Here is a 57671-nt window from a genome sequence, read left to right as displayed (position 1 = left end):
GGCCCCAGCCCAGACGCAGCAGGTAGTTGCACAAGGCTTCCGGCAGATACCCTTCCTCGCGGAAGTCCACGACGGACTGCGCGCCGTGACGCTTGGACAGCTTGGCGCCATCCGGTCCATGAATGAGCGGCAGGTGAGCGAAGTGCGGCAGATCCCAGCCCATCGCGCGATAGATCATGGCTTGACGGAAGGTGTTCGTCAGATGGTCATCACCGCGCATGACATGGGTGATCTCCATGTCATGGTCATCACAGACCACGGCGTGCAGGTAGGTCGGCGTACCGTCGGAACGCAGGATGATCAGGTCGTCCATTTCCACGTTCGCAACGCGGACTTCGCCCTGTACCAGATCCTTGATGACGGTCTCGCCCTCACGCGGTGCCTTCAGGCGAATCACATAAGGCGCACCTTCCGGCGCTTCGGACGGATCACGGTCACGCCAGGTGCCGTCGTAACGGGGCGGACGCTTCTCGGCCATGGCCTTCTCGCGCATGGCCGTCAGTTCTTCTGGCGTGCAATAGCACTTGTAGGCTTCGCCTTTGGCCAGAAGCTCAAGAGCGACTTCCGTATGGCGGTCCTGACGGGCTGACTGGAAAACGGGCTCGGCATCGGCCGTAATTCCCATCCAGGCAAGGCCGTCAAAGATGACGTCCACCGCACGTTGCGTGGAACGTTCCTTGTCAGTGTCCTCAATCCGCAACAGGAATTCGCCACCGTGATGGCGTGCGAAGAGGAAATTGAACAGAGCAGCCCTGGCATTACCAACATGCAGCAGGCCCGTAGGGGAGGGTGCAAAGCGCGTACGGATGGTCATGCGGCTCTCATATCATGGTCATGCGGCACGGGCCATCCGCATCGTTCGACCATAAAGTGTGTCACTCTTTTGCAATGTGTTGCCTTTGAGTGTCACAAGGCCGTTACATGAAGAAAAACCCGGTTTTTCAAGCGTGTGTGATTTCCTGCACCAACGATACGTTCCCTATCCTGTCTTCAGTATTTCCACTGGGGGTGATCATGGACAGGCGAGATTTCAACGCCATGCTGACGGGGGTCGGGCTGACTCTGGGGAGTGGCCGCATCCGGAAGGCCGCTGCGTCTTCCGCACGGGTTGAGACCTTCATGCTCCGCTCCAATGGATGGGTGCCCAACAACGAGCATCTACCCGTCATTCTCTATCGGAATGTGCTCGAGAGCGGCGTGGGCCGTGAAGATGTCTATGAACACCTGTTCGGTCAGAACGGGTGGCCGGCGCGGTGGCGGAACGGGGTTTATTCCTTCCATCACTATCACAGTCTGGGCCATGAGGTTCTGGGGTTCTCTAACGGTTCTGCCCGATTGATTCTTGGCGGCCCTGAAGGGCGGGAAGTCGAAGTTCGCGGTGGCGATGTTGTATTGCTCCCGGCAGGAACTGGTCACTGTAACGTGGGCTCCACAGACGATTTCACAGTCATCGGGGCTTATCCGCCGAGCCAGTCTTTCGACATTCTGCGGAGCGCGCCATCTGCGGAGCAACTGGCTCGGATCAACGCGCTCACTTTCCCTTCGATCGACCCCGTCCAGGGTAAGGGCGGTTCTCTGTCCCGAGAATGGCACCCTTCATGAAGAATTTTCCTCTCCGCAGACGCCCTTTCCTTGCCGCTGTTGCCGGACTGGCTGCCGTTGGCAGCGCAGCAATGGCCGAATCGAAGCGTGAACTCCCAAGAATCGGTATTATTGGTTCCGGGCAGGTTGGCAGAACGTTGGCAGCCCTGTGGGTACAGGCGGGTTACTGTGTTATGCTTTCCGCCCGTAATATAGCGGACGCCCAAGCTCTGGCGCAGACGCTCGGGCCACTGGCGTCTGCCGGCACGCCCCTTCAGGCTGCTGCTTTCGGCAAAGTCGTGGTGCTTGCCGTGCCGTATGGCGCGATACCTGCTCTTGGGCGCGATCTGAACCGGACATTGACCGACAAGGTTATAATTGATCCTGCCAATCCCTATGTGGGCCGCGACGGATGGATTGCTGATGTTGCTCTCAGAGATGGCGCAGGCATCACCACGCAGCGATATTTTCCCTCTGCGCATGTCGTACGGGTTTTCAATTCCATCGACATGACCAGCCTGCGTGCCGAAGCACACCGGCCAGACCCACGTCTCGCCGTACCAATCGCGGGTGATGACACAGCGGCGGTGCTCAAGGTCAAGGATCTGGTTGAGGCCGCGGGTTTCGACCCTGTCGTGACGGGCGGGCTCGCCAGTGCTCGGCTCTTCCAGCCAGGAAGCGCGGGTTTCGAGCTGGAACGGGACGCTGCGGGTCTCAGAAGCGCGCTGCACCTTCATAACTGACGGGCACCGGAATTACGGCAGAGCGTGATGGACTAAAATCCGTTACGCTCTGCCCGTGACCCGTCCGATATCTCCTGCCGATACTCTGTTGCTTGATGAGTTTGACACCTCTCTGGACGCGCCAGTCAGTGGTGGCTTCCGCCCGTCGCTGATTGAGAGGATCTTGGCAGAGCAGGGGCGCCGGCTGTTCTGCTGGCTCCCTGTCGCGGTTGCATTGGGGGCCCTCACGTATCTGACACTCCGCTTCGAACCTCCTCTTTGGCCTGCATCCGGTATTTCGGGCTGCGTAACGGTGGCCGTCTGGTTCTGGCGAAAGCGTCCAACCTTACTGTTTCTATTCCTGGTAATTTCAGGACTTCTAATCGGCTTTCTGGACGCCTCATGGCAGACACGCCGACAACCGCCCATGCCGTCTCTGCCAACGCGAGCTTCTGTCGTAACAGGGCAGGTTATCGCGCTAGAGACACTGCCTCCCAGGCCAGGCAGCGATGAAGGCGGGAGACGGATTGTTCTGGCGCACGCGACGTTCGATACGCCCGTCGACGCAGGAATGGCGCCTCTCAAACGTACGTTGCGTTTGAAACTCCGTGATGATGATCCGGCATCCGCATTACCGGGCAGTACCGTCCAGATCAGAGCAATGTTGCGGTCTCCTTCGGCTCCGTCATGGCCGGGCGGTCGCGATCTGCAACGGGAAGCCTGGTTCTCTGGCTCAGCAGGAAGTGGGTATGCTTTGGGCACACTCCAGCACATGGATAGTGCAAACGCGACGGCAGGCCTGGAGGGACTGAGAGAAGCCATAGAAGCGCGCATCGAAAGCGTGCTCCCCGGCCAGACCGGCGCCATCGCCGCGACGCTGCTCGCAGGAGAGGCGGGCGGGATTGATGCTTCCACCCGTCAGGAATTCGCTGCCTCCGGGCTGGCGCATCTTCTGGCGGTCGCCGGGCTGCATCTTGGGTTGGTCATGGCTGTCGTCACGGTTTCTGTTCGCGCGTTTCTGACCGCCTTCGAGCGTCTGGCTCTGTATTGGCCCTGTCGAGAAATCGCAGCAGTTTCAGGATTTTTTGCTGGTATCGGATATGTCCTGTTGACCGGGGCACATCTGCCCAGCGTCCGCGCACTGGGTATGGCGACACTGGTCACGCTGGCTCTTGTTACAGGGCGGCGCGCACTGTCCATACGATCACTTGCCCTGATTGCGCTCGTTATCCTGCTGGTTTCTCCGGTTTCTGTTCTGGACGTTTCTTTTCAGATGTCTTTTGCCGCCGTGATGGGGCTGATCGCCGGGTATGAAGTTCTGCGTGAACCGCTTGCACGACTTCGAGGTGAAGGTGGGGCAGTGCGCGTCATCCTGTCCCATCTGGTTGCCTTGTCCCTCACCAGCCTTCTTGCGGGGTTAGCGACCCTGCCGGTCAGCATGGCGCATTTTGGCATCTTCCAGCCGTGGTTCGTGCTCGCCAACATGCTGGCCGTTCCTTTGGCCGCCGTCTGGATCATGCCCGCAGGTCTCCTGTCCCTGCTCCTGATGCCATTACATGCCGCGGGTCTTCCGCTCATCGTCATGGGGTGGGGCATCCGGATTATTCAGGTCATCGCGCACACAGTTGCGATGTTCCCGTTTGCTTACGAACCTGTTCCAGCCATGCCAGGCTGGGGGCTTGCTGCCTTGCTTCTCGGGCTGTGCTGGTTGTGCCTCTGGAAGGGGTGGCCTCGCCTCGCTGGATTTGGGCCTATTGGTGTGGGAATTCTCTCCATCTGGCTGGCGCCTCATCCGGACGTTCTGGTTTCCGCTGATGCAGGGTTGCTTGCCTTGAGGGGCGGCGGCGTTCTGATGGTTGGTCCTCATGGCAGTCTCGAAAACCTGGCACTTCAGGACTGGGAACGGGCGCTGGCTCTGCCAACAGGCTCCCTGCCACCAGACTGCATGACGGGTCTCTGCCGTGTCTCACTCAAAGGCCAGACGGTGCTGCTGCGGGCTAAAGATAGCCTGGATGGTGTTCGTTTGCCGTCTGCGCAGGACTGTCAGGGAATTAGCCTGTTCGTGAGTGCATCTCCGGCCCGGAATGCCTGTCCCGGAGTTCCGTTTATTGACCGTTTTTCGGTCTGGAGAAACGGCGCCTATGCGGTCTTTCTCCATCGAGGCGGTCCAGAGCTTGTCTCGGACCGGAGCTGGCGTGGGAGTCGTCCCTGGGTTCCTGCCATAGGCTCCCACGGAATGCCCAATCTGCCCTTGGCTGAGGCAGAGTAGCTTCGATCAGGCAGCTTCTTTTGTGCGGGGTGGCGTGAGACGCTTGTCCGGATACAGACACCATTGTGTCGCCGGGCAGCGCCAGCATTCAGGCGCCCGGGCCTTACAAACATAACGCCCATGCAGGATCAGCCAGTGATGGGCTGGCCGCAGCATGTCTTTGGGGATGCGCGCCACCAGACCATCCTCAACCTGCCGGGTTGTTTTCCCCGGAGCCAGCCCGGTCCGGTTCCCGATGCGAAAAATATGCGTATCAACCGCCATGGTATCGGCGCCAAACGCGACATTCATCACCACGTTGGCCGTCTTCCGTCCGACACCAGCCAGCGCCTCAAGAGACTTGCGGTCAGCGGGGACTTCCCCGCCATGTCGTTCCAGAAGCTGCTCGCACAGCAGGGCCACGTTATGCGCCTTCGCACGCCATAAGCCGATCGTCTTGATATATTGCGCGATCCCGGATTCCCCGAGTTCCGCCATGCTTTCCGGATCGGGCGCGTGTTCAAACAGCCCCTTGGTCGCCTTGTTGACTGACTTGTCCGTCGCCTGAGCCGAGAGAACCACACTCACCAGAAGCTCGAACGTATTGCGGAAGATCAGCTCGCTTTCCGCATCCGGGTTGGCTTCGGCCAGAGCAGTAATGAAAGCCTTGGCCGCGGCCTTGCTCATGGGTCTGGGGGCGTCTGTCATGGCTGAAACTCCGCGCGGGCTGTTGCGTCTGATCCGGACTGTCCGGCAAGATACGCGAAACATCTGAAAATTTCATGCCATCAGGCCGTTGTCCTTAGAGGGACAAGACGGCGGAGCTCTTCGTGTCCGATACTTCTACGCAACTCACCGGCCAGAAACAGGAAGGCCGGAAAATCGACGTTTCCTTTACAGAAGTCCTGTCCTTTGTCTGCCGCCGCTGGCTGGCACATCCAGCGCTGCTGGCCTGGACACTCTCTGGTGTGGCGCTCGCCACACTGGCAGACGTCGTCACACCGATTCTGGCTGGTCGCCTTGTCTCGGATATTTCCAAACACGCTGCCGGGCCAAACATCCCGAAAACCGATGAGCTTCTGAGCCTGCGTAATGATGCGTTCCTTATGGTGGGAGGATTGATTGCGCTTGGCTTGATTGGGCTGTTCGGTCGTCGGTCGTCTTTTGTCGGGATTTCACATCTGACGCTGGCAATCATGCACAAGGTCCTCAATCAGGCCTTTGCCCGCGTGCAGCGATTCTCAACCGACTGGCACGCCAATACCTTTGCCGGATCGACGGTTCGCCGCCTGACCCGAGGCATGTGGGCTATCGACACACTGGACGACACCTTACTGCTGATGATCGGGCCAGAGGTTCTGGTGCTCGGTGGCACTACGGCCGTCCTCATGTTCCGTTCTCCCCTGATGGGATCGGTCCTTGCGGTTTCGGTCGTGCTGTTTGCCTGGCTCTCAATTATCCTGACGCTTCGTTATGTTGCGCCCAGTGCCCGTGCATCCAATGAATGGGACACGAAAATGGGTGCAGCTATCGCGGATTCCGTCACCTGCAATCCGGTTGTCAAAGCATTCGGCTCTGAAAAGCGGGAAGAGCAGCGGCTGGACACCATCGTCGAAGGCTGGCGCGGACGTACCCTGAGGACATGGCTGCGCGGCACCAATAGCGCCAATATTCAGGCGCTGGCCTCTCTCGTGATGCGGATGCTCATGATCGGGCTTGCCGTCATGCTGTGGTGGCAGGGCAAGGCCGGTCCGGGTGACGTCGCTTACGTTCTGACAATGATGTTTCTCGTGCAGGGATATCTTCGAGACCTGGGTCAGCAGGTCAGTCAGGTGCAGCGTTCCGTCAATGAGATGGAAGAGCTGATCGCCATCTTCCGCCGGGATTCGGCTATTCAGGATGCACCAGATGCCCAGCCTGCACGGTTTACGAAGGGCGAAGTCCACTTCGAGCACGTGACCTTCCAGTATCCGGGCCAGGACAAACCTCTTTATCAGGACCTCACAATCGATATCGCGCCGGGATCACGTGTGGCCCTCGTGGGGCCGAGTGGCTCTGGAAAGACGACCCTCACGAAGCTTCTGCAACGCCTGTATGATGTGAACACTGGGCGCATCACGGTTGATGGTCAGGATATCGCGCATGTCACGCAGGATTCGCTGCGGTCGCACATTGCCATTGTTCCACAGGAACCAGTGCTGTTTCACCGCACACTGGCCGAGAATATCGCCTATGCCCGGCCTGCTGCATCCATCGAAGACATCAAGGAAGCAGCGCGTCAGGCCAACGCAGCAGCCTTTATTGAGCGTCTGCCGGAAGGCTACAACACGATGGTCGGTGAACGCGGGGTCAAGCTCTCGGGCGGTGAGCGTCAGCGTGTCGCGATTGCCCGGGCATTCCTCGCAGATGCACCCATCCTTATTTTCGATGAAGCAACATCCAGTCTGGATTCAGAATCTGAATCCCTGGTGCAGGAGGCAATGCGCCGCCTGATGCAGAACCGCACCGTCATCGTGGTGGCCCATCGCCTTTCCACGGTGATGGAGCTGGATCGGATTCTTGTCTTCAGTCGGGGTGAGTTGAAGGAAGATGGCACTCATGCCGAGTTGGTAGCTCAGGAGGGCGGTATTTACCGGCGCCTGTTCGAGCTTCAGTCTCTCGAAGGCTAAAAGTTCCTCGGGTCTTTTCACAATCGCGAGACTGTATTGGTCTTTTCTGCATGACAGAACGTTTCCCCTCAGCCTGAATGCTGCTGAGGGGAAATTCCATCATGACACTTCGTTCTGCTTTCGCTGGGCTTTTGCTGGCCGCTCCGGCGACGTTGATGGCCTGCACCGCGCAGGCAGAACCTGTAGCATTCGATCATGCCCGCCTGATCGATGGAACAGGAGACCCTGTCCGTGAAAACGTTACAGTCGTCATTAACGATGGGCGAATTGTCTCTATCGGTGATCCGGCCCCATCAGGAGCCGAACATGTCGATCTCAGTGGCAAAACTCTGTTGCCCGCTCTGATCAGCGACCACAGCCATGTCGGTATTATCAAGGGAACGTCTGGCAGCAACGAGAACTATACCCGAGCCAACATTCTGGCGGCTCTGAAACAGTACAGTGATTACGGCGTCCTTACCGTTACGGCGCTGGGCCTGAACCGATCGCCGCTCTTCGATGATCTGCGGCGGGAGCAGCATGCGGGTAAAAATCCAGGCGCGGATCTGTTTGGCGTCGATCAGGGCATTGGTGCTCCCAATGGTGCACCGCCATCGGCCATGGTCAAAGGGTTAGGCCCGGATCAGGTTTATCGTCCGACCACGCCGCAGGAGGCGCGTCAGGACGTAGACCGTATGGTCGCGGAACATACGGATCTCGTGAAACTCTGGGTGGATGATTTCCGGAACGGTGTGCCGAATGGCAAGACGCTTCCAAAGATGTCTCCTGACATTTACCGGGCGGTCATAGACGAAGCCCATCAGCACAATACGCGCGTGGCGGTCCATATTCATGATCTGGATATTGCCAAAGCTGTCGTGGATGCTGGGGCCAATATCCTCGCGCATGGTGTGCGGGATCAGCCGGTTGATCAGGCTCTGATCGACGCCGTAAAGGCTCATGGTGTTTGGTATATCGCTACTCTGGGCTTGGACGAGGCGAATTACCTTTTTGCAGAGCATCCGGAGCTTCTGAATGTTCCTTTCGTTGCGGCTGCCATCGATCCTGCCCTGATGGCTCAGCTCTCAGATGCAGACTGGCGTAAACAGACACTTTCCAAGCCGCTTGTCGCGGCTTCGCACACCGCGCTTGCGATTAATCAGAAGAACCTTCTGACGCTTTATCGGGCAGGTGTGAAAGTGGGTTTTGGAACAGACTCAGGGGCTGCTCCAACGCGTTTACCGGGGTTTGCAGAACATCGCGAACTTGCCTTGACCGTGGAAGCTGGCCTGACACCGCTTGAAGCCATTCATCTGGCGACTGGGAACGCCGCTGAACTGCTTGAGCTTGAAGATCGCGGTGTTCTGAAAACAGGGAAGCGGGCAGATCTTCTGATCGTTCGTGGCGCCCCAGACCAAAGCATCGCGGATATCGATCAGGTAGATCAGGTGTGGCAGCGGGGTATTCTCGTCAGTCACGGGCCTGTTGTTAGGCACCAGGGGCTCTGACGGGAGTGCATCCTGACGCTTATCATTTCGACAGAGTATCTATCGAGCCGTTTTTCTCTGCAGAAACCTGATTTTATACTGTTACCAGATCTGTTTATGACATAATATTTCTATGAAGCGGGCGAGAATGTAGTGTGGATGAGAGACTGCAGTCTGCTTCATGGAGCTGTCCATGGTCGGGAAAGTGCGTGCTCGATGATGGACAATAAAATCACTGCATACGGCAGGAAAACGCATGTCCTCTTTTGACTACCTTACAAATGATCCCGGCCTTCACCTTGCTTGTGATGATGGATATCTCATCCATCCAGCCCGCTGGCAGGGAAGCCATGCCCTTTTTATTCTTTCCACCCCTATAAAATCACTCTGGCTTCTCTCTCGCAGGCACAGTCAGTCTTGCGCCAGCGAAGAGCGCGGGGTCCTGATCCGGGACATCACTCTTTACGCCGTGAGAGGGGCTCACCGCCTCACATCACATCTTACATTTCCTGAAAGTATGGGATGGGCGTCGAGCGAAGGCGATGATGCCCGCTGGACAGAGGGGCGTGCTCACCTGGAACTCGAAAATGTTCTGGGCAAGGAGACGGGCATGCTGTCTGTGGAGGTCTGTTCAAAAGGGCCCTATCACCTGGAACAGGAGAGTCCGCCGCTCTCCTGTTCGCCGAACGTAGAGTTCAGTCTTCCACACATTCAGTAAGGAAAAGGGTGAGCGCGCGGCCACGGTGACTGATCGCATTTTTCTCGTGCTCGCCCATTTCTGCGAAGGTCCGGCTTTCGCCTTCTGGTGCAAACATCGGGTCATAGCCGTGACCATGATCCCCACGGGGAGGCCAGACTGTCTGGCCATGGCATTCCCCAACCACGCAATGTGTTTCGCCGTCTGGCCATGCCAGGCAGAGCGCCGCCACAAACGATGCTGCGTGGTCTGACGTTTCACCCATTTCGCGATGCACACGCTCCATGGCAACGGTCATGTCTTTTGCAGGGCCGCCCCATCGCGCCGAATAAACGCCGGGCTGGCCGCCAAGTGCCGAGACGCAAAAGCCGGAATCATCCGCTAGGGCTGGTAAACCAGATGCACGGGCCGCCGCCAAAGCCTTGATTTCAGCATTGCCCGTAAATGTGTCTGCCGTTTCATCCGGTTCTGGCAGATTCAGCTCCCCTGCAGACACAACAGTGATGCCGCTTTCTGCAAGGAGGCTGGAGAATTCACGCAGTTTCCCGGCATTGTGGCTTGCCAGAACAATTTTTGACCCACGGGACAGGCGGCGCATTACAATGTCTCCAGTGCGGAAGTCTGAGCTTTAAAGAGGGGGGCTGTGCCCAGCTTGGCCAGACGCAGCAGTTCAAAAAACTCGGTTTCCTGAAAGGGGGACGTTTCCGCCGTCCCCTGAATTTCGACGATGCCACCCTCTGCGGTAAGAACAAAGTTCGTGTCGGCCTGAGCGGCACTGTCCTCAACGTAATCCAGGTCCAGCACGGCGCCAGCAGAGGTCAGGCCGCAGGAGACCGCCGCAATTTGGGCTGTCATGACTGAGGACAGATTGGCTTTTTTCAGAGCCATGGAGAGAGCAACCCAGGCGCCGGTAATGGAAGCGCAGCGTGTCCCGCCATCAGCGTTCAGGACATCACAGTCCAGCGTGATAGTCTGTTCTCCCAGCTTCTTCAGATTCACACAGGCTCGCAGGGATCTTGCAATCAGGCGCTGGATTTCCTGCGTCCGGCCAGACTGCTTGCCCTTGGAGGCTTCACGGTTGCCACGCTGATGGGTTGCGCGCGGAAGCATGCCATACTCGGCCGTAATCCAGCCCTGACCCTTGTTGCGCAAAAATGGCGGGACACGATTTTCGAGAGACGCCGTGCACAGAACTTCCGTTCCACCCACCCGGATAAGTGCTGAACCTTCCGCATGTCGGGCAAAGCCTGTTTCAATGGAAATGGCGCGACCTTCGTCACAGGCGCGTCCGGATGGGCGCTTTGTCATGCGAAAAAATCCTCTCTCAGAACCGAGCCCTGCCTCTACCGCGTTTGACGAGAAGCCTTCCAGCCCCGACATACAGTTTTACCATGATCAGACCTGACCCTTCCTTCTTCCGTATGCCGAACTCCTTTGCTTCCGGATTAGGAGAGCGGGAAGCTGCGATCCTGCGGGAAATCGTTGAGGAATACGTTGAAACAGGGGAGCCAATCGGCAGTCGCACTCTGGCGCAGCGCTTGAATCTGTCTCTGTCTCCCGCCACCATCCGTAACGTCATGGCAGATCTTGGCCGGGCCGGGCTGTTGTTCAGTCCTCATGTGTCCGCAGGGCGTCTGCCGACCGAGAAGGGCGTTAAACTCTTCGTTGAAGGTCTTCTGCAATTCGGTGCCCTGACTGACGAAGACCGAGCCAGTATCGACAGCCGGCTGGAAATTCATGGCCGGTCCTATCAGGAGACCCTGGCGGAAGCATCGTCCATGCTGTCGGGTCTGTCATCCGCAGCAGGTCTGGTGCTGGCCCCTAAATCTGACGCGACGCTCAAACATATTGAGTTCGTTGCGCTCGGTCCGGGACGTGTTCTCGTGGTGCTGGTCAGTTCAGACGGCCAGGTGGAAAATCGCATCATCGAAACCCCGGCAGGACTGCCGCATTCTGCCCTTGTCGAGGCTGGGAACTATCTTAACGCCCACCTGGGGGATCTGACGCTTGGCACTCTGAAAGAGCGTGTCAGCAAGGAAATGGACGTCAACCGCCACGAACTTGATGCTTTGACCGCCAGCGTCATCGAAAGTGGTCTGGCCACATGGGACGCTGATGGCGGAACGCTGTTCGTTCGGGGGCAGGGCAAGCTGCTGGCGGATATCACCGAGATCGAACGACTGACCACGATCCGTATGCTGTTCGATCACCTCGAAACGCAGGAGACCATGCTTCAGCTCCTGCAACTGGCAGACGCTTCGGAAGGTGTGCGAATCTATATCGGCAGTGAGAGCGGAATGTTTGGAATGTCGGGCGTGTCCATGATCGTCGCGCCAGCCCGTAATGAAGCCCAGAAAATCGTGGGCGCCATTGGCGTCATCGGGCCAACGCGCCTGAATTACGGGCGAATTGTACCCGTCGTGGATTACACGGCCCGGATGGTCGGGCGCCTGCTGGGATAGTGACTGCAACCCTTCCGCCTTTGCGCTGTTGAATCCTGCGTCCATCGGAAAGGAAAGAGTCCATGGCTACGATTGACGCAAAGAAATCCGGTACATTCCTCATTGGTGGTGATCTCAAGGTCCACCGCCTCGGGTTTGGCGCGATGCGCATTACCGGCAAGGGCATCTGGGATGAACCTCCAGACCACGAAGAAGTGGTCCAAACCCTTGAAAGCCTCCCGAAGTTCGGGGTGGATTTTATTGATACAGCGGATTCCTACGGTCCGTTCGTCTCGGAAAATCTGATCCGTGAAGTGCTTTATCCTTACAAAAAGATGGTCATTGCGACGAAGGGCGGCCTGACACGGCATGGTCCAGACATCTGGAAACCAGTCGGAAACCCGGACTATCTGAGGCAGTGCGTGTTGATGTCCATGCGACGGCTGGGCGTGGAGCACATTGATCTCTGGCAGTTGCATCGGATTGGACCAGACTGCCCGGCAGAGAAGCAGTTCGAGGCAATTGCGAAGTTCCGCGAAGAAGGCCTGATCCGACACGTTGGGCTGTCGGAAGTGAGCGTGAAGGACATCAAGCTCGCGCAGAAATACTTCCCGGTCTCAACGGTTCAGAACCGCTTCAATCTTGTGGACCGTAAGTCCGAAGATGTTCTGGATTTCTGTACCAAGGAAAACATCGGCTTCATTCCCTGGGCACCTCTGGCTGCCGGAGAACTGGCCAAGCCCGGTACGGACATGGACAAGATCGCGCATCGGCATCATGCAGATGCAGGGCAGATTGCTCTGGCGTGGCTCCTGAAAAGATCACCGGTCATGTTGCCCATTCCGGGGACCGGAAGCAGAGCCCATCTGGCCTCTAATGTTCGGGCAGCATCCTTGAATCTCAACGATGAAGAGTTTGCTACTCTGAATCGGCAGGGTGAAGAGGTGTGGAAGAAATCCGCCGCCGGATCATAACGATCACGAGCCGCCGTAAACTGTCACAAAATGACCCTTTTCAGTGGGGGCGACGAACGGCTCGTTTCAGTGCTATGCAGTTTGTATGACGCGCCGTTCCATTCGCTCCCGTAATCCGCAGGACCCCAGGGCCAGTGTGCCCCGCGGGCCCCGTTTCCGCCGTTTCCGTCAGTCTCTTGCCATCGTCGCCGGTGTCGGGCTGGTCGGTGTTGCGGGTGCGGGTATCTTGGGTTGGACCACCTACGCCAAACTCGTGGCTGATCTGCCAAGTGTGGACAGCCTGAGAGCCTATCAGCCCCCGACCGTCAGTCGCATCTATGCGTCTGATGATCGTCTGATGGCTCAGCTTGCCAATGAGCGGCGTATTTTCGTTCCGCTGGAAGCGATTCCGGATCGGGTAAAGCGCGCCTTCCTCGCAACGGAAGATCACAATTTCTACACCCATGGTGGTGTGGATGTGATGGCCATTGCCCGTGCAGGCGTAACAGACGTTTTTGCCCGCCATGGGCGCCGTGCTGTCGGTGCGTCCACCATTACGCAGCAGGTTGCGCGTGGGATGCTGCTTAACAGCAATGCCCGCACACTTGATCGTAAGATCAAGGAAGCCCTGCTTGCCGTCAAAATGGAACAGGTGCTGTCCAAGGACAAGATTCTTGAGATCTATCTGAACTGGGCGGATCTGGGGAACGGCTCTTTTGGTGTCGCCGCCGCGGCCCAGACCTATTTCAACAAGCCTCTCGACCAACTGAATGATGCAGAAGCCGCGTCACTGGCGGCCCTTCCGAAGTCACCGACACACTACAATCCGTTCCTTCATCCTGACGCAGCCTTGATGCGCCGAAATCTTGTTCTGGATCTGATGGCCGATAACGGCGTCATTTCCCGCGAGCAGGCTCAGGAAGACAAGAAGGAGCCACTGGTCCCGCAGAAGAAACAGCGGTTTGGACCTTTGCCGGACTCAGAGTGGTTCGGGGCCGAGGTCCGGCGTCAGCTCATCAGCTTGTATGGTCAGGATCGCGCTCTTCAAGGCGGTCTTGAAGTTCATACCAGTCTGGATCAGCCCCTTCAGGTATCAGCGACGAAACTGCTGCATGAAGGTCTGATGGATTACGATCGGAGCCGCGGAGGTTGGCGTGGTCCGGTCATCCATCTTGATGGCATTGACGCAGAAGGCTGGGAAGAAAGTCTCGATAAGGTCTCAGGTCCAGCCGGAATGCTAAGGGAGTGGCGTCTGGGCGTCATTCTTCCTGGCGGAACTCGTGTTGGCTGGAATGAAGAAGGCCAAGCGAAGACGGGTCCTCTTCTGGCAACAGACATCGCGTGGGCACGTCGGATGCACCCGCTTCGTGCTGGGGATGTCATCATGATTGAACCGCAGGAAAGTGGCTCCGTTGCCCTGCGTCAGATTCCGCAGGTCGAAGGCGCTGTCGTGACGATGGACGTCCATACAGGCCGTGTTCTGGCGATGGTGGGTGGATGGTCGTTTCACGAAAGTCAGTTCAACCGCGCAACGCAGGCTCTGCGTCAGCCGGGCTCTTCCTTCAAGCCGTTTGTGTATCTTGCGGCCATGGAGCAGGGTATTTCTCCGTCCGAGAAGTTTGATGACTCCCCTGTCTCTTACGGCGACTGGCACCCCAAGAACTACGAACACGACAACTGGGGCCCGACCACTCTGCACGATGCCCTGCGTGAAAGCCGGAACCTCGTGACAATCCGGGTGGCCGCCCATCTGGGCATGAAGGCTGTTGCAGATACTGCCATCAAGGCGGGGCTGGTGGATGAAATGCCGCATGTGTTGCCTGCTGCTCTTGGTGCCGTCGAGACAACGGTCCTCAAGGAAACAGCAGCCTATGCAACCATTGCAAACGGCGGTCATGTAGTGTCGCCGACACTGGTGGATGACGTTCAGGATCGTCTGGGCAATATCATCTGGCGTGCGCCAGGTCTGGCGTTGGGAACAACGTTGCAGGCTCCCCCAGCTCCACCGGCGGCCGATCCTTCATCCCCCACGATTGCTCCAGTCACGCCTGAAGTTGGTGCAACACCTGCGCCGCCAGCAGCTCCGGTTGCCGGGAGCATCTCGGTTCCCTCCATTACAGACAGCCGTCCCGTGCTCGCCAGTGAAGCCAGCTCCTATCAGATCGTAGCCATGCTGAAAGACGTCATTGCGAACGGCACAGGTCGCATGGCGGGGGCTGGGATCGACCGTCCCATCGCGGGCAAGACCGGCACCAGTCAGGATTTCCATGATGCCTGGTTTGCTGGCTTTTCGCCGGATATCGTCACGATCGTCTGGGTCGGTTTCGATACGCCACAAACGCTCGGGCGGAACGCTGATGGTGCCCGCATTGCCGGCCCGATCTGGAACAAGATCATGAAGGTGGCGCTCGCCAACCGGCCGAAGCTGGATTTCCGTGTTCCGGCCGATATCACGCTGGCGTCCTACAACACCGGCCGTATCACTGCGACAGACGGCTTCAAGGCTGATCAGGTTCCGGGTGCGTCGGTGGCTCTGCATGGCTTTGGTGCTGGTACGGAAGCCCTGACAGCGGCAGATACCGGGGCGGATGCCGTTATTTCGGATTCCGAGAGCGATATGACAGACACCAGCGCGCCGAGTGTTGGGTCTTCCCCGAATGCCAAGCCTCAGGCCCAGAAACCTGCTGCATCGGATGGTGACATTGGTGTAGGCGGCCTGTACTGAGGGCAGCCAAACCACCTTATATATAAGTGGAGTATTTATAATGTCGGCTGAGACCGAAGCCCTCTCCGAACAGATCAAGCAGTCGGTGGCACTGCTGAGGAGGCATCTTTAACTGGGATGTCGCCACAACACGCCTCGCGGAACTGAACCACCGCGCGGAAGACCCAGACCTTTGGAATGATTCTGACGCTGCCCAGAAGCTGATGCGCGAGCGAACCATGCTCGCCAATCAGATCGAGGGCGTTGAACAGATCGAGCAGGACGTTGAAGGAACGCTGGAACTTGTCGAGCTCGCAGAAATGGAGAACGACACGGATCTGGTGCAGGAAGCCATCGCGACGTTGCGTGGGCTGGCAGCCGATGTGCACAAGCGCGAAATCGAAAGCCTGTTGTCCGGCGAAGCTGACAGCAATGACTGCTACGTCGAAGTGAATGCCGGTGCAGGTGGAACGGAAGCCCAGGATTGGGCCGAGATGATCCTGCGCATGTACACCCGTTGGGCAGAACAGCACGGCTACAAGGTGACCTTCATTGAAAGCAGTGAAGGCGAGCAGGCAGGCATCAAGTCTGCCACCATCCAGATCAGCGGCCTCAACGCTTATGGTTGGATGAAAACGGAAGCTGGCGTGCATCGTCTCGTCCGCATCTCGCCCTTCGATGCTGCTGCCCGTCGTCAAACGTCCTTCGCGTCTGTCTGGGTGTATCCGGTGGTCGATGATTCCATTGAAGTGGAGATCAACGATTCGGATCTGCGTGTGGATACCTTCCGTGCTTCAGGCGCAGGCGGTCAGCACGTTAACAAGACCGATTCGGCCATTCGTATTACCCATATCCCGACCGGCATCGTTGTCGCCTGTCAGACGGACCGCTCACAGCACCGGAACCGCGCCAAGGCGATGGAAATGCTGAAGGCCCGGATGTACGAAGCAGAACTGCAGAAGCGCGAAGCTGCCGCTGCCCAGACGGAAGCTGCCAAGACGGATATCGGATGGGGTCATCAGATCCGCTCCTACGTTCTGGCACCCTATCAGTTGGTCAAGGATCTGCGGACGGGCGTGGAAAAGGGAAATCCGGACGCTGTTCTGGATGGTGCCCTGGACGACTTCATGTCTGCTTCTCTTGCGCAACGCGTTGGGGCAACACGATCTGAAGCCAGCGCTTCTGCCCAGTAAGAGTACTCTGGCGCATTAAAACGAAACCGGAAGGCCGGGGCGGCGTAATTAATACGCTGTCCCGGCCTTCTTGTTATAATTCTGTTACAGTTTTTGGAAATTTGATTTTCTGAAGGCAGAAAAAAAGCGGAAAAGTGTACTTTTTCGCCCACTCTCCTGCGAATATTGGCGCCAGACGATCGAAAGATGAGAATTTTTCGTTTCGGGACAGGCAATAATCAGCTTGACACCATGGCCCGAAGGCTGCCCAATCAGCATATCGGGTATGTTCTCACGACATGAGACGAATCACACGTCCGTGAGGTGAGGGAACTCGATGCAAACACAAGGTCGAGATCTCGCACCGTACAGGTGTGGATCCATTGTCGGTGTCAGTGAGGGGTAAGAAGGTTTCGACATGAAGAGCTACGCCGCACAGCAGCGCAAGCCGACGGACTATATTGTCGCGATCGTCGTGGCCGTGCTGGCTATGGGCGCGGTAATCTATGCGCTCATGAGCGGTGCTGTGGGCAAACTCGTCCACGAAAAGCCGCCCATCAAGACGGAAGTGATCAAGGAGCAGCCTAAGCCGCCTCCGCCACCACCACCTCCGCCGCCGCCGCAGATGGAACAGCCGCCGCCGCCGTATATTCCGCCGCCGAAGATCAGTGTTCCGCCGCCACCCAAGGCGATCCAGCGGGTCACACACGCCAAGCCACCGCATCCGGTTCCGCCGAGCCCGACGCCTGCACCTGAGCCTGTTCCGGCTCCCCCGCAGGGTCCGCCAGCTCCGGCAGTGCCTGATCACACAGCTGGCGCGTCTCCGATCAACGGCGCCAAGCCGGAGTATCCGGAGGAAGCCCAGGAAGAGAACCGTGAAGGTAAAGTTACGGCTTCCTGCGACATTCTTCCGAACGGTCACACGGCAAACTGCGCGATTGTCAGCTCCACCGGTGGTCACGAGTTTGTGGAAAGTGCGCTCGACTTCCTTCGTCGAGCCCGGTACCAGCCCGCCGTCGTTAACGGCGCTCCGGTTACCGAGCATCACCACATTCTGCACGTTGACTTCACGATGGGCGACTAAGTGTCCGTCAGCCAGTAGTCCAATAAGATTGCCTCTTCGGATCAGGTGGTTCGGAGAGGTTCAGGAAAAGGGCCGGTCCCCATATGGCCGGCACCCCAGACAGCTCCTAAAACGGGCATCTCTAACGAGGATATGGAGTTCATGACCAGACTGTTCCGCCTTCCTGCTCTTGACGTTCCGACGAAGGCGCGCGCCGTCCGGGCCAGCGCCATGGCTCTGACGCTGGCCCTGGCTTCGGGTGCAATCGCACCGGCCGTCGCTTTCGCTCAGCCTGCACCGGCTGATCAGAGTGCTCCGGCTGCCGCTCCGGCCGACCCGTCGGCAGTGCCGCCGGCTCCGTCCTCGGACCCGTCTGCTGCACCTGCTGCTTCTGCACCGAATGATGCTGGCGCTCCGGCACCTGCCGCCGGTGATGCAGCTGCTCCTGCTGACCAGACGCCTGCTGCTGCTGCCACTCCTGGTGAAAGCGCAACAGCCGCTCCTGAAGCTCCGGCTCCGCAGGGCAACCCGTACGGTCTTGGCGCTCTGTGGGCCAATGGTGACGTGATCGCTCGTGGCGTTCTGATCATCATGGTTATCATGTCCGCTGGTACCTGGATCATCATGGTCATGAAGTTCCTGGAGCAGGGCCGTGTGTTCGCTGCCTCCAAGGAAGCTTCCCGTGAATTCTGGACGAAGCCGTCCGTTCAGGCTGGCGCTGCGTCGCTGAAGGCTTCTTCTCCGTTCCGTTACATTGCTGAAACCGGTATCGTTGCTGCAGAGCACCACGAAGGTTCCATGCGTGATGCGATCGACCTGCACTCCTGGACGGAAATGTCCATCGGGCGCTCCGTTGACACCATCAACACCCGTCTTCAGGGCGGCCTCGCGTTCCTCGGTACGGTGGGTTCCACCTCTCCGTTCGTCGGTCTGTTCGGTACGGTTTGGGGTATTTACCACGCTCTGACCGCCATCGGCATTGCAGGTCAGGCGTCCATCGACAAGGTTGCTGGTCCAGTGGGTGAATCCCTCATCATGACGGCGATTGGTCTTGCAACCGCTGTTCCGGCCGTTCTGGGTTACAACCTGCTCGTTCGCCGTAACAAGGGCGCCATGGATCGCGTTCGCAACTTCGCTGCAGACGTCCAGTCTGTCCTGATCGGTGGCTTCCGTCACGGCGTGTCTCCGGAAGACGGCGGCATGTCAGCTCCGACCACCATCACCACCAGCCAGCGGGTCTGATACTATGGGAATGAACGTCGGAGGAGGCGGCGGTGACGACGAGGTGGTGTCGGCAATCAACACCACCCCCCTCGTCGACGTCATGCTGGTGCTGCTGATCATCTTTTTGATCACCATCCCAGTCGCCACGCATACTGTGAAGCTGAAGCTGCCGGTTGATGCAAATCAGCCGACCCAGACGAAGCCAAACAATGTTGTTCTGGCAGTGACTGCGAATGGCCAGGTTTTCTGGAACACCACCCTGGTCCCTACGCATCAGGATCTGCTGAACCGCCTCGTAGAGGTGGCCAAGCAGAAGCCTCAGCCACAGGTCCAGATCCGTGGTGACGGTGCTGCCAAGTATCTGGCAGTTGGCCAGGTGGTCGCTACAGCTCAGGAAGCTGGTATCGCTCACGTGGACTTCATCACCGAGCAGCCCCACACGAACTGAAGGTCTGCCGGGCCGTTATAGAAAAACGGTCCGGCAACCTCTTTCAAGTCACCCTTTTGGAGAACCGCCGTCATGGGCATGAGCGTCGGATCGGACAGCACGCACGAAGACGAAGGTATCGTCGATATCAACACCACGCCGTTGATCGACGTGATGCTGGTGCTGCTGATCATGCTGATCATCACCATCCCGCTGCAGACACATTCGGTGGCGATCGATCTGCCTCAGGGCAATCCTCCGCCGTCTACCGAACAGCCCAAGCTGGTGACTGTTAGCATCAACTACGACAACAGCATTTCGTGGAACAGCGAGCCGGTCAACTCGGAAGCAGCACTCCAGGCCCATTTCCAGGCCGCTGCTGCTGAAGGTGATCAGCCTGAAGTCCACATTCATCCTGACCGTCTTGCCGATTATAAAACGGTTGCCCACGTCATGGCTGACGCTCAGCGTCTCGGCGTGACCAAGCTGGGTATCGTCGGTCTGGATCAGTTCATGGAAGGACAGTAATTCGTGTCTTTGTCCCTTAACCGCCGTCTGAGCGCCCGCTCCCTTCTGCTGGCTGGCGCTATTGGTGCAGCTCTTGTTGCTGGGCCTGCTGCCCATGCTGATGATGTGCTGGGCCAAGCTGTCGGCAAGGATCTTCAGCAGGCGCAGAGTGCTCTTGCCGCGAAGAGCTATGAAAAAGCCATGGCTGCGGTTGATGCCGCAGATGCGGTCAAGGGCAAGACGGATTACGAATCCTATACCATTGCCCAGATGCGTGCAGCGGTTGCCGCTCAGTCCGGTAACGTGGCTGCGGCAACGAAGGCGTATGATGTGCTCATCAATAGCTCTCGCACGCCGAAGGCTGCCAAGGGTCAAATGTTGATGGCTCAGGCAACCATGGCTTATGGCGCCAAAAACTATGCGGCTGCCATTCCGCCGACAGAGCGCTATCTGCATGAGCACGGGCCCGATCCGCGCATGCAGACCATGCTGATCCAGTGCTACTATCTTCAGGGTGACTGGAAGGGAACGGCCAAGGCTGCTCAGGAGCAGGTGGACGAGACGATCAAGGCAGGTAAGATTCCTGCCGAAAACCAGCTTCAGATGCTTGCCACGGCTTATACGGACCTGAAGGATGCGGACGCCAAGACGCACGCTTACGTCCTGCTGGCCAAGTATTATTCCAAGCCTGATTATTGGGCGATGCTGATCCATGATCTGGTCGCAAATCCTAATCTGGCACCGCCGCTGGTTTTCTATGTTGAGCGTCTGCGTCTGGCGACGGGTGTCTTGAAGGATCCGTCTGATTACCAAGATATGGGCGAGCGCGCTGTGCAGTTGGGTCTTCCCCAGCTTGCGCTGAACCTGCTCAATCAGGGCTACGCCAACAAGTCTCTGGGTAACGGTCCGACAGCTGCTGGCGATGCAAAGTTCCATGCTTTTGTTGCACAGCGTGCTGCTGCCGATCGTGCACAGCTTGCACAGGCTACTGCTTCTGCTGCCACAGACCCTTCTGCCGGTCCTGCTCTGACAACGGGTTATAATCTCGTTCTGAACGGTCAGGCTGATCAGGGTCTTGCCCTGATGAAAACGGGCCTGGGCAAAAATCCGCACTATCCGGATCTGGCTCAGGTCGAATTTGGCATGGCTCAGATGGATGCAGGCCATAAGGCTGATGCCATCAAGACTTTTGAAACCATTACCGGTAATGGTCCTGCAAAGGATGTTGCTGAACTCTGGGCTCTCTTGTTGTCTCGTCCTGCCGCTCACTGAGCTGGATAAGAGCTACAAGTTCAAGAAAAACGCCGGGGTTATTCCCGGCGTTTTTTTGTTTAAAAAGGCAGGATCGAGTCCATGACCTGCTGTCCGTAGCGCGGCGTCTGGATCTGCGTAATGGTCCCTCTGCCACCGTACGAAATGCGGGCTTCTGCCATTCTGTCGTGAGTGACAGTATTGTCGGCCGTAATGTCCTGTGGTCTGACAACGCCACTGACCCCGAGTTCGCGTAGCTCGCTGTTAACCCGGACTTCCTGTTTTCCCATCACGACAAAATTGCCGTTTGGAAGAACCTGAGTGATGGTTCCTGCCAGACGAAGGGTTACGGTTTCATTCCGGATGATCTTTCCTGTCGCGCTGCTATCGCTACTGCTTGCTGTGTTGAGACTGTCAGCGCCTGTTACCGCGCTGATTACCCGTCCTTTGATGCCAAACAGATTTGGGATTCCGAATTTTTCATCTGCTGCCCGATTGGCCGTCGTGCCGTTATTGAAAGCAGCGTTATCGGTGATGTCCACAATGATCGTGACCAGATCTCCGACCTGAGAGGCGCGCTGGTCCTTGAAGAATGCACGGCTGCCACTTCGCCACAGGCTGGAAGCTTCTTGCGGAGGGGGACGCAGGGGCGGCATTGGCATTGTGACCGGACGATAGCTGGCTGCCAATGTGGGGTCGGTGATTGACGTCATGCGGGGTGGGCGACCAACCTCGGAGAGCTGGGCCAGCGAGTTACAGGCGGAGAGGGCGGGAATCAGCCCCAATAGCCCCAGGCAACGCACAGCATGACGAGATGGAAGCAGCATGTGTGGGGCAATTCCGTTTGTTATGAATAAAACGACCCAAACATATATTTCGTAAAAAACGGGTTAACTCTGCCCCTGGACGGCCCCTTTAGCGCACTTTTCTCCGGTTTGTGAAAGTTACAATATCCATATTATCCCACGTCTAGGGTTCATGCCGTGCAAGGGGCAGCATTTGCAGGATGGAAGCTGATGTCGTCGTGTGCATAAACAGGGTGGGTTGAAGCGACATCAAGGAAAATTCATTTTTGAGCGGTGATAGTTCGATAAGCGATCACGTAGAAAGCGATACGGGAGAAAGCCGCATGGCCGTTGTGCGGCGTATGATGCGTGTTGCTGTTTCCGTATGTGTGCTGTCCTCGGCCGGTGGCGCCATGGCTGCCGAACCGGCGTCTGAAACGTCTTCGCCCGAAGGACGTACGGCGTCAGATCAGGCCAGTGGGGAAACAGAGGCTGCACCGTTGTCAGCAGGGGCTGCGGAGCTTTTGCCTAAAGCGTCGGCCTATGAAGACCTTGCCGGAAACCTGTCTGCTCCGCCTTCGCTTTTTCCTTTTGTGAATGACGCTCATGGTTGGTTGAGACGCCATGGAACGATTGCCCAGTTCGACAATATGAACGAGATGATGGGCGCTGTGACGGCTCCGACCAAAGGGTATGGTTACAAGCAGGGCGCGTCTAATGCCGGCCAGTATGCTCTGAATATTGTCACGGATTGGAACCGTCTGGCGAAGCTTCAGGGCTTTGCGACTCATGTGATTTTCATCGGGCGCTACGGCACAACAGCTAACCGCATGTTTGGAGACTGGCTGGCTCACAGTCAGGAAACCTACGGTGGTGGCGGAAACGTCGTGGTGCATCTTGTGATGGCATATGGGGAGCAGCACCTGTTCCAGAACCGACTGGCAATCGCAGCGGGGCGTATGTCCCAGCTATCAGATTTTGCCGCCGGTACTGTGTTTTGCTCCTTCGTGAACAATAGCTTCTGCGGTCGGCCCAAAGGTGCTTCTGACAGCGCCTATTACAGCTCTTATCCGGCGTCTGTCTGGGCGTTGCGTGTGAGAGGGCGTCCCTGGCGGCGGGATGTTTATGTCGAGACGGGTGTCTATTTTGCGGAAGAAGGCATTTATTCGGTCGCGCAACACAGAACAGGGTTCAAGCTGAATGGCTCGAATATTGTTGGTGAAATCTTTCCCGTAGAAATCGGATGGCAGCCCATCTTCCGTCGCCCTTCCGGAGAGCTGGCGTATCCGGGCCATTACAAACTTGGCATAGCCGTGGAGACGATGGGGCGATCTGAGAACTTTCTGGATACGTTGGGAAACCCGTATGCGGATAGCGGATATTCCGCTGCCCGCCATAGCGGTTCGTGGTCCACCTGGCTGATGGTAGACCAGCGGATCAAAGGCTCCAGAATTAACCCACAGGGCGGTGTCACGCTTATGGGGGGCGTTGTACTGAACGAGCCTCGAACGGCACTCAGGGATCGGCAGATCTATCTGGGAGCAACCTGGAAAGGCTTCTGGGCTGCCCGACCGTCAGACTCGATTGGACTGGCGGTCTCGTATGTTCATATCGCGTCAGGTGTGCAGAGAACTGAACGGATTCTTTTGGCTGCCGGCAAGTCTCTGCCTTATCGGGCGACGGGCTTGCAGACGCATCAGGAAGTTGCAGAGCTGAACTACACGTTCGCAATCGGCCGTGCGATGACGTTTGAGCCTGATCTCCAATATTACCATAACCCGAACGGGCAGGTGAACTTACGGGATGCCGTTATGATGGGCTTCAAGAGTCATATCGAAATCTTCTGAATTCGTTACGTGCAGGGAACCGGAAACGGCGCTGATCGTTTCTGATGGCTTCACCGTCTTTTCGGAGGATTACTCCACGTGCGTAAATCGATACTGCTTCTTCTGGCCCTTTCCGTGTCCTGCGTGACGTTGACGGCCTGCGAACACCACCGGACGTTCGGTGAAAAGGTGCGTGACACCGTTGATCCGCCGAAGGGCCCGATTGAACGCGCTGGCCGCTCTGTTGATCGTTCCCTCGGGAACTGATCCGGTACCCCTGCACAAGAGTTGCTCTCTTGCCCCGTGGCTGAATGTGGTCGAGAACGAAGGGATGGCGGAGCGGCCGTACCTTTGTTCGGTCCTCAGATCCGTCAGCATGGGAGAATGATCAATGCCGCCTGTTTCGGAAAATTCGCTTCTCACGTTGTCTAATTCCCGTGGTCCCTCAGGGCGGCCAGTGTGAGTGCAGGCGATGCGAATTCTTCTGACGGGTGGTCTTGGGTTTGTCGGTACCCATCTCAAAACACGCCTTAAAGACCGGATGCCCGATCATGTTCTGATTGAAGGGCAACTGGATCTTCTGGATCGTGAGGCCGTAGAGCGTGTTGTGCAGGATACACGCCCTGACGCCTGCATTCATCTTGCGGCTGTGTCATCGGTTCTGGAAGCCAGTCAGGACACGCGGCGCGCTTGGCAGGTCAATCTTGATGGCACGATGAATCTGGCGGAGACGTTTCAACAACACGCCCGTCACATCAGATTTGTGCATGTCTCCTCAGCTGAAATTTACGGCGCTTCTTTCGCAGAGGGCGTTCCTTTGACCGAAGCGGCGACCGTGGCGCCGTTGAATTCTTATGCTGCCAGCAAGGCGGCCGCGGACATGGCTGTAGGAATGATGGCGAAAGAAGGCCTGCATGCTGTAAGGATGCGGCCCTTTACACAGGCTGGAAGCGGCCAGGATGTGAATGCCATTCTACCCTTTCTGGCCTCTCAGGTCGCTCGGATTGAGGCGCATCGGCAGACTAGCATTACGATCAACCACCCGGATGTCGGATACGACATTACAAACGTCCGGGATGCGTGTGACGCCTATATCGATGCCCTGACGTTAGAGGGTGCTCCTGCGGATGGTACGATTTTGAACATCTGTAGTGGTGAGACCCGAACCGTACAGTCCATGCTGAATGATCTGCTAGAATTGTCGGGGGTGCACGCTGAAGTCCGTTTGGATTCTACTCATCCGACGCCGTCAGGATTGCAGAACATGGTGGGGGACCCTTCTGAAGCTCAACGCATTTTGGGATGGACAGCTCAGATTTCCTGGAAAAACACTCTTGAGGAAGTTCTGAACGATTGGCGTTGGCGTGTACGGTCCTGACCGTTCAAAATTTTGAGCCAGCAGACAGAGACTGAAATATGCCTGCTGGCTTGTGCTCAGTGCTGTTCCTGATCGGCGGACTGTGGGCACAGTGCCCGTTCAACCAAGGCGCAAACAATATGTGCGGCGGTGATATGCATCTGCTGGATCAGGGGCGTCCATGCGGAAGGCACGCGGAGCACGAAGTCAGCTTCGGGAATGTCCACGGATGTATGGCCAGTAAAGACGACGGTTATAGCACCCTGCGCGCGCGCAGCCTTGAGTGCCTCTATGATATTCGGCGAACGTCCGGACGTTGTGATTCCGAGGAAAACATCCCCCTTGCGCCCCAGAGCCAGAACCTGCCGGGAAAAGACGTGATCGAAACCATAGTCGTTGCCAATAGCCGTTAAGCTGGATGTATCCGTTGTCAGCGCAATAGCGGCTAGTGGTCGGCGATCATACATCAGGCGTGACGTGAATTCACCGGCAATGTGCTGGGCATCGGCGGCGCTTCCACCATTGCCTGCAACCAGAAGTTTTCGATTATCCTGCAGAGCTGACATGATGGTCAGAGCAATTCCTGCCATCATCTCGGAGCAGGCGTCGTCCTTTGAGAACGCCACCATCGTTTCTGCCGACTGGTTAAGATAGTCCCGCATATAATTCCGCTCGGAAGCAGGAAGGTCATTCAGCAGGGTGGATGTCTGGATCGATGACATCAGGGTCAACAGCTCCTGGAATACGATATAAAAAGCGGCGGTAATGCTTCTTGAGGCTCACCGGCATGACACAGAGACAGACTGGCTCAGGGCGCATCTGTCAAGCCGCTGACCTATAAAGCAGTCTCGCTAACTTGTGCGTTAAAGATTGAAACGCTTTTTGCGTGTGGCTCGTTGCAGGCCTGTATCCGTGAGGAGATAGACCCGATGTCACAGCCATCCTCCAGCAATTCGAGTGCACCCTTCCTGACTGCCCTTCGCGCCAGTGAAGCCAATACGCCTGACAGGAGGCGCTGGTGGAAGGAAGCCGTGGTCTATCAGGTTTACACACGTTCATTCTGTGACAGCGACGGAGACGGAATTGGTGATCTTCCGGGCCTCATCAGTCGGTTAGATTACCTGCAATCTCTGGGTGTACAGGTGATCTGGCTGGCCCCGCATTATGACAGCCCGAATGTTGATAACGGGTATGACATCCGGGATTACCGCAAAGTCGATCCCCTTCAGGGGACCATGGAAGACTTTGACCGGCTGGTGGAAGGCTTAAATACCCGTGGAATGAAACTCATTGTGGATATCGTGGCTAACCACACGAGTGACCAACATGCCTGGTTTCGCCAAAGCCGCGCCAGTCGGGAAAATCCCTATCGCGATTTCTATATTTGGAGGGATGGCCGGGATGGCGGACCGCCCAATAATTATCTGTCCATCTTTGGTGGAAGCGCATGGCAAAAAGATGAGACAACGGAACAGTATTATCTGCACTATTTCGCTCGCGAACAGCCTGATCTGAACTGGGAAAATCCGGCAGTCCGGAAAGAAATGTACGAGATGATGCGTTTCTGGCTGGACCGGGGCGTCGCAGGCTTCCGGCTGGACGCGATATGCTTTCTGTCCAAGCTACCTGATCTCAGAGACCTGACGCTGGCTGAGATGGAGAGCCTTGAGCATGTCTATGTCACCGGCCCCAAAGTGCACGATTATCTACAGGACATGCATCGGGAGGTTTTTGCAGGCCGGGACCTTCTGACAGTTGGGGAAGCTTTTGGTGTGCCCTTTGATGAGACCCCGGCTTTTGTAGAGGAAAGCCGAGGGGAAATGACGATGGTTTTCCACTTCGAAATTGTTCGCCTTGGTCGCCATGACTGGCAGGTTCAGGATTGGACGATCAAGGATCTCAAAGCGGTTTTAAGAGGGGAAGATACGTCGTCTGGCCCAGAAGGCTGGCTGACATCCTTTCTGGAAAACCATGATAACCCACGATCTGTCTCATGGTTTGGGGATCCGTCGCCCAAAGGGCACGGCCCATCAGCCAAGGCTCTGGCAACAATGCTCCTGATGCGGCGTGGGACGCCCTATATCTATCAGGGGCAGGAAATTGGCATGACGAATATCCGGTTTGATGGGATCGAGGATTTCGAGGACATCAATGCCAGGGGCATTTGGGACAATACTGTCGGTATTGGAAAAATGTCCGCAAAGGAGGTGTTGTCCAGCCTGTCAAAGATCAGTCGGGATAATGCACGAACACCCATGCAATGGGATGGAACGTCGCGTGCCGGGTTTACGACTGGTGTGCCGTGGTTTCGGATCAATCCGAATCATACGGACATCAATGTGGCCCAGCAGGAAGCTGACCCCGGGTCCATTCTGAACTATTACCGCCGGTTGATTGAGCTGCGCGCTACGCATCAGGCGCTGATTTACGGTACATTTGAAGATGTTGATCCAGACCATCCTTCGGTCATTGCGTTTACGCGTACGCTAGAGGACGAGCAGTTTCTTGTTCTGATCAATATGTGTGGGGAAAAGGAACACTATATTCTGCCGCATGGTCTGAAAATATCTGAGGTTCTGATCGACAGCGCATCAGCTCAGGCAGCGGACGTGCTACCTGAGCTGAAGCCCTGGCATGCAGGCGTTTATCGACTTGCACCACCAGCAGACATCTGAAGAAACGTCTGCTCAGTTAGGCAGCCTCAAAAAGTTCGTTGCCCACCAACCCAGACTTCTGCGATTTGCAGCGTGTCATCCAGAACGGTGAAATCGGCCAGGAGATCGGGAGTAATTGTGCCCCGATCATGAAGGCCAAGATAAGTCGCTGCATTGGTGCTGACGAGCCGTGCAGCCTCCGGAAGTGATTTCCCGGCCTGCACGGCGTTGCGCACAGCCTGGTCAAGGGTCAGGACACTTCCTGCCAGAGAGCCGCCGGGAAGGCGGACAACGCCATCCTGGATCAGGACGTCCTGTCCACCCAGACTGCTGGGGCCTTCCGGTTCACCTGTTCCCCGCATGGCATCTGTCACGAACAGGAGGCGGTCCCCCATAACGCGTGAGGCCAGACGAAAGCTGGCGGGGTGCACGTGGTAGGTATCGAAGATCATTTCCGCATACGCGGTGTCGCTGCACATGAGTGCCGTTACCGGGCCGGGTTTGCGCCCCTCAATTGCAGACATGGCATTGAAAAGATGGGTCGCACCAACGGTTCCGCCAGCTCCACAGACAAGGCAGATGGCGCGTTCGGCGCCTTCATAATCTGTGGTGGTATGGCCGAGACTGACCCTTACGCCAGCCGCTGCAAAACTGCGCATGGCACTTTCTGCATGGTCCAGTTCGGGAGCAAGCGTGACGACGCGGACACACCCGGTTTCGACAGCTTCCTGAACCCGGTCAGGGGAGGGCGGAATGGCAAAGGGAGGCTGCGCACCCAGCTTGTGGGGACTGACAAACGGCCCTTCCAAATGGGCTCCATGAATGCGCGGACCGTTTTCTACCCCGCGTTCACAGACTTCCGCGACAGCTCTCAGGGCATTCATTACGTCATTCCAGGGGGCCGTAATGGTTGTCGGGAGAATGGTCGTCGTGCCGTGAGACATGTGGAACCGGGACAGTGTTTCAATGGCTTCCACGCCGTCCATGGTATCTGCCCCACCGCCACCATGAACATGTCCATCAATGAAGCCCGGAAGAATGTAGCGGTTGCCAGCGTTTTTCAGCGGCTCAAGATCGTGGATATGGGTGCCGAAGGTCACGCGACCGGCGACGATCCGGTTCCGGAGTACGAGATTTCCATCGAGATGAGACGTCATTGTTTCTGGTCCAGTGGGAGAAGGCCCGTCTGTCCGTAGCGGCGAGCGTAGAAAAGAACTGCGAGATAGGATGGCAGGACGAGGAGGGCGAACATTGCCTGAAACCCGACATAAGGCTTTAGCAGGACATAGATCTGCGGAATGATCGCACCGCCGCTATACGCCATAACAATCAGGGCCGAAGCCAGTGGGGTCCAAGGGCCAGCGCCTCGAATGGCAATCGGGAAGATCGTCGGCATGATCATGGCGTTTGTGGCGCCCAGCAGAGCGACGCAAAGTACAGAGGCGTAACCATGCGTCAGGAAGGCCGCAATGGTCAGGATGCAGCCGCCAATGCAGGAGAACTCAAGAAAGCGTTCCTGCGTGATGATGCGTGGAACAACGACGAACCCGGCAACATAACCCGCCAGCATTCCGGCTAGGGTCAGGGAGGTGAAGAACTTGGTCTCGCTTAGCGGAAGGCCAAAGCCTTGCCCGTATGTGCCAATGGCATCGCCCGCCATGACTTCGATGCCGACATAGATGAACATAGCCGCAATGCCGAAGACAAGATGCGGCCGGAAAATCTTATCTGTACTTCCGCTTACGCTTGGGAGCGGCGGGGCTTGGAGTTCCGGCAGAGGAAAAAAGATCACGCCCACTGCAGCAACCAGAAGAACGACAGCCATGCTCATATAGGGCGCATAAATGGCATGGACGAAGCTGTTTAGAATGGCGTCTCGTGCTTCTGGTGTTGCTGCAAGCTGCACTTTCTCAGCGACATTCCCGATATCGCCCATGACGACTGTGGCCAGGACGATAGGCGCCAGAATGCCGGCGAATTTATTGCAGACACCCATGATGGCAATACGCTGGGCGGCCCGTTCGGACGGACCAAGCAGGCTGACCAGCGGATTGATGACGACCTGCATCAGCGCAAGGCCAGAGCCCAGCACCAGAAGCCCAGCCAGTGCGCCGCCATAAATGCGCATGGAGACAAATTGCCCGAAGAGGGCCACGCCTGCCGCACACAAAACCAGCGCCCCGGACAGACCGCGGCGCAAACCCAATGAGCGGGCGACAAACGATGCGGGAATGGAGAACAGGAAATACGACAGGTAAAAGACCAGAGGCACCAGAAAGGCGCTGATGTCCCCCAGTGAGAACGCAACCCGGACAAACGAGATCAGTGGCCCGTTCAGCCAGGTCACAAAACCCATCATGAAGAAGATGGCGGCGGCAACACCAAGTGGACCAAGGCCGTATGAGCCAGTCAGGCTGTCCGGGGAACGGTTCATGTCACTTCTGCTCCACAGGCCTGATCGTACAGGCCAAGAACTGTGTCGATTGCGGAAAGAATGATGTCGCGCGGTTGCCGTGGAAGCAGCTCGTCGCGGATTTTTTCGTACTGCACAGGCAGGAACTGGCTCAGAAGCGGATCTGGCAGCCCTGTTTCCTCAAGTTGGCGCAGAAGCGTTTCAACGGCGGCTTCCGCATCAGGTTGAGGCCAGTAATAGCGGATACGGTCGCTGTAAGCATAGTGACGGAGAATGGCGAGCTTGCTCTCTGTGCCTTCGTAATGGCCACGCCACTGCGCAGGCTGCTGGGTCATGATCCGTTCCATAAGCGCCCGCAGGCTTTCCTGCTGTGGCAGAAGGACGGAGCGGATGCCGTCCAGCCCATACAGGGCTTCACGCAGGGCAAAGGTCAGGCCCGGTCCGACTTTCAGAAGCAGAAAGCCGTCTTCCACAAGCGCGCGCAGGGCGGGGAGGGGCTGATAATCGGTCGAATGGGCCTCGAAGATCTGGCCCGGCATCTGGTTTAGCGTGGCCGAGAGGGACTGCGCGCGTGGCCGGTCGTAAATCACGACATCTTCCACACCGAATTCTACGCCCGGCTGAACGACAAGCCCGATCACGCGGCTCCAGACATCATCTCCCAGAACCCGGCGGAACAGCGTTTCGTGAACCTGAAGTGTTGCAGTGGCAGCGTCCGGAGAGGTTGGCTCCAGATGATCCAGAGCCTCAGCCGTACCACCTGGAACAGGGACTTCCGTTCCAATGATATAGACGGCCTGACCGGGAGCCGCGCTTTCGGCGCGCTGTGCAAGGGCGCAGGCGCGCTCGGCAACGGTTTCATCGGAAAGCGCAACCGGTTCGCCCGCGCAGCCCATGCTGGCATCGAGATGCAGTTTGACGAAACCCGCTTTTGCGAAGGCTTCGATCATGGTCAGGGCCTTGTCCATGGCTTCCTGCGGGGGCAGGGATTTCCATGGATTGGGGCCAAGATGGTCGCCGCCCAGCAGAACAAGATGCGCCGGGCAGCCGACCTTAGCGGCAATTCCAAGCACAAGATCCCGGAAATCTGCCGGGGTCATGCCAGTATAACCCCCATCCTGATTGACCTGATTGCAGGTCGCCTCGATCAGAACATGCCTCTTGGTCCGGGCAGCGCGTTGAAGTGCTGCCTCCAGCACCAATGGGTGTGCGGAACAGACAGAAATCAGTCCTTGACGTTGGGCTTTCGGAACGTCTGGATCGTGCGTCTGGCGAACGAGGTTCAGGAACGGAGAAAGGCTCATGAATCAGGCGATCGTCACAACTTTGGTCAGATGACGAGGGGCCAGAGTATCCAATCCCTTCGAGCGCGCGACATATTCGCCGAAAAGCTGAAGCACTGGCAGAACGACCAACGGGCGTACATCTCCGCCTTCCTTAACGGAAAGAGAGACGGTGCCGGGGCCACCAATGCCTAGAACGCGTGCGCCCTTGCCGATCAGATCCTTGGCAAGAATGCTCTCTTCTTCCAGCGTGTCCGGGTGGTACAGGAAGACGACGAGAGAGCTGTCATCAATCAGGCTGATCGGACCGTGACGGTATTCCAGAGGATGATGCGCTTCCGTCTGGCTCAGGCTCATTTCCTGAAGCTTCAGGGAGCCTTCGCGGGCAACACCATAAAGCGCACCAGCGCCCAGGAACACGAAATGGGAACGGCCTTCGATCAAGGCCTTGAGCTGCGGATCTGCGGCGTTAAGGAGCTCCTCGGCAGCCTTTGTTGTTTCCGGCGTGACAGAAATACCCGCATAACGCAGACCCATCAGCAGCATCAGACTGGCCGACGCTGTCATGACGATGCCTTCTTCCGCATGGGTTTCGGCCAAGACGGTTTCGTCTGCGTTCTTCTCGAGACTGGTCTCTTCCGCGCAGGTGAAAGCTGTGACGTGGAGCCCGTTCTTTCGGCTTTCGATGGCAGCGGCGACCGTCTCAGTCGACTCTCCGCTGCGTGAAAGAGCTAGAATGTTTGGGCGGATTGAGGACGGCACATAATCCTGCGGGCGGCGTGTCCACTCATTCCCTGCAACGGCACGGGAAAACACACCGTTGGCGTTCAGGCTTGCTGCGATTGAATCCGCAATATGAACGGATGTTCCACATCCCACGACGACCGTGAAAGTCTCCGGGTCCGGATGCACATCCTGCATGTCTACCTGGTTCCAGAGGGGAAACTGTTCGCGAATACCGCGCTCGGTAGCGTTCATAAGAAAACCTTTCAGGCCCCTGAGCCTACGGTGTCGAGGGTACGGGAGAGGGATTGAATCCAATGTGTATCTGCGGCCCATCCGGCCTGGCGGGCAGCAGAAATGAGGCCTCCGCCAATGGGAGGGAGAAGGGGCGGGCGAGGCGCTCCGCATTGTTTTGCGATGGCATTTCGCAGGTACGCGCTTTGAAGCGTGCCGCCCGCATAGCTCCAGGGAAGGTCTAATCCCGGCATTTTTCTACGCGCCGCAATGATATGCGTGGCCAGATCGGATGCGGCCTGATCCAGAAGAGCCATGGCCGGGACACAACCATCTTCGGCCAGAACAGATACATGACGGGCGAGAGCTGCAACGGCAGAGCGAGGATGCTCAAGGGTGCCATACCACTCCAGAAGAGCAGGCGTGCAGAGTTCCGGGCTGGATGGCAGGCCCATGGCCGCAGTGAAGGGCGCCAAGAAGCTGGCATCCTGCGTGTTTCGACCATCGAGAATGTGCGTCAGAAGTGCCAGGGCGTTTCGGCCGATCTGGTAGGCGCTGCCTTCATCGCCAAACAGGCTACCCCATCCGCCGACCCGGCAATGCTTGCCCGCAGCATCGGACGCCCACGCCATGGAGCCTGTGCCAGACAAAAGAAGAATGCCGGGCTGTCCCCCAAACGCGGCTGAACAGGCCATGTCCACATCATTTGTGAGGGAATATGGAATGTCTCTGAGATTTTCGGAGACAGCGTTTTTTTGCCGGGCGCACAGCGTTTCACTTTCGCCGTATCCGGCCAGCCCAAGTCCGACAGACTGGGTCTCGACAGGGAGCGCCTGCAGAAGGCCTGTCAGCCTCTCGCGCCAAAGGGGTTGGTCAAAAGGGTTCGTTCCGCCTGTCTGCCGGCTGGCGGCGACTGTTCCATCCTGACGAAGGACAACAAGGAGAGTCTTGCTGCCCCCGCCGTCAATCGCTGCGATACAGGGTTCAGTCACGGCCAGGCTTTCTTGCGGGTAGTAGGATCCTGTCTCGATCTGACTAGCCAGAGGCCAGTCATGTCAAGTCATCTTTCTGAGCGAAACGTTCCGATTTCGATCATTTTATGCGTGCTTTTTGAAAAATATGGGTATGCTTCGGCGCACCGTGTCATGGCTCAGTGGGGAGAGCGTCTTTTGGCTTCTGACCGGCTGGCTCAGATCCGGCATTACCTTTACCTGAACGGAATGAGTGGTGTCCACGAGCTGGCCAGACAGGTGGATGCCTCTCTTGCGACGATCCGGCGGGATCTTCAGTTGCTTGAAGAGCAGGGCATTGTCATCCGGACACGCGGCTGTGCTTCCCTGACTGCTTCCATCGATCGAGAGGTTGCGTTTGAGGCGCGGGAAAATCACGCACTCGAACACAAGCGCGCCATTGCGGATCTGGCTTTTTGTCGTATCGAGCGAGGATCAAAGGTTTTCTTTGATGCCGGGACAACCGTTCTGCAGCTCGCGCGGCGTCTGCGCATTTCTCCCATGCCACTGACGGTCTTTTCCAACAATATCATGGTTTCGGAAATGCTGAGCGGTGTTGAAGGTGTCGAGACGATTCTTCTGGGTGGCAGAGTGAGGCATACCAATCGCAGTCTGGTCGGACTTTTGGCAGAGCAGGCACTGGAGAAACTCTGGTTCGATCAGGTATTTCTCGGCGCCAGTGCTGTGCAGGCAGATGCGACGATTTCGACGCCTGATGAGGAAGAAGCCAGGCTCAACGCGCTTATGATGAAGCGGACGGAGACGTGCTTTCTTCTTGTGGATAGTACAAAATTTGCGCGCCATTCCACTTACAGTGTCGGGTTCCTGGATCAGGTTTCCTGTATTTTTACAGACACCGATCTTGATGCCCGACAGGTTCAGTCTCTGCGAGACGAGGGGCATGACGTCGTGCTCGCGGGGCATGCAGAAGGAAAGATATAGGATGCTGAACGAGCCCAAAATTCTGGCTGAGGTTTCAGGCCTGGCTAATCTTTATGAAAAAGCGTTGGGTGAGAATGATCTTCAGACCCTGGATGACCTCTTTTATGCGGGACCGGAGACAGTCCGATACGGGGTTGGTGAAAATCTCTATGGCATCGAAGAAATCAGGGAATTCCGGAGGCAGCGTCCAGGAGGCTCTCCGCCACGGGATGTGCTGAAACGCGTCATCACGGTGATTGGTCAGGATGCTGCCGTGGTTGATCTGGAGTTTCAACGCCGGGGTGGTTCCAAAATCGGCCGTCAGAGTCAGACATGGTTTCGTACACAGAATGGCTGGAAGATTCTGGCTGCGCATGTTTCCCTGATGGCCGACATATCCTGAAGACTGACTCTGAAGAGGCGACGGCAGCAGCATGAATCTTTCGGAAGATAAAGAAATCGAGGTTCTCGCAACGGCGAATGGCCTTGTGATACCCGCTGAATTTCATAAGGGTGTTCGGATGAACCTCGACCTTCTGCGTTCCTATGCGACCCTGATCGAGGGAATGGAACTGTCAGACAGGCTTGAACCTGCGTTCGAGTACGAACCATGAGCGGGCTTGAATTTCGCACGCTGGACATTGCTGCGCGTGTTCGAAGCGGCGAGTTATCTGCAACAGACGTAACCAAAGCTGTTTTTGCAGACATCGCCGAGCGGGATGGAGCATTGAATTGCGTCACGCGCGTCCTCACGGATCGGGCATTTGCCGCTGCCGCTGCAGTTGATTCTGCTGTTGCGGAAGGCCGTGATCCTGGCGCGTTGGCGGGTGTTCCATTCGGGATCAAGGATCTGTTTGATGTGGCCGGTCAGGTTACAACAGCGGGTTCGAAGGTGCTGGCAAATGATCCGCCTGCGACGCGAGATGCCGCACTCGTGGCACGTCTGATCGACGCTGGAGCCATTCCCGTAGCACTGACAAACATGGACGAGTTCGCTTACGGGTTTGCGACGGACAATGCCCACCATGGCGTCACACGCAACCCTCATGCGCCGGATCATCTGGCGGGTGGTTCGTCTGGTGGATCGGCGGCTGGGGTGGCGGCGCGCCTGTTTTCGCTTGGTCTGGGGTCCGATACCAACGGGTCTATCCGTGTTCCAGCCTCTTTGTGTGGTGTTTGGGGGCTTCGGGGAACGCAGGGGCGTTTTCCAATTGAGGGTAGCTACCCGTTTGTTGCCAGCCTCGACACAGTTGGGCCTTTTGCGGACAGTGCGGGCGGCTTGAGAGCGTGTTTTGAGGCATTGGTACGGACGGAAAGCGCACCTGTTGATGTTGGTGGCTTGAAAGTGGCGCGCCTGGGTGGATGGTTCGCGGAGAACATGTCCGCTTCCATGCAGGAGGCAGCAGACGCACTGGCGGCCCGGCTTGGTGCCAAAAACACGGTGGAACTGCCTGAAGTTGCGCGGGCGAGAGCGTCTGCTTTCGTGATCAGTGCCGCGGAAGGAGCAGCACTTCATCTGCATCGTCTGCGCACACAGGCGAAAGATTACGATCCGTCAGTGCGTGACCGTCTGCTTGCTGGCGCCCTTTTGCCGGCTTCCCTGATTTTCCAGGCGCACCGTCTGAGAAACTGGTTTCGCGCACGGATGCATGAGGCTTTTGCTGATGCAGATATTCTGCTGGCGCCTGCGGTGGTGGGTGAGGCACCGCGCTTTGATCAGCCGTTGATCGAGGTAGGGGGTAAAATGGTCTCTGCGCGTGCCAATCTGGGGCTTTATACGCAACCGCTGACGTTGGCAGGCTTCCCGGTTTTGACGGTCCCGATGAAAACGGCAGGACTTCCGTTGGGAGCCCAGCTTATTGCGCGCCCGGGCAGGGAAGATCTGCTGCTGGCTCTGGGGGAATCCCTTGAGCGGGATGGAACTGTGGAAGCTCGATTGGTCTGAACCTGAGAAGGAGGCGCTTTTACAGGAGCGCCTCCTTCTCTTGAAGTTACCAGGCCGCCACGGACCCATCGCTGCGTGGGTCGGTAGCCCCTTCGAGGCGACCATTCGCATGCCTTACGATGGCTCCGGCATGTCCCATGATGGATGACATGCCAGGAAGCTGCTCAATCACATGTCCTGCATCCTGAAGGGCCTGAACTACGGTCGGATCAAATCCAGGCTCCAGTTTGAGCGACGTGCTTTCCTGCCCCCATGTGCGACCCAGGAGCCAGCGGGGACGGCAGATCGCCTCCTGCAGTGGAACACCATGTCGGGCATAGCGGCTGAAAACGGCGGCCTGTGTCTGGGGTTGGCCTTCACCCCCCATGGTTCCGTAAACCATGACGCGTCCATCATTGAGACGCGCAGCAGCGGGGTTCAGGGTGTGGAAAGGCTTTGAGCCGGGAAGCAGGCAGTTCCAGCCAGAGGGTTTCAGGCGGAATGAAGATCCACGGTTCTGCCAGAACAGACCGCTTTGCGGCAGCATCACACCGGAGCCAAACTCGAAATAAAGGCTCTGGATCATGCTGACCGCTACACCGTTGCTATCAATGGCACCCATCCACGTCGTGTCGCCCCACTGGGTTTCTTCCGTCCAGGGGAATGCTTCTGTCATGGAAATGCGGGCGGCCATTTCGTCGAGCGCTGACGGGTCTTGCAGAAGCGCGCGAATATCCTCTTCCGCAGTTGAGCGGCCATCGATTTCGCGATTTCGGTAACGAAAAGCCTGCTTCGTGGCCTCGATCAGTCCGTGAAGGTGCTCATAACTTTCTGGCGCGTCGCATTGGGGAAGACGATCTTCCAGCGCGAGGATCAGCAGAGAGGCTGCCCCCTGTGTTGGGGGTGCCATATTATAGAGCGTCCCCATCGAAGTCTGAACATCCAGCGGCGCTTTGACTTCAGCGCGATGAGACAGGAAGTCTTCCAGACGCAGGGGGCTGCCAGCGGCCTCAAGATCGGCCGCCATGCCTTTTGCCAGATCGCCCTCATAAAAACTCCGTAGACCATGGTGAGCGAGGCTTCGCAGTGTAGCCGCCAAAATAGGCGAGGTCTGAATTTCCCCTTCCTGCCAGGGAATATCGTCAGGGATGCAGAAAGACCGAAAAGCCTCGTTTCCACAAAGCTCTGCCTGCTTTTCCTTCAGAAGTGCGGCTTCGCTCTCCGAAACGACGCGTCCGGTGCTGGCATAATGGATAGCATCGCGCAGGAGGCGATCTAGCGGGAGGGAGGGCTGTTGCTTGGCACTTTCTTTCAGGGCTGCTTCCCATCCAGAGACCGTTCCGGCGACAGTATTGGCCGCCAGACCACCGCGCCAAGGGATGACGCTGTGGCCAGCCTGAGCATACAGATCCAGCGTGGCATTTCTGGCCAACCGTCCGCAGGCGTCAATCGCAATGGTCTGCCCGTCGGGGTAGGAAATTAGCCAGAACGAATCTCCCCCGAGGCCTGTCATGTGGGGGTAGACCGCGGCCAGTGCAGCGGCTGTTGCTACAATGGCTTCAATAGCTGTCCCGCCATCTTTCAGGACGTCCAGTCCAGCCTGACTTGCGAGGTGATGGGGGGATGTCACCATCCCGCGGAGAGAATTGGGCGTCTGCATGGAAAATACCCGTCAGGCAGGAGGGGAAGATTGGAGGCGGGAGATATGGTCACACAAAGTCTGGATCAGCAGCTCTTCTGGCCCCTGAGCCGTCTGGTGACGTGTGGCCGCAATGAAATCGACATTCGGGATGCGCGGCAGGGAGGGCATCTCGCAAAGGGAAAGCCCATCAGACTCTCGCAGAAACCCTGGCTGCGCCGTAATGCCGTATCCTGCACGGACGGCGGCCAGAATTGCGCTCAGATTGCCGCTGGTGAAGGCGATGTGCCACGGGAGTTCGGCACGGTTCAGGGCTTCGATTGCAAGGCGCCGGGTGACGCTACCTTCCGGGAACGTCACCAGTGGAATGGACTGACCGTCTGAGAAAGGTGTTTGCGCCGGGCCGAACCACCGCAATTCTTCGGTCCAGAGCTTCTGGCCGTGCGTCTCGGAAGAGCGACGCATCCCGCAAAGCAGATCAATTTCATCATTGTCCAGAAGGCGCGTTAGGGATGCACTGAGCCCGATGGTCATTGTGATCTGAAGAGAGGGATGTGCCGCGCGGAAAACGCCCAGAATTTCTGGGAAACGCGTTAACAGGAGGTCTTCCGTCACACCCAGCCGGATGGTTCCACGTGGTGTCCCGTCCCGGAAATAGGCAAACAGGCTATCTTCAACCTGCAAAAGGCGCTGCCCTAATGAGACGAGGGCCGTGCCGTTTTCTGTCAGGCGTACAGCTTTGGTGCTGCGTGCCAGCAGCCGGGTGCTCAGTTGCTCTTCCAGCCGGCTGACATGCTGACTGATCGTGGACTGACTGACACCCAGCATCTGCGCGGCAGACGTGAAATGCAGAGTTTCTGCAACCGCCAGAAACGACTGTAGATGCATGGGATCAAGGTGGGTTTGATCTTTCATGCGAATATGTGAGGTGAGTTTTATCACGAGGTCAACTTGATCTGGTCCCGTTATGAGCGCAAACTTTATTCAAGATTGTACGTCCTTCTGGCGGAGACAAAATGACAGCCCACGGAGCCCGTGCCGTTCAACGGTGCCGCATTCTCGTTGAACCTCCATTCAGCGAGACGGCTGGTAGCCTTTTCCGTTTCTGGCTCGGAACATCCTATCGACATACCCTCGCTCAGGTCCAGATCTGGATGGAAGAAGCAGGCATGGATGTGCGGACCGATGCCGTGGGTAATCTGGTTGGTCGCTATGAAGGGACAGATCCAAAGGCGCCGGTTCTCATGATTGGCTCGCATCTTGATACGGTGCGGAATGGGGGGGCTTTTGACGGCAACCTCGGGGTGATGCTGGGAATCGAGCTGGTTGCAGCCTTGAAGGATCAGGGCACGCGCCTCCCATTCCCAATCGAGGTTATTGGGTTTGGTGACGAGGAAGGATCCCGGTTTCCTGTTCCCATGATCTGCTCCCGAACAATGACGGGGGAGATCAGTGCCGTTCCTCAGGGCGTAACGGATTCTCAGGGCGTGACGGTTGCCGAAGCGATGCTGTCATATGGCCTTGACCCGTCGCAGCTAAAGAATGCAACGCGCCGACCAGAGGATATTCTGGCCTTTATCGAACCGCATATCGAACAGGGGCCTTGTCTGGAAGCTGCGGATGAGCCCTTGGGCGTCGTGACCGCGATTGCTGCCCAGACCCGCCAGCGCGTCATGGTCAAGGGGCAGGCCGATCATGCTGGTACTACGCCAATGACTCTACGCCGCGATGCGCTAGCCGGGGCTGCGGAGATGATGCTGGCAGTAGAAAAGCGTGGGTTGAACGGGGCCGGAAATCTCGTGGCAACGGTCGGGCAGATGGAAGTGACGCCTAACACGTCGAATGTTATTCCCGGCGATGTCTGGTTTTCACTGGATATGCGCGCAGGCTCCAATGAGGTGCGTGACGCACTGGCTGAAGGCATCCGGTCCGATATTCGCGACATTGCGAACCGGCGCGGACTGGATGTCTCCTTTACGGCTCCACAGCAACTGGCAGCAGCAGCGTGCTCTCCGGGGATCATTGAACGATTTGCTTCGGCTGTTGAAACGGTAACAGGGCGCTCTGCCCCTCGGCTTCTTAGCGGTGCCGGGCATGACAGCATGGCCATGGCGGGCTTCTGCCCGATGGGTATGCTGTTTATTCGCAGCCCGGGTGGTCTGAGCCATCATCCAGATGAAACAGTGCTTGTGGAAGACGTTGAACTCGCCCATCGCACCCTGCTTGCTTGCGTCAAGGAATTTCAGTCATGACTTCATCTTTTGCTCAAATTGATCCGCCATCGCGCCTGCTGATGGGCGCAGGGCCTGCCAATGTGCACCCACGCATTCTACGGGCCATGGCAACGGACGTCATTGGCCAGATGGACCCCGAAATGACGGCTTACATGGATGAAACCATGGCGCTGTACCGGGAAGTCTTTCAGACAAAAAATCACTGGACGCTGCTGATCAACGGTTCTGCCCGTTCGGCCATTGAGGCTGCTCTGGTTTCGCTGGTTTCTCCGGGCATGAAAGTGCTTATTCCGCGGATCGGGCGCTTTGGCCTTCTGCTAACGGAAATTGTTCATCGGTGCGGCGGTATTCCCTGCACTGTGGATGTGGAGTGGGGGCAGGTTGTTGATCCGGCTGCCATTGAAGCTGCCATCATTGAACACAAGCCTGGCCTTGTGGCGACCGTGCATGGCGATACGTCCACCACAACGGCCCAGCCACTCGCGGAAATCGGGGCCATCTGCCGCCGTCACAACGTCCTTCTCTACGTCGATGCGACTGCTACGCTGGGCGGAATGGAGTTCAAGACGGACGCCTGGAACATCGATGTCGCAACTGCCGGGCTGCAGAAATGCCTTGGTGGACCGCCGGGATCTGCACCGATCACGCTATCGGACCGTGCTGTAGAGGCCATTCTGCGTCGGCGCCATGACGAAGCCGGTATTGCGACAGGCCAGCCGCAGGGTGAGGGGCCGGTGATTCAGTCGAATTACTTCGATTTGGCGATGCTCATGAATTACTGGTCTCCGGCACGGATGAACCATCACACTGAAGCGACGTCCATGCTTTATGCGTCCCGCGAGGCTGCTCGGATCGTGGTTGAGGAAGGTGTGGATGCCCGGGTCGCACGTCACACGCGCGCCGGACGGGCCATGGTGGCGGGTCTGCGGGCGATGGGGCTGCGCGTTTATGGAGACGACACTACGCGGATGACCAATGTGACTGGCGTATGGGTTCCTGAAGGGGTTGATAATGCCCGGGTTCGCGAGCTGATGCGCAAGGACTTTGAAATCGAGATCGTCTCGTCTTTCGGTCCATTGACAGGCAAGATCTGGCGTATTGGCGCGATGGGTGTGAATGCGCAGAAGCACAAGGTTCTACTGACCCTGGCGGCGTTTGAAGCCGTTCTCGCAGGTGAGGGCGTCCAGCTACCCCGTGGGGCCGGAGTAGATGCGGCGCGTGCTGCCTGGGATGCTGCCTGAAGTCTTTCGCAGTCAGATCAGGCCGGATTTAACTTTTCGGATGATTTTTCCGGCCTGACCCACTTTTCCTGCCACCGCCACTTTCCTTGTTGACGGTTGCCCAGGCACGGCTCTCAGCTTCTTTCCTAGGGACGCCGTGCTTTTCATAGTTTTCTTCGATGTGCTCAGCCTGGCGTTTCTGCTTGTCTGTGTAGGCTGATTTGTCTCCACGTGGCATGGTCTGTCCTCCTAAAAACAAGGTCTGAAGTGGCATTACGCTTTAAGAACCGTCAGGTTTTGCCGGTAAGATCGCCGGATGTGGTATTTTCATAGAATGTAAGACAGTTTTCTTTCATTAAGGGCTTGCCAAGCTCAAAGCCGTTAGTTAGAAAGCGCCCACCTCGATGGATGCGCCGGTGTAGCTCAGCTGGTAGAGCACGTCATTCGTAATGATGGGGTCGGGAGTTCGAATCTCTTCTCCGGCACCATCGAGGTATTTTCCTCAAAATAGATCAGGCTACCAAGCATACAGTTCCAGTATGCAGATGGACTTTGATGTCTGGTTTTTGTCAGATTATTGCCAGAAAATTTTCTGGCTCTGGGCAAATGCTGTAAAATGGGTCTACCATTCGGCATCAGATCCTGATGCGTGGGCCACGTTGTGCTGGCTGCACTGTCTTATGGCGGCTCCATGCGTTAGGTTAGGAGCGTCATGACTGACCGTTTTCACAAACGCCTCTGGCAAAATGCCGTCAACCTGTCCCGGACACCGCAGCGCCCACGTGCGTCGTTGCATGTTGTGGAAGGTTTGCACGAATGCTCCGTCTGTGGGCTGTTCCAGAGGGTTCCCGAACTCAAGCCTGGGTTTCTGGCAGAGTGCGAACGCTGTGGCGCGCAAATTGCACGCCGTCGGAAGACCTCCGTCATTGGTGCGCCTGCTGCTTTCTGTGTGGCCTCCGCTGCGCTCTACATTGCTCTCCTGATCAGTCCACTCATGACGCTGAACGTCTATGGACGAGAGAACACCGTCGCTTTGATGTCTGGCCCTATTGAGCTATCGCATCAGGGCTACAACACCATGTCTTTCCTGGTCGGACTGACAACTCTGGTCATGCCAGGCATTGTCATCGCCTTGATGGGGGCTGTGCTGTATGGCGCGTCCCGCCCCCACATGCCTGACTGGACCCCGAGACTTCTGACCTGGTACGATCGCCTTCGTGGCTGGTCCATGGTGGAAGTCTATGTTCTGGGCGTTCTGGTTGCCTATACCAAGCTCGTGGATCTTGCCCTCGTCGATCTGCAACCCGGAGTGTACCTGTTAGGTGGCCTGATGCTGACGATGGCCGCCATGGATTCCACGTTTGATGACGATCTGATCTGGAACAATCGCGACTTGCGAAAAAGGGTGGACGGCCATCGGGGGCGTATTCTGGATGTTGCTCATCTGGATGCTCACGAGGACGCGCTTCCTCCTGTTGAGCACATGTTGTCCTGTCACGCCTGCGGACTGGTGGTCGCTTTTGATCATCCTGTCTTGCAGGAGGCAGATATGGGCGATTGTCCGCGGTGCGATCAGATATTGCGCCGACGTAAAAGGCAAAGCCTTGCATCGGCCAGCTGTCTCCTGATCGCCGGCGTTATTTTCTACATTCCGGCCAATATGCTGCCTGTCATGACCTACACCAAAGTGGGGTCAGGCGCGCCGAGTACCATTATCAGCGGCGTGATTGAGTTGTGGCAGGCTGGTATGGTGCCTTTGGCCCTGCTGGTTCTTTTTGCCAGCATTACCGTTCCGGTTCTGAAAATTCTGGCCTTGAGTTTCATGATCATCAGCACGAAGCTGAGGTCCCGGTGGCAGCTACCGCTGCTCGGGAAACTCTATCGCATGGTGGACATTATAGGGCGTTGGTCGATGATCGACGTCTTCATGATCTCTATTCTCTGTGCGGTGGTCCATTTTGCGTTTCTGGCCAATGTGACTGCCGATCCTGGCATGATCTGTTTTGCTTTGGTTGTGATCCTGACCATTTTTGCCGTGGAGTTGTTTGATCCTCGGGCAATGTGGGATGCGGCAGGCCTGAACAGTTCTGTGGCCAGCGACGCAACGAGGCGTAGCCTTTCTGATGGCAGGCCAACCGATGGCCCGACCCCTTCTTCTGATACCTCTATGGAGCCTGAAAGCGCGTGAGCGATTCCCGAAATAATCGCGGGCAGCAGCCGGCCTTTCCGGAGGAAGCTCCGGTACGCCGGACCCGCTTCTCCCTGATTCTGCTGATTCCAGTTCTGGCTATTCTGATTTCTGGTTGGCTGGCCTGGAAGCATTTTGCCACGCGTGGGCCCGAGATCACGATTACCTTTGATACTGCAGATGGCCTCACTCCTGGCCAGACGCAGGTCAAGAACAAGGCCGTGACGCTGGGTACAGTGCAGGACATTACTCTGAGCCGTGACATGCGTCATGTGAGCGTCAAGGTTCAGATGAATGCGAATAGCGCTCATATTCTGACAGACAGCACGCGTTTCTGGGTTGTGCGGCCACGTATTAACGGTGCCAGCATCACCGGACTCGATACGTTGATTTCCGGGGCTTATATCGCGATTGATCCTGGAACCTCTGGGGAGCATTACCAGACTGAATTCCGCGGTCTTGAAGCAGCCCCGGGCGTTCGCTCTGACCAGCCTGGAACAACATTCTGGCTCGTGTCACCGGCTCTCGGTTCATTGGGTGAGGGCGCTCCCGTTTTCTTCCGGGATGTCCCTGTTGGTGATGTGCTGGGCTATACGATGCCGCCGGGGGGTGAAGGCCCGATTGTTGTGCAGGTCTTCATCAAGGCGCCATATGATCATTACCTGCGTACGGACAGTCGCTTCTGGAATGTCTCGGGAATTCAGGTTGGTCTGGGTGCCGGTGGTCTGAAGGTTCAGATGCAGTCGCTGCAAGCGCTGTTTTCCGGTGGTGTGGCGTTTGGGCTGCCGGATAATCGGAATGCCGTGAACGCGCCTGTTGCCCCTGCAAACTCGGTTTTCAAGCTCTACACAAGCCAAGCTGATGCAGAAAGCGCCCGATATCATCAGCGTCTCCGTGTCGTGACGTATATCGATACATCCGTGAAGGGGCTTGCGGCTGGAAGTCAGGTCAGTCTGTTCGGCCTGCAGGTCGGAACAGTGACATCTGTAAAGTTGCAGATGCCTTCTCCGCAGGCGCACCCGAAGGTCCGGGTGGAAATGCAGATCGAGCCCGAGCGCATGATGCCGGAATGGAGCGAAAGCCAGCTTGCGCGTGCCAAGGAGTATCTTGCCGCGTTCGTGGCCAATGGCCTGCGTGCTTCCGTCCAAAGCGCCAGCTTCCTGACGGGTGAATCGCTGATCGGGCTACAGTTCGTGAAGAATGCACCACCTGTGACCATGACGTATGAGGGGGACGTCGCTGTGCTCCCCAGTCAGCCAGGTGGCATGGACGGGATCATGGAATCTGTTTCCACCATCACGGACAAGATTGCAGCGATGCCGCTCACGCAGATTGGTGAGCACGTCAATGACCTGATCGCACATGCGGATGGCCGTTTGAACAGCCGCGAAGTGACGCAGTCTCTGGTTGCGTTGCGTAATTCGCTCCAAAACCTGGATGCGTTGAGCAAGAATGCCAATCAGCATCTTCCAGAGCTTATGACGGCCCTGCAGGGAACCTTGACCAATGCTCAGACTCTTCTTGGGTCCTACGGCGGAGATACGGATTTTCAGCGTAGCCTTCAGGGCATGATTACACAGATGACGCAGATGGCGCGTTCGCTCCGCTTCCTGACGGACTATCTGGGACATCACCCATCAGCACTTATTACCGGTCGTAGGAACTGATCCCATGGCAAAATATTCGCCTCTTCGTATGCGCCTGTTGTCCATGGGACGCCTGTTTGGTCTGGCAGTCTCACTGACGGCCTGTAGCAGCGATCCCAAACTGTATACGCTGGCACCTGTATCCGGGATGGTTCAATCGGGCGGTCCTGTTGTCGTGGAAGTCCGGACGCCTGTTGTTCCTTCTCGCCTCGATAGGGATACTATTGTCCGCCAAAATCGCGATTACCAGACGACATTGGCGACTGGCGATAGCTGGAGCGAAGCGCTTCCTGATATGATAGCCCAGACATTGACGACTGATCTGTCGCAGCGTCTTCCGGGGACAACTGTCGTGTCGCAGGGAGATGCGGTAACTACGACACCCTCTGCTTATGTAGAGGTGACAATCCGGAATTTCGAAGCCGATGCGGCTGGCCATGCGCTTATCACTGGTGCTGTATCCGTTCATCCTGCCCAGAAGATGATTGGCCCGGTTCTGACTGAAGCGTTTGCCTGGCAATCTCCTGAGAGTGCGCAGCTTAATACCGGTAAGCTGGTGGCGTCTCTCAGTCAGGGGCTGTCCGTTCTCGCTGATCATGCGGCTTCCCGGCTGCGATCACTTCCCTCTACAAGCCGGTAAGAGGGACTACCCGAGGCAATAAAAAAGGCTCCCATTTGGGAGCCTTTTTTATTCATATCGTCTCAGCAGAAGAGATCAGAGCTTCTCAACCTGCGTGAAGTCCAGGTCCACCGGGGTCGAACGACCGAAGATGGAAACGCTGACCTTGAGGCGCTGACGTTCTTCGTCGACTTCCTCGATCATGCCCGTAAAGGACGTGAACGGGCCGTCTGCAACGCGGATCTGCTCGCCGATCTCGAAGGTGAGGGCAGAACGTGGACGTTCCACACCTTCCTGAGCCTGCTTCATGATCCGGTCTGCTTCTGCAGCCGTAATCGGGGTTGGGCGATTGCGCGTTCCCAGAAAGCCGGTGACCTTGGGGGTGTCTTTGACGAGATGCCATGCATCATCCGTCAGTTCCATCTTCACAAGAACGTAGCCGGGGAAGAACTTGCGCTCTGAATTGACCTTACGGCCCCGGCGCATTTCCGTCACGTCTTCGGATGGGACAAGGATCTGCTCGAAATGGTCAGATAAGCCCTTCTGTGCAGCCTGCTCCTGAATGTGGCTCGCGATCTTTTTCTCGAACCCGGAATAGACATGCACAACATACCAACGTTTTGCCATGCTGCGGACCTAGCCTCCAACGCCAAACAGCTCGCGGACGCCCAGGCCAATGACCTGATCCACGATGAAGAAGAAGATGCAGGTCACGGTAACCATGGCAAGCACCGCACCCGTCGTAATGAGGGTGTTACGACGTGTAGGCCACGTAACCCGCTTGGCTTCGTTGCGCACGTCTTTGATGTACGTGCCCAGATTGAAGCCGGATCCGTTTTTATGAGGCGCCGTCTTACGCGACTCGTCTTTCGGGGTAGTGACCGACACCATCGTCCTCGAATCAAATGAAAATCCGCGTCCCGGTGCCGGAAAAGCTATCCGGTAAAGCGGGGTGGCAGGGGCGGAGGGTCTCGAACCCACAACCTTCGGTTTTGGAGACCGACGCTCTAGCCAATTGAGCTACGCCCCTATCATCGGGGGTACCACAAAGACTGTGATACACCAACGACAGTGGGGCGGAAAAGATAATGTTCAGGGATGAAAGTCAAGTACCCATAAGCATCTAGGTTCATATTTTTCATTTCTGGCATTCCCCCTCTTGCGAGGATGCTGAGGAATGGAGTATGACACCGGCAACCTAAGGGCGGGCGTAGCATAGTGGTAATGCAGTAGCCTTCCAAGCTTCTGAGGAGGGTTCGATTCCCTTCGCCCGCTCCAGCAGGTTCCCCAAAAAATCTGATCCAAGCGACTAATCAAAGCTGGGTACTTCTATGTGCCTTTTCTGCTCTGCCAAGCGTCTGGCCACAGTTCCTGTGAGCTGACTGCATACTCCGCAACTCTTTTGCTCGATGCCGGCATTTTATCTCTGCCTGAACACAGTCCCCAATGATTGTAAGGCAATTCCGCAAAATTTTAGAAATTCTGAGTTCTCCCTGACAGCAGCAGGCTGGCATGCGCGCTACTGTTTGTTGGGAATGAAGAATTTGCCTGCAAAGAGCAGTGTTACGCTGAAAAATTTAGTTGTGCGGTAAGGTTGTAGCTCTGGCTCGGTTGCACTGGATCATGGGGACGTGCTAGAGGCGGCGCCAAGTGGAGGACCGGGTTCAGACGAATCCTGCGTAGGGTCGTGTGTGCCTGAATCCCAACGGATTTGGAAGCAAGGGACCGGATAAGCCGGTTCCGGCCGCATCCTGCGGCGGAAAAGTGAGACGGAACACGCGTGTGACGGTGACACAGGTGCCGCAGATGGGACCCACAGGTGGCTTGGCTCAACGCTATGCCCGAGCGCTTTACGATTATGCCTCAGAGCAGGGAGCGCTCTCTGATGTGCTGGCTCAGGTTCGGGGACTTCGCGATGCGATTTCCCAGAGTGCTGACCTGCGGACGTTCCTTGCGGACTCCCGCCTTGATGCACATCGCTCAAGCAAGGTTGCTGGTGCCCTGACCGAGAAACTCGGTTTTGGAGATGCCGTCCGTCGCTTCGTCGGCGTGATTGCTGCTAACCACCGTCTTGCTGATCTCGCTTCTATTCTGGACGGCGTGCTGGCCCTTGATGCGAGCCTCCGCGGCGAAACCGTTGCAGAAATCCGCTCCGCTCAGCCTCTTACTGACATGCAGCGCAGCCAGCTTCAGGGCCGTCTGGCCGAAGCGGGTTACAGCCGCGTGTCCATGATCGAACGTATAGATGCCTCCCTGATTGGCGGCATGACTGTGCGTGTCGGTTCTACATTGTTTGATACTTCGATCGCCGGGCGCCTGACTCGCCTGCAGAACGCCATGAAGGGAGCCGCGTGATGGATATCCGTCCCGCTGAGATTTCGGACATCCTCAAGCAGCAGATCGCGTCTTTCGACAAGGTCGAGACCGTTTCCGAGACGGGCACGGTCCTGTCGATTGGTGACGGCATTGCTCGTGTTTACGGCCTGACGAATGTCATGGCTGGCGAAATGGTCGAGTTTGAAGGCTCTGGCCTCAAGGGCATGGCGCTGAACCTCGAAGCCGACAACGTCGGTATCGTGATTTTCGGTGATGGCGACGAAATCCGTGAAGGTGACACGGTTCTTCGCACGAAGTCCGTTGTTGAAGTTCCGGTTGGCAAGGGGCTCCTTGGTCGCGTTGTTGACGGCCTTGGTAACCCGATCGACGGTCGTGGCCCTCTGACGGACGTGGAATATCGCCGCGCCGAAGTGAAGGCTCCAGGCATCATGCCGCGTCAGTCGGTTAGCGAACCGATGCAGACGGGTATCAAGGCCATTGACGCTCTGGTTCCGATCGGGCGTGGCCAGCGTGAGCTGATCATTGGTGACCGTCAGACCGGTAAGACGGCGATCCTGGTTGACACCATTGTGGCCCAGAAGCCAGTCAATGCTGAAGGCGACCCGAAGAAGTCTCTTTACTGCATTTATGTTGCAGTTGGGCAGAAGCGCTCCACGGTTGCAAACCTGGTTCGTACGCTGACGGAGCAGGGCGCGATGGAGTATTCCATCGTTGTTGCTGCCACGGCTTCTGATGCTGCACCAATGCAGTATCTGGCGCCCTACACGGCTTGCGCCATGGGCGAGTACTTCCGTGATAACGGCATGCATGCTCTGGCTTGCTACGATGACCTGTCGAAGCAGGCTGTTGCATACCGTCAGATGTCACTGCTGCTGCGCCGTCCTCCGGCACGTGAAGCTTTCCCAGGTGACGTGTTCTATCTGCACTCCCGTCTTCTCGAGCGTGCAGCCAAGATGTCTGATGCCAACGGCGGCGGTTCTCTGACGGCTCTGCCGGTTATTGAGACGCAGGCTGGTGACACGGCTGCATACATCCCGACCAACGTGATTTCCATCACCGACGGTCAGATCTTCCTTGAAACGGACCTGTTCTATAAGGGTATCCGTCCGGCTGTGAACGTCGGTGGTTCTGTGTCCCGTGTGGGCTCGGCTGCTCAGATCAAGGCGATGAAGCAGGTTGCTGGCAAGATCAAGCTTGAGCTGGCTCAGTATCGTGAAATGGCTGCGTTCTCGCAGTTTGCTTCCGATCTGGATGCTGCAACGCGCAAGCAGCTTGATCGTGGTGCACGTCTGGTCGAGCTGCTGAAGCAGCCTGAGACGTCCCCACTTCCGGTTGAAGAGCAGGTTGTTGTTCTTTTCGCTGGTACCCGTGGATATGTTGATCCGATCGCCGTGGATAAGGTTGTGGCCTACGAGGCTGCACTGCTGACGGAAATGCGTGGCGCTGGCGCTGGCATTCTGACGGCCATCCGCAACGATCGCCAGATCAAGCCGGAGACGGAAGGCAAGCTCAAGGAGCTGCTCGAAGCTTTCGGTAAGCGCTTTTCAGCCTGAGGATAGTCCATGGCTTCGCTGAAGGAACTGCGCGGTCGGATCACGGGCGTCAAATCGACGCGCAAGATCACGAACGCCATGAAAATGGTCGCAGCATCCAAGCTGCGACGCGCCCAGTCCCAGGCTGAGGCGGCTCGTCCCTACGCCGAGGCCATGGGCCGCATGATGGCGGAACTGGCAGCGGCAAGCCGCGGCGCTGATGCGTCCAGCCTGCCGACGCTGCTGGGCGGTACGGGTAAGGATCAGGTCCATCTTGTGGTGGTCCTGACTTCGGATCGTGGTCTGGCGGGGGGCTTTAACGCCAACATCGTTCGGAGTGCGCGTCAGCTGATCCGCACGCTGCGGGATGAGGGGCGGACAGTGCGTCTTCTGCCGGTTGGCCGTAAGGGTGCTGATATTCTTGCAAAGGAATATCCGGATCTGGTGGTTGAGCGCGTGGCAGGGACGGAAGGCCGTGACGTCGGTTTCGACAAGGCTGAGTATGTGGGCAAGAAGATTGTCGCCATGCTTGAAGCCGGCGAGATTGATCGCTGCACGCTGATCTACAACCGCTTCGTCAACGCGATGACGCAGATTGCCATCCAGCTTCCGCTGGTGCCTCTGTCCGTCGCGGAAAATGACAATGCGGCGCCTGCCGAGGCTGCCCAATACGAATTCGAGCCCGATGAGGCTACGCTCCTGGCCAATCTTCTGCCACGCAATCTTCAGGTGCAGATTTTCTCTGCCCTGCTGGAGAGTGCAGCAGGTGAGCAAGGTGCACGGATGACGGCTATGGACAACGCGAGCCGGAATGCCAGCAAGGCAATCGACCGTCTGTCCCAGAAGTACAACCGTACGCGCCAGGCCAACATTACCAATGAACTGATCGAGATCATCTCCGGCGCAGAAGCCGTTTGAGATCACGCAGGAGACGAACCGATGTCTGAGACTCTTAACCCTTCTGCCCCGGCTGCAAATAACGTCGTCGGCCGTGTCACGCAGGTGCGTGGCCCGGTTGTTGACGTGCAGTTCGAAGGCGATCTTCCGTTTATCCTGAACGCCCTTCATGTTCAGAACGGCGATCACACGCTTGTTCTGGAAGTTGCACAGGAAATCGGTGAGCGTCAGGTCCGCTGCATTGCCATGGACACGACGGACGGTCTGAGCCGTGGCGCGGAAGTCCGTGACACTGGCAAGCAGATCATGGTTCCGGTTGGCCCGGCTACACTTGGTCGTATCCTGAACGTCATTGGCGAAGCCATTGACGAGCGTGGTCCGATCGTTAGCGACAAGTATTTCCCGATCCACCGTAAGGCTCCGTCCTTCGAGGAGCAGGCTGCTGCGTCCGAAATTCTCGTAACGGGCATCAAGGTCGTTGACCTTCTTTGTCCGTACCTGAAGGGCGGCAAGATTGGCCTGTTCGGTGGCGCAGGCGTTGGCAAGACCGTTATTATTCAGGAACTCATCAATAACATCGCAAAGGCACACGGTGGCGTGTCCGTGTTCGCAGGTGTGGGTGAGCGTACCCGTGAAGGTAACGACCTGTATTTCGAAATGCAGGACGCTGGCGTTATCAAGATCGCTGAAGACGGTTCCACGGAAGGCTCCAAGGTTGCTCTGGTCTATGGCCAGATGAACGAGCCGCCGGGAGCACGTGCCCGTGTTGCTTTGACGGGTCTGTCACTCGCAGAATACTTCCGTGACGAAGAAGGTCAGGACGTTCTGTTCTTCGTGGACAACATCTTCCGCTTCACGCAGGCTGGTTCGGAAGTGTCCGCTCTGCTGGGCCGTATTCCTTCCGCCGTGGGCTATCAGCCGACGCTGGCAACGGAAATGGGTGCCCTTCAGGAGCGCATTACGTCCACCAAGAAGGGCTCCATCACGTCCGTTCAGGCCGTGTATGTTCCTGCTGACGATCTGACCGATCCGGCACCTGCTGCAACCTTTGCTCACCTTGATGCCACGACGGTTCTAAACCGTTCGATCGCAGAAATGGGCATCTACCCGGCTGTTGACCCGCTGGACTCCACCTCCCGCTCCCTCGACCCGAAGATCGTTGGTCAGGAACACTACGACATCGCTCGTAAGGTTCAGCAGACGCTTCAGACCTACAAGGGTCTGCAGGATATCATCGCGATCTTGGGCATGGATGAGCTGTCTGAAGAAGACAAGAAGATCGTTGGCCGTGCACGTCGCATTCAGCGCTTCCTGTCCCAGCCTTTCCATGTGGCTGAAGTCTTCACCGGCGCACCTGGCAAGCTGGTTGCTCTGGAAGACACGATCCGTTCCTTCAAGGCTGTTGTAAACGGTGAATACGATCACCTGCCAGAAGGCGCGTTCTACATGGTTGGCGACATTGACGAGGCCATCGCCAAGGCCGAGAAGATGAAGCAGGAGGCCTGATCCTGATGCCCCTACGCATCGAGATCGTCAGCCCGGAAAAGCGCCTTGTTGACCGTCAGGTCGACATGGCGGTGGTCCCGGGCATGGAGGGCGATATTGCAGCCATGCCGGACCGTGCACCGCTGATGCTTCAGCTGCGTGGTGGCGTTGTGGCCCTGTATGAAGGCGACAAGATCGTCGACCGTTATTTCGTGGGCGGTGGTTTCGCAGATATGGGCGCAGAACACTGCACCATTCTGGCGGATTCTGCTCAGATCATGAGCGAGCTGTCTGCGGATGATGCCCGTGATCGTTTGCGGGATCTGGAAACCACATGGGCCCAGATCGAGCCGAACGATACTGATGCGCATGACCGTCTCAGCCGTGAAATCCAGAGCGTTCGCGCTGAACTGGAAGCTGTTGAAGGTCCTGCTTCAGTCTGAGGCTGAACGCAGCATCTATGAAAACAGGAAGAACCCATCCGGTCAGTTGACTGGGTGGGTTTTTCTTTGTCTGCAAGCTTCCTGTATGCTGCCGTCCAGACTTTACCAAGTGATGGTGGCGCGTAATGACGGACTCTTCCCCTGACACTGAAATTATGTCCGAGGGCGTTGATCTCGCCCCTGTAGAGGCAATCGAATGTGCAGGGGATGTAGTAGACGCAGAGCGGGAAGAAGGCGCGACATCTGAATCAATTGCAGAAGATATCGTCGCGCTGACGGTTGTCGTCCGGGAGAGCGTCAGTAGTGCGCTCTGGGAAAACAGCGTCCCAGTTTTGCTGGAGCTTGCGGTTCGTAATCTTGCAGATTGGGATCTCTCAGATGTCGAAATTACGCTGCATTCCAAGCCCGGTGTGCTCCGAACAACCTCCTGGCGAATTCAGTCTCTCGGAATGGGACAGTTTCGAGCGTTAGAGCGCCTCGATGTGGAACTGGATGGCCCCTATCTCGCCTCGCTGAGCGAAGCAACACGCGCTGAAGTTCATTTTACAGTCTCGGAGATACAGCCCGATGGTGCGCGGGTGACGCTTCTCGAACGCGTTTTTCCTTTGACTGTCCGCTGCCGGAGCGAATGGGGCGGATTACAAGGGCTGCCCGATCTGCTTGCTGCCTTTGTTCTACCGAACGATCCTGCTGTCGCAAAAATTCTTCGTTCAGCTTCTCTTCTTCTACAGGAGGCCGGCCACAGTGGCTCTTTGGAGGGATACCAGGGCGGTCGAAAACGGGCGTGGGAACAGGCACAAGCGATCTGGTGCGCAATCGCTGGCTTAAACATTACGTATGTTAGTCCCCCGGCCTCTTTTGTGGAGGCTGGCCAGAGGGTGCGTCTTCCCACTCAGATTGTGGAAGACCGACTGGCGACTTGCCTGGATACAGCCTTACTGTTTGCGTCCTGCCTTGAAGCTGTTGGCTTGCGGCCATTACTGATCATGCTCAAAGGTCATGCGTTTACTGGGCTTTGGCTATCCCGGGAGCAGTCTGGAACCTCAGTCATTCAGGATCTGCCTGGACTGCGGAACAGGGTAGCCCTTGATGATGTCTGTGTGTTCGAGACAACGCTTGTAACTGCAACGTCTTGCCCGGATTTTGCAAAGGCATGTGAGCGTGGGCTTGCCCAGCTTCAGGATGACGGTGAAGACTCGAAATTTGAAGAGGTCATAGACGTCCACCGCGCCCGACTGCGCCGCATTCGGCCGTTGTCATCGCTTTTGCCTAATACTGATCCGGCCGAGAGCGATGACGTGGAGACCTCTGGCACACCTCAGTTGAAAGCAGCGCCTGATCTTCGGGAAGAACTTGGAGACCATGAAAACGAAGAGACACCGGAATCCCGTTTGGATCGCTGGTGTAAGCGTCTACTGGATATTTCAGGCCGAAGCCGCCTTCTGAACCTGCCACGCTCTGAGAAGCAGATCATCGAGATCTGCTGTGCAGATCCGGGAAGGTTGGAAGACCGTCTGGCAGAAATGCGGGGAGGGGAACGGAAACCAGCGCTCAGGCTGCGAGCCCGTCCCGAACTGATGGATGGGTCTGACCCGAGGAGTGCTGCGCTCCATCAGCAGCGTCATCATGACGATCAGCACAGGGCTATTGCCGCAGAGGCTCTGGAGCACGGTGAACTGCTGGTTGCCCGGGATGAAGCTGGCCTACAGTCCGCTCTTACAGAAATCTATCGCAAGGCGCGTGCCGCTGCGCAGGAGGGTGGGGCAAATACACTTTTCCTGACTCTGGGAGAACTTGTGTGGGAACCTCGTGGGCGGGATCGCAAGGCGAGAGCCCCATTGATTCTGGTCCCCGTTATTCTGGAACGTAGCAGCATCAACGCTCCATTCCGGTTGCGCGCGCATACCGATGAAAGTCGGGTGAATGGCAGTCTGCTGGAAGTTCTTCGACAGGATTTCGCCATGCGGTTTCCTGAACTTGAAGGAGAGCTTCCTCAGGATGAGGCTGGTTTGGACGTTGCGCGCATCTTTGACATTTTCCGCGCAAAAATCCGTCAGCTCCCGCAATGGGAAGTGCAGGAACGTGTCAGCCTGACGACCCTCTCTTTTGCCAAGTTCCTCATGTGGAAGGATTTGCAGGAAAGACGGGACGCGCTGCGTATTAACCCGGTTGCCAGTCGTCTGCTGGATGGGGTTTCAGAAGTTGATGGCACCGGAAGTGGCTTCTCCACGGCTTTGTTTGAGGGGCAGAAATCGCTGGATAACGCTCTGGACGAGGCTTCCCCGCTTTGTCCCATGGAAGCTGACTCGTCCCAATTGACCGCCGTAGCCCGGGCGGCAGCGAGTGAAAATTTTGTCCTGATCGGTCCGCCGGGAACCGGCAAAAGTCAGACGATTGCCAATATCATCGCTGATACGCTGGGACGGGGTAAGACGGTCCTGTTCGTCGCAGAAAAAAGAACTGCGCTGGAAGTCGTACGGAATCGTCTGCGTTCTGTAGGGCTGAGTGAGTTCTGCCTGGATCTGTTTTCGCCTCAGGCTGGGCGCGGCGCAGTGCTGGAACAGTTTCAGCAGGCTCAACTGGTCAGGGAAGAGTTTTCAACAGCGGAATGGACGTCGGCGCAAAGCCGTCTGATGGCCGTCCGCCAGGATCTGAATGCCTATGTGCAGGATCTGCATAAGCGGTGGAGCAACGGATGGACTCCCTATCAGGCCATAGGCGTGGTTCTGGAGGCTGATCGTAACGGCACTTACCCGCTTGCTCTGAAATGGTCAGCTCCAGACGTCCATGCGGAAGCAGACTGGGAGTCGCTCAAGAATGCGGCCAGTCTGTTAGCGGGGCTTTATGAGCGCTTCGGGCGGGATGCCCTGTCGCCTCAGTTGTCGGGAATAGAGCAGGAAGAGTGGACGTCTCGCTGGCAGGACCAGATCCTTCAGCAGAGTCAGGCCTTGAGAGGACAGCTCGATGCGCTGTCTCAAGCAACGGATGATCTGTGCCGCGTACTGGGTTTGACTGGCACTGACCGATCGTTGGCTCAACTCCATCGACTCCAGTCGTTCTGTGCTCTGCTGTATCGGCCGGAAGCGGCTTGGGGGGCGTGGGCCCTTTACGAAGATGCGCACGACAAGGCTCAGGTTGTTCTTGCAGAAAAAGAACGGATTGCACGTCATTGCACTCAGGAGCAGGGGCTGGCTGTGCGTTGGAGTGATGCGAAAACACTCCCGTTGGAAGACTTGCATCGTGAGTGGAAAGAGTCTGAAGACAAATGGCTTCTTTCGCGCAGGAGTGCTCAGAAAGCTGTACGCCGCCGACTTGAAGCGAGTGCGAAAGGCGTCTTGCCGGACGATTTGAGTGATGAGCTGTCCCGGCTTCTGGAGCTGTCTGCGCTCGAACGCGACCTGAAGGGAGTATCTCATAGAGAGGTTGTTGGTTCTCTCTGGAGTGATGTGACGACTGATTTTGAAAAAATCGAAGCCGCTCTGCTCTGGGGAACTGAGATTCGCACGGCATTGGCAAGCTGCGTCCCGGATCTCGCAGGATTGCTCTCTGTGAGACGGCAAATCCGGGAGCTGCTTACAGAAGGGCGTGATCTTCTTGCAGAGAGTGGGCCGGTAGGTCTGAAAATTACGGGGTTGAGGAAGGCACTTTCGGCGGCTGAGGAAAGCCTGAGCCTTTTGGCTGACCTGGCGGGAAGTCCTTGTCTTGCAATCGAGCCAGATGGCGAAGACTGGCTGCTGCGTTTGTCTCAACATCTGACGGGCTGGCTTGAGCAGGGTAAAAATCTGCGGGACTGGTGTGCATGGCGAAAGGCCTGTCACACAGCTGAGCGTCTGGGACTGGGTCCGTTAGTAGAGGCGCTTGTGGCAGAGCGCGTGGCTCCGAAAGATCTTCAATCCGTTCTGACTGCCGCTTATGCCCGATGGTGGTTGGCAGCAGCCGTTGATGAGCAGCCACGACTGCGCGGTTTCGTTGCCGCAGCGCATGAAGAACAGATTGAGCGCTTTAAGATCTGGGACGGTGACGCTGCCAATCTGGCAGGGCGTCTGATCCGGGCAAGGCTCTCAGGTAATATTCCCGCTCAGGACGTTCGGCGGCAGGACTCACAGTATGTGATGATTCATCGTGAAGCGCAGAAGAAAGCCCGGCATATGCCGATTCGTCAGTTGGCTGCTGCTGCACCACGGGCGGTGAGAGCGCTTACGCCCTGCTTCATGATGAGCCCTCTTTCCGTAGCGCAATATCTTCCCCCAGACAGTGAGCCGTTCGATCTGGTCATTTTCGATGAAGCCTCGCAGATCCCCACATGGGATGCCATTGGGGCCATCGGACGTGGCCGACAGGTGATCGTGGTCGGAGACCCCAAGCAGCTACCGCCGACCAGCTTCTTTGCACGAAGTGAGAATGAGGACGAAGACGGTGAACTCTGCGATATGGAGTCCATTCTCGATGAGTGTCGTGCGGCTGGTGTGCCGGAAATCACGCTGAAATGGCACTATCGCAGCAGGCACGAGAGCCTGATCGCGTTTTCCAACAGTCAGTATTATGGCGGCGATCTCATCACGTTCCCCTCGAACGTGACGCAGGATCGAGCTGTTTCTTTCCAGTTTGTGGAGGGTGGCAACTACCAGAGAGGTGGCAGCAGAACCAATCCCGCAGAAGCCAGAGCTGTTGCGGATGCTGTTGTAAGGCATTTGAAGACTGCCGGAGAGAAATCCGTTGGCGTCGTAACGTTCAACGGAGAGCAGCAGACACTGATTACTGATCTGCTGGAAAAGGCCCAGATGGAGGATTCCTCGCTGGTGCCGTTCTTCAGCGAAGAGTGCCCCGAACCCGTCCTGATTCGAAATCTGGAAAATGTGCAGGGAGAAGAGCGGGACGTGATGTTCTTTTCCCTCACCTATGCGCCGGAGCTAAAAGGGGCGCCTTACGTTTCGTTTGGGCCGTTGAATCGTGCGGGCGGTGAAAGACGCCTCAACGTCGCTGTGACGCGGGCGCGTGAAAAACTGGTTGTTTTTGGTTCCCTGCGCGCTGAACAGATCGATCCGTCCAGAAGCTCTGCAGAGGGTGTACTGCATCTTCGGAAGTTCCTGACTTTTGCGGAGCATGGTGCAGGTGCACTTGCCGGTTTACACCATGGGTCCGTTGGAGAAGAAGAAAGCCGCTTTGAACTCGAAGT

General features: G+C 57.1%; 49 protein-coding genes, 3 tRNA genes and 1 pseudogene (2 of these 53 only partly in view). 36 read left to right on the top strand and 17 right to left on the bottom strand.

Features of this window, described 5'->3' with window-relative positions; translation table 11 throughout:
* On the bottom strand, positions 1 to 814 hold the 5' portion of the coding sequence (gene gltX / locus ABDK75_RS13585; RefSeq protein ID WP_346006136.1) for a glutamate--tRNA ligase. Its footprint begins 590 nt before the window's first position; only the first 814 of its 1404 coding nucleotides appear in the window; its start codon is at positions 812 to 814; its stop codon lies off the left edge, out of view.
* 200 nt (positions 815 to 1014) lie between these two features.
* Between gltX and ABDK75_RS13580 the strand changes: the two genes are divergently transcribed.
* The 3 genes from ABDK75_RS13580 to ABDK75_RS13570 all read left to right on the top strand — a co-directional run bounded on the left by ABDK75_RS13580 (position 1015) and on the right by ABDK75_RS13570 (position 4572).
* On the top strand, positions 1015 to 1602 hold the full coding sequence (locus ABDK75_RS13580; protein ID WP_346006135.1) for a cupin: 588 nt from the start codon (positions 1015 to 1017) through the stop codon (positions 1600 to 1602).
* A complete protein-coding gene (locus ABDK75_RS13575; RefSeq protein WP_211501481.1) occupies positions 1599 to 2324 on the top strand; it encodes an NADPH-dependent F420 reductase in 726 nt (241 codons plus the stop codon). The genes ABDK75_RS13580 and ABDK75_RS13575 overlap by 4 nt, the downstream gene beginning before the upstream one ends.
* Positions 2325 to 2487: 163 nt before the next feature.
* Positions 2488 to 4572, top strand: coding sequence for a ComEC/Rec2 family competence protein (locus ABDK75_RS13570; protein ID WP_346006190.1), 2085 nt, complete (start codon positions 2488 to 2490; stop codon positions 4570 to 4572).
* A gap of 6 nt (positions 4573 to 4578) precedes the next feature.
* On the opposite strand, the gene nth is transcribed toward ABDK75_RS13570, so the two are convergent.
* The gene (nth, locus tag ABDK75_RS13565) at positions 4579 to 5259 is read right to left on the bottom strand and encodes an endonuclease III (RefSeq protein ID WP_346006134.1); all 681 of its coding nucleotides are present in this window, start codon (positions 5257 to 5259) and stop codon (positions 4579 to 4581) included.
* A 122-nt stretch (positions 5260 to 5381) separates the two neighbouring features.
* Here nth and ABDK75_RS13560 point away from each other — a divergent pair, with 122 nt between their 5' ends.
* From ABDK75_RS13560 to ABDK75_RS13550, 3 genes are all read left to right on the top strand, one after another.
* Positions 5382 to 7220: an ABC transporter ATP-binding protein gene (locus ABDK75_RS13560; RefSeq protein ID WP_346006133.1), complete on the top strand. Its 1839-nt coding sequence runs from the start codon at positions 5382 to 5384 to the stop codon at positions 7218 to 7220.
* 101 nt (positions 7221 to 7321) lie between these two features.
* On the top strand, positions 7322 to 8707 hold the full coding sequence (locus ABDK75_RS13555; protein ID WP_086633157.1) for an amidohydrolase family protein: 1386 nt from the start codon (positions 7322 to 7324) through the stop codon (positions 8705 to 8707).
* A 235-nt stretch (positions 8708 to 8942) separates the two neighbouring features.
* Positions 8943 to 9404, top strand: coding sequence for a hypothetical protein (locus ABDK75_RS13550; RefSeq protein ID WP_346006132.1), 462 nt, complete (start codon positions 8943 to 8945; stop codon positions 9402 to 9404).
* Here the strand turns inward: ABDK75_RS13550 and rdgB are convergent.
* Positions 9382 to 9981: an RdgB/HAM1 family non-canonical purine NTP pyrophosphatase gene (gene rdgB, locus ABDK75_RS13545; RefSeq protein WP_086633114.1), complete on the bottom strand. Its 600-nt coding sequence runs from the start codon at positions 9979 to 9981 to the stop codon at positions 9382 to 9384. The two genes, ABDK75_RS13550 and rdgB, sit on opposite strands and share 23 nt — an antisense overlap.
* Positions 9981 to 10691 carry a ribonuclease PH gene (gene rph / locus ABDK75_RS13540; protein WP_346006131.1) on the bottom strand — a complete coding sequence of 237 codons (711 nt, stop codon included), beginning with the start codon at positions 10689 to 10691 and terminating at the stop codon, positions 9981 to 9983. Before rph ends, rdgB begins: the two co-directional genes overlap by 1 nt.
* 83 nt (positions 10692 to 10774) lie before the next feature.
* Between rph and hrcA the strand changes: the two genes are divergently transcribed.
* The 9 genes from hrcA (at position 10775) to ABDK75_RS13495 (ending at position 21146) form a co-directional block, all read left to right on the top strand.
* Entirely contained in the window at positions 10775 to 11845 is a 1071-nt protein-coding gene (gene hrcA / locus ABDK75_RS13535) for a heat-inducible transcriptional repressor HrcA (protein WP_046900246.1), read from the top strand.
* 62 nt (positions 11846 to 11907) lie between these two features.
* Positions 11908 to 12798, top strand: a complete 891-nt coding sequence (locus ABDK75_RS13530; protein ID WP_086633116.1) for an aldo/keto reductase — start codon at positions 11908 to 11910, stop codon at positions 12796 to 12798.
* 85 nt (positions 12799 to 12883) lie between these two features.
* Positions 12884 to 15502, top strand: coding sequence for a PBP1A family penicillin-binding protein (locus ABDK75_RS13525; RefSeq protein WP_346006130.1), 2619 nt, complete (start codon positions 12884 to 12886; stop codon positions 15500 to 15502).
* Positions 15503 to 15542: 40 nt separating this feature from the next.
* A protein-coding gene (gene prfB, locus ABDK75_RS13520) for a peptide chain release factor 2 (protein ID WP_099213300.1) occupies positions 15543 to 16674 on the top strand; the annotation gives its coding sequence in 2 pieces (ribosomal slippage) (positions 15543 to 15611 and positions 15613 to 16674; 1131 coding nt in all).
* A 397-nt stretch (positions 16675 to 17071) separates the two neighbouring features.
* On the top strand, positions 17072 to 17737 hold the full coding sequence (locus ABDK75_RS13515; protein WP_046900242.1) for an energy transducer TonB: 666 nt from the start codon (positions 17072 to 17074) through the stop codon (positions 17735 to 17737).
* A gap of 141 nt (positions 17738 to 17878) precedes the next feature.
* Positions 17879 to 18958 carry a MotA/TolQ/ExbB proton channel family protein gene (locus tag ABDK75_RS13510; protein WP_080951457.1) on the top strand — a complete coding sequence of 360 codons (1080 nt, stop codon included), beginning with the start codon at positions 17879 to 17881 and terminating at the stop codon, positions 18956 to 18958.
* Positions 18959 to 18962: 4 nt separating this feature from the next.
* Positions 18963 to 19388, top strand: coding sequence for a biopolymer transporter ExbD (locus ABDK75_RS13505; protein WP_086633118.1), 426 nt, complete (start codon positions 18963 to 18965; stop codon positions 19386 to 19388).
* Between the two features lie 72 nt (positions 19389 to 19460).
* Positions 19461 to 19895, top strand: coding sequence for a biopolymer transporter ExbD (locus ABDK75_RS13500; RefSeq protein WP_086633119.1), 435 nt, complete (start codon positions 19461 to 19463; stop codon positions 19893 to 19895).
* Between the two features lie 3 nt (positions 19896 to 19898).
* The gene (locus ABDK75_RS13495) at positions 19899 to 21146 is read left to right on the top strand and encodes a hypothetical protein (RefSeq protein WP_346006129.1); all 1248 of its coding nucleotides are present in this window, start codon (positions 19899 to 19901) and stop codon (positions 21144 to 21146) included.
* Positions 21147 to 21205: 59 nt separating this feature from the next.
* Here the strand turns inward: ABDK75_RS13495 and flgH are convergent, their stop codons facing one another.
* A complete protein-coding gene (gene flgH, locus ABDK75_RS13490; protein WP_346006128.1) occupies positions 21206 to 21952 on the bottom strand; it encodes a flagellar basal body L-ring protein FlgH in 747 nt (248 codons plus the stop codon).
* Between the two features lie 302 nt (positions 21953 to 22254).
* On the opposite strand from flgH, the gene ABDK75_RS13485 reads away from it, so the two are divergent.
* The 3 genes from ABDK75_RS13485 to ABDK75_RS13475 all read left to right on the top strand — a co-directional run bounded on the left by ABDK75_RS13485 (position 22255) and on the right by ABDK75_RS13475 (position 25114).
* Complete coding sequence (locus tag ABDK75_RS13485; RefSeq protein ID WP_249211396.1) at positions 22255 to 23757, top strand: carbohydrate porin; 1503 nt, start codon at positions 22255 to 22257, stop codon at positions 23755 to 23757.
* A 78-nt stretch (positions 23758 to 23835) separates the two neighbouring features.
* Positions 23836 to 24003, top strand: coding sequence for a hypothetical protein (locus tag ABDK75_RS13480; RefSeq protein ID WP_167386170.1), 168 nt, complete (start codon positions 23836 to 23838; stop codon positions 24001 to 24003).
* Positions 24004 to 24208: 205 nt separating this feature from the next.
* Entirely contained in the window at positions 24209 to 25114 is a 906-nt protein-coding gene (locus tag ABDK75_RS13475) for a GDP-mannose 4,6-dehydratase (protein WP_346006127.1), read from the top strand.
* Positions 25115 to 25170: 56 nt separating this feature from the next.
* Here ABDK75_RS13475 and ABDK75_RS13470 read toward each other — a convergent pair whose 3' ends face one another.
* Positions 25171 to 25815, bottom strand: coding sequence for a D-sedoheptulose 7-phosphate isomerase (locus ABDK75_RS13470; protein WP_346006126.1), 645 nt, complete (start codon positions 25813 to 25815; stop codon positions 25171 to 25173).
* Between the two features lie 207 nt (positions 25816 to 26022).
* Between ABDK75_RS13470 and ABDK75_RS13465 the strand changes: the two genes are divergently transcribed.
* Entirely contained in the window at positions 26023 to 27768 is a 1746-nt protein-coding gene (locus tag ABDK75_RS13465) for an alpha-glucosidase (RefSeq protein WP_346006125.1), read from the top strand.
* A gap of 26 nt (positions 27769 to 27794) precedes the next feature.
* Here ABDK75_RS13465 and nagA read toward each other — a convergent pair whose 3' ends face one another.
* Genes nagA through ABDK75_RS13440 form a run of 5 tightly spaced genes read right to left on the bottom strand, consistent with a single transcriptional unit; the run spans position 27795 to position 33392 of the window.
* Positions 27795 to 28904, bottom strand: a complete 1110-nt coding sequence (gene nagA / locus ABDK75_RS13460; protein WP_346006124.1) for an N-acetylglucosamine-6-phosphate deacetylase — start codon at positions 28902 to 28904, stop codon at positions 27795 to 27797.
* Entirely contained in the window at positions 28901 to 30181 is a 1281-nt protein-coding gene (gluP, locus tag ABDK75_RS13455) for a glucose/galactose MFS transporter (RefSeq protein WP_346006123.1), read from the bottom strand. Before gluP ends, nagA begins: the two co-directional genes overlap by 4 nt.
* On the bottom strand, positions 30178 to 31464 hold the full coding sequence (locus ABDK75_RS13450) for a D-tagatose-bisphosphate aldolase, class II, non-catalytic subunit (RefSeq protein WP_346006122.1): 1287 nt from the start codon (positions 31462 to 31464) through the stop codon (positions 30178 to 30180). Before ABDK75_RS13450 ends, gluP begins: the two co-directional genes overlap by 4 nt.
* Positions 31465 to 31467: 3 nt before the next feature.
* Positions 31468 to 32421 (bottom strand): SIS domain-containing protein, encoded by a 954-nt coding sequence (locus ABDK75_RS13445; protein WP_346006121.1) that lies wholly within the window; start codon positions 32419 to 32421, stop codon positions 31468 to 31470.
* Positions 32422 to 32432: 11 nt separating this feature from the next.
* Positions 32433 to 33392 carry a BadF/BadG/BcrA/BcrD ATPase family protein gene (locus ABDK75_RS13440; protein WP_346006120.1) on the bottom strand — a complete coding sequence of 320 codons (960 nt, stop codon included), beginning with the start codon at positions 33390 to 33392 and terminating at the stop codon, positions 32433 to 32435.
* Positions 33393 to 33452: 60 nt separating this feature from the next.
* Between ABDK75_RS13440 and ABDK75_RS13435 the strand changes: the two genes are divergently transcribed.
* The 4 genes from ABDK75_RS13435 to ABDK75_RS13420 are packed head-to-tail and all read left to right on the top strand — an operon-like array spanning position 33453 to position 36276.
* Entirely contained in the window at positions 33453 to 34352 is a 900-nt protein-coding gene (locus ABDK75_RS13435) for a DeoR/GlpR family DNA-binding transcription regulator (RefSeq protein WP_346006119.1), read from the top strand.
* A gap of 1 nt (position 34353) precedes the next feature.
* On the top strand, positions 34354 to 34734 hold the full coding sequence (hpxZ, locus tag ABDK75_RS13430; RefSeq protein WP_346006118.1) for an oxalurate catabolism protein HpxZ: 381 nt from the start codon (positions 34354 to 34356) through the stop codon (positions 34732 to 34734).
* A 31-nt stretch (positions 34735 to 34765) separates the two neighbouring features.
* On the top strand, positions 34766 to 34945 hold the full coding sequence (locus tag ABDK75_RS13425; RefSeq protein ID WP_046900228.1) for a DUF4089 domain-containing protein: 180 nt from the start codon (positions 34766 to 34768) through the stop codon (positions 34943 to 34945).
* A complete protein-coding gene (locus tag ABDK75_RS13420; protein ID WP_346006117.1) occupies positions 34942 to 36276 on the top strand; it encodes an AtzE family amidohydrolase in 1335 nt (444 codons plus the stop codon). The genes ABDK75_RS13425 and ABDK75_RS13420 overlap by 4 nt, the downstream gene beginning before the upstream one ends.
* Before the next feature lie 46 nt (positions 36277 to 36322).
* Here the strand turns inward: ABDK75_RS13420 and ABDK75_RS13415 are convergent, their stop codons facing one another.
* Both ABDK75_RS13415 and ABDK75_RS13410 read right to left on the bottom strand, forming a co-directional pair.
* Positions 36323 to 37888 (bottom strand): gamma-glutamyltransferase family protein, encoded by a 1566-nt coding sequence (locus ABDK75_RS13415; RefSeq protein WP_346006189.1) that lies wholly within the window; start codon positions 37886 to 37888, stop codon positions 36323 to 36325.
* Between the two features lie 39 nt (positions 37889 to 37927).
* The gene (locus ABDK75_RS13410; RefSeq protein ID WP_086633132.1) at positions 37928 to 38809 is read right to left on the bottom strand and encodes a LysR family transcriptional regulator; all 882 of its coding nucleotides are present in this window, start codon (positions 38807 to 38809) and stop codon (positions 37928 to 37930) included.
* A gap of 101 nt (positions 38810 to 38910) precedes the next feature.
* On the opposite strand from ABDK75_RS13410, the gene ABDK75_RS13405 reads away from it, so the two are divergent.
* Both ABDK75_RS13405 and ABDK75_RS13400 read left to right on the top strand, forming a co-directional pair.
* A complete protein-coding gene (locus tag ABDK75_RS13405) occupies positions 38911 to 40146 on the top strand; it encodes an allantoate amidohydrolase (RefSeq protein ID WP_346006116.1) in 1236 nt (411 codons plus the stop codon).
* The gene (locus tag ABDK75_RS13400; protein WP_346006115.1) at positions 40143 to 41369 is read left to right on the top strand and encodes an alanine--glyoxylate aminotransferase family protein; all 1227 of its coding nucleotides are present in this window, start codon (positions 40143 to 40145) and stop codon (positions 41367 to 41369) included. The genes ABDK75_RS13405 and ABDK75_RS13400 overlap by 4 nt, the downstream gene beginning before the upstream one ends.
* Positions 41370 to 41418: 49 nt before the next feature.
* Here the strand turns inward: ABDK75_RS13400 and ABDK75_RS13395 are convergent.
* A pseudogene (locus ABDK75_RS13395) lies at positions 41419 to 41586 on the bottom strand (plasmid stabilization protein); the annotation flags it as partial.
* 174 nt (positions 41587 to 41760) lie between these two features.
* Between ABDK75_RS13395 and ABDK75_RS13390 the strand changes: the two are divergent.
* The 4 genes from ABDK75_RS13390 to ABDK75_RS13375 all read left to right on the top strand — a co-directional run bounded on the left by ABDK75_RS13390 (position 41761) and on the right by ABDK75_RS13375 (position 45822).
* Positions 41761 to 41836: transfer RNA gene (locus ABDK75_RS13390), tRNA-Thr, on the top strand.
* 224 nt (positions 41837 to 42060) lie between these two features.
* The gene (locus ABDK75_RS13385) at positions 42061 to 43536 is read left to right on the top strand and encodes a paraquat-inducible protein A (RefSeq protein WP_046900222.1); all 1476 of its coding nucleotides are present in this window, start codon (positions 42061 to 42063) and stop codon (positions 43534 to 43536) included.
* Complete coding sequence (locus ABDK75_RS13380) at positions 43533 to 45203, top strand: intermembrane transport protein PqiB (RefSeq protein ID WP_046900221.1); 1671 nt, start codon at positions 43533 to 43535, stop codon at positions 45201 to 45203. The genes ABDK75_RS13385 and ABDK75_RS13380 overlap by 4 nt, the downstream gene beginning before the upstream one ends.
* Before the next feature lie 4 nt (positions 45204 to 45207).
* The gene (locus tag ABDK75_RS13375; RefSeq protein ID WP_099213284.1) at positions 45208 to 45822 is read left to right on the top strand and encodes a membrane integrity-associated transporter subunit PqiC; all 615 of its coding nucleotides are present in this window, start codon (positions 45208 to 45210) and stop codon (positions 45820 to 45822) included.
* 75 nt (positions 45823 to 45897) lie between these two features.
* Here the strand turns inward: ABDK75_RS13375 and nusG are convergent, their stop codons facing one another.
* From nusG to ABDK75_RS13360, 3 genes are all read right to left on the bottom strand, one after another.
* The gene (gene nusG, locus ABDK75_RS13370) at positions 45898 to 46428 is read right to left on the bottom strand and encodes a transcription termination/antitermination protein NusG (RefSeq protein WP_046900219.1); all 531 of its coding nucleotides are present in this window, start codon (positions 46426 to 46428) and stop codon (positions 45898 to 45900) included.
* A 9-nt stretch (positions 46429 to 46437) separates the two neighbouring features.
* A complete protein-coding gene (secE, locus tag ABDK75_RS13365; protein WP_232309136.1) occupies positions 46438 to 46692 on the bottom strand; it encodes a preprotein translocase subunit SecE in 255 nt (84 codons plus the stop codon).
* Between the two features lie 62 nt (positions 46693 to 46754).
* Positions 46755 to 46831 (bottom strand) — tRNA-Trp (locus ABDK75_RS13360).
* 174 nt (positions 46832 to 47005) lie between these two features.
* On the opposite strand from ABDK75_RS13360, the gene ABDK75_RS13355 reads away from it, so the two are divergent.
* The 7 genes from ABDK75_RS13355 to ABDK75_RS13325 all read left to right on the top strand — a co-directional run.
* Positions 47006 to 47079 (top strand) — tRNA-Gly (locus ABDK75_RS13355).
* A 504-nt stretch (positions 47080 to 47583) separates the two neighbouring features.
* Positions 47584 to 48156 (top strand): ATP synthase F1 subunit delta, encoded by a 573-nt coding sequence (gene atpH, locus ABDK75_RS13350; RefSeq protein ID WP_346006114.1) that lies wholly within the window; start codon positions 47584 to 47586, stop codon positions 48154 to 48156.
* On the top strand, positions 48156 to 49691 hold the full coding sequence (gene atpA / locus ABDK75_RS13345; RefSeq protein WP_346006113.1) for a F0F1 ATP synthase subunit alpha: 1536 nt from the start codon (positions 48156 to 48158) through the stop codon (positions 49689 to 49691). The genes atpH and atpA overlap by 1 nt, the downstream gene beginning before the upstream one ends.
* Before the next feature lie 9 nt (positions 49692 to 49700).
* Positions 49701 to 50588 (top strand): F0F1 ATP synthase subunit gamma, encoded by an 888-nt coding sequence (locus tag ABDK75_RS13340; protein ID WP_046900217.1) that lies wholly within the window; start codon positions 49701 to 49703, stop codon positions 50586 to 50588.
* 21 nt (positions 50589 to 50609) lie between these two features.
* A complete protein-coding gene (gene atpD, locus ABDK75_RS13335; RefSeq protein WP_099213283.1) occupies positions 50610 to 52073 on the top strand; it encodes a F0F1 ATP synthase subunit beta in 1464 nt (487 codons plus the stop codon).
* A gap of 5 nt (positions 52074 to 52078) precedes the next feature.
* Complete coding sequence (atpC, locus tag ABDK75_RS13330) at positions 52079 to 52495, top strand: ATP synthase F1 subunit epsilon (RefSeq protein WP_346006112.1); 417 nt, start codon at positions 52079 to 52081, stop codon at positions 52493 to 52495.
* Positions 52496 to 52620: 125 nt separating this feature from the next.
* A protein-coding gene (locus tag ABDK75_RS13325; protein WP_346006111.1) for a DUF4011 domain-containing protein crosses the window boundary here: on the top strand, positions 52621 to 57671 show its 5' portion. 961 nt of this gene lie beyond the right edge of the window; 5051 of the gene's 6012 nt are visible here — the first part of the coding sequence; its start codon is at positions 52621 to 52623; its stop codon lies off the right edge, out of view.

It is taken from the genome of Gluconobacter sp. OJA (assembly GCF_039638325.1).
Lineage (GTDB): Bacteria > Pseudomonadota > Alphaproteobacteria > Acetobacterales > Acetobacteraceae > Gluconobacter > Gluconobacter cerinus.
Note: the sequence above shows the minus strand (reverse complement) of the source record. Positions and strands in the feature narration are given on the sequence as shown.

Bases quoted from the DNA above. Each gene is read 5' to 3' on its own strand.
- ABDK75_RS13580 (WP_346006135.1), top strand. From the start codon at position 1,015: ATGGACAGGCGAGATTTCAACGCCATGCTGACGGGGGTCGGGCTGACT.
- ABDK75_RS13575 (WP_211501481.1), top strand. From the start codon at position 1,599: ATGAAGAATTTTCCTCTCCGCAGACGCCCTTTCCTTGCCGCTGTTGCC.
- nth (WP_346006134.1), bottom strand. From the start codon at position 5,259: ATGACAGACGCCCCCAGACCCATGAGCAAGGCCGCGGCCAAGGCTTTC.
- ABDK75_RS13555 (WP_086633157.1), top strand. From the start codon at position 7,322: ATGACACTTCGTTCTGCTTTCGCTGGGCTTTTGCTGGCCGCTCCGGCG.
- ABDK75_RS13550 (WP_346006132.1), top strand. From the start codon at position 8,943: ATGTCCTCTTTTGACTACCTTACAAATGATCCCGGCCTTCACCTTGCT.
- rdgB (WP_086633114.1), bottom strand. From the start codon at position 9,981: ATGCGCCGCCTGTCCCGTGGGTCAAAAATTGTTCTGGCAAGCCACAAT.
- rph (WP_346006131.1), bottom strand. From the start codon at position 10,691: ATGACAAAGCGCCCATCCGGACGCGCCTGTGACGAAGGTCGCGCCATT.
- hrcA (WP_046900246.1), top strand. From the start codon at position 10,775: ATGATCAGACCTGACCCTTCCTTCTTCCGTATGCCGAACTCCTTTGCT.
- ABDK75_RS13530 (WP_086633116.1), top strand. From the start codon at position 11,908: ATGGCTACGATTGACGCAAAGAAATCCGGTACATTCCTCATTGGTGGT.
- ABDK75_RS13525 (WP_346006130.1), top strand. From the start codon at position 12,884: ATGACGCGCCGTTCCATTCGCTCCCGTAATCCGCAGGACCCCAGGGCC.
- ABDK75_RS13515 (WP_046900242.1), top strand. From the start codon at position 17,072: ATGAAGAGCTACGCCGCACAGCAGCGCAAGCCGACGGACTATATTGTC.
- ABDK75_RS13510 (WP_080951457.1), top strand. From the start codon at position 17,879: ATGACCAGACTGTTCCGCCTTCCTGCTCTTGACGTTCCGACGAAGGCG.
- ABDK75_RS13505 (WP_086633118.1), top strand. From the start codon at position 18,963: ATGGGAATGAACGTCGGAGGAGGCGGCGGTGACGACGAGGTGGTGTCG.
- ABDK75_RS13500 (WP_086633119.1), top strand. From the start codon at position 19,461: ATGGGCATGAGCGTCGGATCGGACAGCACGCACGAAGACGAAGGTATC.
- flgH (WP_346006128.1), bottom strand. From the start codon at position 21,952: ATGCTGCTTCCATCTCGTCATGCTGTGCGTTGCCTGGGGCTATTGGGG.
- ABDK75_RS13485 (WP_249211396.1), top strand. From the start codon at position 22,255: ATGGCCGTTGTGCGGCGTATGATGCGTGTTGCTGTTTCCGTATGTGTG.
- ABDK75_RS13475 (WP_346006127.1), top strand. From the start codon at position 24,209: ATGCGAATTCTTCTGACGGGTGGTCTTGGGTTTGTCGGTACCCATCTC.
- ABDK75_RS13470 (WP_346006126.1), bottom strand. From the start codon at position 25,815: ATGTCATCGATCCAGACATCCACCCTGCTGAATGACCTTCCTGCTTCC.
- ABDK75_RS13465 (WP_346006125.1), top strand. From the start codon at position 26,023: ATGTCACAGCCATCCTCCAGCAATTCGAGTGCACCCTTCCTGACTGCC.
- nagA (WP_346006124.1), bottom strand. From the start codon at position 28,904: ATGACGTCTCATCTCGATGGAAATCTCGTACTCCGGAACCGGATCGTC.
- gluP (WP_346006123.1), bottom strand. From the start codon at position 30,181: ATGAACCGTTCCCCGGACAGCCTGACTGGCTCATACGGCCTTGGTCCA.
- ABDK75_RS13450 (WP_346006122.1), bottom strand. From the start codon at position 31,464: ATGAGCCTTTCTCCGTTCCTGAACCTCGTTCGCCAGACGCACGATCCA.
- ABDK75_RS13445 (WP_346006121.1), bottom strand. From the start codon at position 32,421: ATGAACGCTACCGAGCGCGGTATTCGCGAACAGTTTCCCCTCTGGAAC.
- ABDK75_RS13435 (WP_346006119.1), top strand. From the start codon at position 33,453: ATGTCAAGTCATCTTTCTGAGCGAAACGTTCCGATTTCGATCATTTTA.
- hpxZ (WP_346006118.1), top strand. From the start codon at position 34,354: ATGCTGAACGAGCCCAAAATTCTGGCTGAGGTTTCAGGCCTGGCTAAT.
- ABDK75_RS13425 (WP_046900228.1), top strand. From the start codon at position 34,766: ATGAATCTTTCGGAAGATAAAGAAATCGAGGTTCTCGCAACGGCGAAT.
- ABDK75_RS13420 (WP_346006117.1), top strand. From the start codon at position 34,942: ATGAGCGGGCTTGAATTTCGCACGCTGGACATTGCTGCGCGTGTTCGA.
- ABDK75_RS13415 (WP_346006189.1), bottom strand. From the start codon at position 37,888: ATGGTGACATCCCCCCATCACCTCGCAAGTCAGGCTGGACTGGACGTC.
- ABDK75_RS13410 (WP_086633132.1), bottom strand. From the start codon at position 38,809: ATGAAAGATCAAACCCACCTTGATCCCATGCATCTACAGTCGTTTCTG.
- ABDK75_RS13405 (WP_346006116.1), top strand. From the start codon at position 38,911: ATGACAGCCCACGGAGCCCGTGCCGTTCAACGGTGCCGCATTCTCGTT.
- ABDK75_RS13400 (WP_346006115.1), top strand. From the start codon at position 40,143: ATGACTTCATCTTTTGCTCAAATTGATCCGCCATCGCGCCTGCTGATG.
- ABDK75_RS13385 (WP_046900222.1), top strand. From the start codon at position 42,061: ATGACTGACCGTTTTCACAAACGCCTCTGGCAAAATGCCGTCAACCTG.
- ABDK75_RS13375 (WP_099213284.1), top strand. From the start codon at position 45,208: ATGGCAAAATATTCGCCTCTTCGTATGCGCCTGTTGTCCATGGGACGC.
- nusG (WP_046900219.1), bottom strand. From the start codon at position 46,428: ATGGCAAAACGTTGGTATGTTGTGCATGTCTATTCCGGGTTCGAGAAA.
- secE (WP_232309136.1), bottom strand. From the start codon at position 46,692: ATGGTGTCGGTCACTACCCCGAAAGACGAGTCGCGTAAGACGGCGCCT.
- atpA (WP_346006113.1), top strand. From the start codon at position 48,156: ATGGATATCCGTCCCGCTGAGATTTCGGACATCCTCAAGCAGCAGATC.
- ABDK75_RS13340 (WP_046900217.1), top strand. From the start codon at position 49,701: ATGGCTTCGCTGAAGGAACTGCGCGGTCGGATCACGGGCGTCAAATCG.
- atpD (WP_099213283.1), top strand. From the start codon at position 50,610: ATGTCTGAGACTCTTAACCCTTCTGCCCCGGCTGCAAATAACGTCGTC.
- atpC (WP_346006112.1), top strand. From the start codon at position 52,079: ATGCCCCTACGCATCGAGATCGTCAGCCCGGAAAAGCGCCTTGTTGAC.